42 protein-coding genes are annotated in these 43,757 nt (G+C 44.9%); 31 read left to right on the top strand and 11 right to left on the bottom strand.

The window, feature by feature from the left end; translation table 11 throughout:
• The 3 genes from JNK13_07515 to JNK13_07505 all read right to left on the bottom strand — a co-directional run.
• On the bottom strand, positions 1-526 hold a 526-nt coding region (locus JNK13_07515), incomplete at its 3' end, for a sulfite exporter TauE/SafE family protein (GenBank protein MBL7662583.1).
• A gap of 58 nt (positions 527-584) precedes the next feature.
• On the bottom strand, positions 585-2,756 hold the full coding sequence (locus JNK13_07510; protein ID MBL7662582.1) for a bifunctional (p)ppGpp synthetase/guanosine-3',5'-bis(diphosphate) 3'-pyrophosphohydrolase: 2,172 nt from the start codon (positions 2,754-2,756) through the stop codon (positions 585-587).
• 76 nt (positions 2,757-2,832) lie between these two features.
• On the bottom strand, positions 2,833-3,084 hold the full coding sequence (locus JNK13_07505) for a DNA-directed RNA polymerase subunit omega (GenBank protein ID MBL7662581.1): 252 nt from the start codon (positions 3,082-3,084) through the stop codon (positions 2,833-2,835).
• A gap of 384 nt (positions 3,085-3,468) precedes the next feature.
• Between JNK13_07505 and pssA the strand changes: the two genes are divergently transcribed.
• Positions 3,469-4,257, top strand: coding sequence for a CDP-diacylglycerol--serine O-phosphatidyltransferase (gene pssA, locus JNK13_07500; protein ID MBL7662580.1), 789 nt, complete (start codon positions 3,469-3,471; stop codon positions 4,255-4,257).
• Here the strand turns inward: pssA and JNK13_07495 are convergent.
• The gene (locus JNK13_07495; protein MBL7662579.1) at positions 4,175-5,797 is read right to left on the bottom strand and encodes a hypothetical protein; all 1,623 of its coding nucleotides are present in this window, start codon (positions 5,795-5,797) and stop codon (positions 4,175-4,177) included. The genes pssA and JNK13_07495 overlap by 83 nt on opposite strands.
• 33 nt (positions 5,798-5,830) lie before the next feature.
• Between JNK13_07495 and JNK13_07490 the strand changes: the two genes are divergently transcribed.
• From JNK13_07490 to JNK13_07440, 11 genes are all read left to right on the top strand, one after another.
• Positions 5,831-6,988 (top strand): hypothetical protein, encoded by a 1,158-nt coding sequence (locus JNK13_07490; protein MBL7662578.1) that lies wholly within the window; start codon positions 5,831-5,833, stop codon positions 6,986-6,988.
• Positions 6,970-8,235, top strand: coding sequence for a glycerol-3-phosphate acyltransferase (locus JNK13_07485; GenBank protein MBL7662577.1), 1,266 nt, complete (start codon positions 6,970-6,972; stop codon positions 8,233-8,235). Before JNK13_07490 ends, JNK13_07485 begins: the two co-directional genes overlap by 19 nt.
• Complete coding sequence (locus JNK13_07480; protein ID MBL7662576.1) at positions 8,219-8,797, top strand: CPBP family intramembrane metalloprotease; 579 nt, start codon at positions 8,219-8,221, stop codon at positions 8,795-8,797. The genes JNK13_07485 and JNK13_07480 overlap by 17 nt, the downstream gene beginning before the upstream one ends.
• A gap of 129 nt (positions 8,798-8,926) precedes the next feature.
• A complete protein-coding gene (locus JNK13_07475; GenBank protein MBL7662575.1) occupies positions 8,927-10,702 on the top strand; it encodes a hypothetical protein in 1,776 nt (591 codons plus the stop codon).
• A 35-nt stretch (positions 10,703-10,737) separates the two neighbouring features.
• A complete protein-coding gene (mscL, locus tag JNK13_07470; GenBank protein MBL7662574.1) occupies positions 10,738-11,148 on the top strand; it encodes a large conductance mechanosensitive channel protein MscL in 411 nt (136 codons plus the stop codon).
• A gap of 16 nt (positions 11,149-11,164) precedes the next feature.
• The gene (locus JNK13_07465) at positions 11,165-11,566 is read left to right on the top strand and encodes an ACT domain-containing protein (protein MBL7662573.1); all 402 of its coding nucleotides are present in this window, start codon (positions 11,165-11,167) and stop codon (positions 11,564-11,566) included.
• Between the two features lie 343 nt (positions 11,567-11,909).
• Complete coding sequence (locus tag JNK13_07460) at positions 11,910-12,332, top strand: hypothetical protein (GenBank protein MBL7662572.1); 423 nt, start codon at positions 11,910-11,912, stop codon at positions 12,330-12,332.
• Between the two features lie 124 nt (positions 12,333-12,456).
• Positions 12,457-12,939, top strand: coding sequence for an Rrf2 family transcriptional regulator (locus tag JNK13_07455; protein ID MBL7662571.1), 483 nt, complete (start codon positions 12,457-12,459; stop codon positions 12,937-12,939).
• Between the two features lie 19 nt (positions 12,940-12,958).
• The gene (locus JNK13_07450; GenBank protein MBL7662570.1) at positions 12,959-13,954 is read left to right on the top strand and encodes an SO_0444 family Cu/Zn efflux transporter; all 996 of its coding nucleotides are present in this window, start codon (positions 12,959-12,961) and stop codon (positions 13,952-13,954) included.
• Positions 13,955-14,303: 349 nt separating this feature from the next.
• Positions 14,304-14,837, top strand: a complete 534-nt coding sequence (locus tag JNK13_07445) for a hypothetical protein (GenBank protein ID MBL7662569.1) — start codon at positions 14,304-14,306, stop codon at positions 14,835-14,837.
• 341 nt (positions 14,838-15,178) lie between these two features.
• Positions 15,179-15,937: a hypothetical protein gene (locus JNK13_07440; protein ID MBL7662568.1), complete on the top strand. Its 759-nt coding sequence runs from the start codon at positions 15,179-15,181 to the stop codon at positions 15,935-15,937.
• A gap of 82 nt (positions 15,938-16,019) precedes the next feature.
• Here the strand turns inward: JNK13_07440 and rfaE2 are convergent, their stop codons facing one another.
• A complete protein-coding gene (gene rfaE2 / locus JNK13_07435; GenBank protein ID MBL7662567.1) occupies positions 16,020-16,493 on the bottom strand; it encodes a D-glycero-beta-D-manno-heptose 1-phosphate adenylyltransferase in 474 nt (157 codons plus the stop codon).
• A 3-nt stretch (positions 16,494-16,496) separates the two neighbouring features.
• Here rfaE2 and JNK13_07430 point away from each other — a divergent pair, with 3 nt between their 5' ends.
• The 10 genes from JNK13_07430 (at position 16,497) to hflX (ending at position 28,105) form a co-directional block, all read left to right on the top strand.
• Positions 16,497-17,591, top strand: a complete 1,095-nt coding sequence (locus tag JNK13_07430) for a trypsin-like peptidase domain-containing protein (protein MBL7662566.1) — start codon at positions 16,497-16,499, stop codon at positions 17,589-17,591.
• Positions 17,584-19,500, top strand: coding sequence for a DNA mismatch repair endonuclease MutL (mutL, locus tag JNK13_07425; GenBank protein ID MBL7662565.1), 1,917 nt, complete (start codon positions 17,584-17,586; stop codon positions 19,498-19,500). Before JNK13_07430 ends, mutL begins: the two co-directional genes overlap by 8 nt.
• 17 nt (positions 19,501-19,517) lie before the next feature.
• Positions 19,518-20,570: a tRNA (adenosine(37)-N6)-dimethylallyltransferase MiaA gene (miaA, locus tag JNK13_07420; GenBank protein MBL7662564.1), complete on the top strand. Its 1,053-nt coding sequence runs from the start codon at positions 19,518-19,520 to the stop codon at positions 20,568-20,570.
• Positions 20,571-20,771: 201 nt separating this feature from the next.
• Positions 20,772-21,743, top strand: a complete 972-nt coding sequence (locus JNK13_07415) for an acetyl-CoA carboxylase carboxyltransferase subunit alpha (protein ID MBL7662563.1) — start codon at positions 20,772-20,774, stop codon at positions 21,741-21,743.
• Positions 21,744-21,822: 79 nt separating this feature from the next.
• Positions 21,823-22,122 (top strand): hypothetical protein, encoded by a 300-nt coding sequence (locus JNK13_07410; protein MBL7662562.1) that lies wholly within the window; start codon positions 21,823-21,825, stop codon positions 22,120-22,122.
• A 14-nt stretch (positions 22,123-22,136) separates the two neighbouring features.
• On the top strand, positions 22,137-22,400 hold the full coding sequence (infA, locus tag JNK13_07405; GenBank protein ID MBL7662561.1) for a translation initiation factor IF-1: 264 nt from the start codon (positions 22,137-22,139) through the stop codon (positions 22,398-22,400).
• Positions 22,400-23,197 (top strand): bifunctional hydroxymethylpyrimidine kinase/phosphomethylpyrimidine kinase, encoded by a 798-nt coding sequence (gene thiD / locus JNK13_07400; GenBank protein ID MBL7662560.1) that lies wholly within the window; start codon positions 22,400-22,402, stop codon positions 23,195-23,197. The genes infA and thiD overlap by 1 nt, the downstream gene beginning before the upstream one ends.
• A gap of 221 nt (positions 23,198-23,418) precedes the next feature.
• Positions 23,419-24,645, top strand: coding sequence for a site-specific DNA-methyltransferase (locus tag JNK13_07395; GenBank protein ID MBL7662559.1), 1,227 nt, complete (start codon positions 23,419-23,421; stop codon positions 24,643-24,645).
• 3 nt (positions 24,646-24,648) lie between these two features.
• A complete protein-coding gene (locus JNK13_07390; GenBank protein ID MBL7662558.1) occupies positions 24,649-26,061 on the top strand; it encodes a cobyrinate a,c-diamide synthase in 1,413 nt (470 codons plus the stop codon).
• 274 nt (positions 26,062-26,335) lie between these two features.
• The gene (gene hflX / locus JNK13_07385; GenBank protein MBL7662557.1) at positions 26,336-28,105 is read left to right on the top strand and encodes a GTPase HflX; all 1,770 of its coding nucleotides are present in this window, start codon (positions 26,336-26,338) and stop codon (positions 28,103-28,105) included.
• A 268-nt stretch (positions 28,106-28,373) separates the two neighbouring features.
• On the opposite strand, the gene JNK13_07380 is transcribed toward hflX, so the two are convergent.
• The 3 genes from JNK13_07380 to JNK13_07370 all read right to left on the bottom strand — a co-directional run bounded on the left by JNK13_07380 (position 28,374) and on the right by JNK13_07370 (position 31,517).
• On the bottom strand, positions 28,374-29,351 hold the full coding sequence (locus JNK13_07380) for a transposase (GenBank protein MBL7662556.1): 978 nt from the start codon (positions 29,349-29,351) through the stop codon (positions 28,374-28,376).
• A gap of 78 nt (positions 29,352-29,429) precedes the next feature.
• Positions 29,430-30,353: a hypothetical protein gene (locus JNK13_07375; GenBank protein MBL7662555.1), complete on the bottom strand. Its 924-nt coding sequence runs from the start codon at positions 30,351-30,353 to the stop codon at positions 29,430-29,432.
• 15 nt (positions 30,354-30,368) lie between these two features.
• Positions 30,369-31,517, bottom strand: a complete 1,149-nt coding sequence (locus JNK13_07370; protein ID MBL7662554.1) for a PLP-dependent transferase — start codon at positions 31,515-31,517, stop codon at positions 30,369-30,371.
• 346 nt (positions 31,518-31,863) lie between these two features.
• Here JNK13_07370 and JNK13_07365 point away from each other — a divergent pair, with 346 nt between their 5' ends.
• From JNK13_07365 to JNK13_07345, 5 genes are all read left to right on the top strand, one after another.
• A complete protein-coding gene (locus JNK13_07365) occupies positions 31,864-32,847 on the top strand; it encodes an efflux RND transporter periplasmic adaptor subunit (GenBank protein ID MBL7662553.1) in 984 nt (327 codons plus the stop codon).
• On the top strand, positions 32,834-33,511 hold the full coding sequence (locus JNK13_07360; protein ID MBL7662552.1) for an ABC transporter ATP-binding protein: 678 nt from the start codon (positions 32,834-32,836) through the stop codon (positions 33,509-33,511). Before JNK13_07365 ends, JNK13_07360 begins: the two co-directional genes overlap by 14 nt.
• An 8-nt stretch (positions 33,512-33,519) precedes the next feature.
• A complete protein-coding gene (locus JNK13_07355) occupies positions 33,520-34,728 on the top strand; it encodes an ABC transporter permease (GenBank protein MBL7662551.1) in 1,209 nt (402 codons plus the stop codon).
• 74 nt (positions 34,729-34,802) lie between these two features.
• Positions 34,803-35,990 (top strand): serine/threonine protein kinase, encoded by a 1,188-nt coding sequence (locus JNK13_07350; protein ID MBL7662550.1) that lies wholly within the window; start codon positions 34,803-34,805, stop codon positions 35,988-35,990.
• A gap of 5 nt (positions 35,991-35,995) precedes the next feature.
• Positions 35,996-37,864, top strand: a complete 1,869-nt coding sequence (locus tag JNK13_07345) for an isoprenylcysteine carboxylmethyltransferase family protein (protein ID MBL7662549.1) — start codon at positions 35,996-35,998, stop codon at positions 37,862-37,864.
• On the opposite strand, the gene JNK13_07340 is transcribed toward JNK13_07345, so the two are convergent.
• The gene (locus tag JNK13_07340; GenBank protein MBL7662548.1) at positions 37,861-38,508 is read right to left on the bottom strand and encodes a hypothetical protein; all 648 of its coding nucleotides are present in this window, start codon (positions 38,506-38,508) and stop codon (positions 37,861-37,863) included. The two genes, JNK13_07345 and JNK13_07340, sit on opposite strands and share 4 nt — an antisense overlap.
• A 343-nt stretch (positions 38,509-38,851) precedes the next feature.
• Here JNK13_07340 and JNK13_07335 point away from each other — a divergent pair, with 343 nt between their 5' ends.
• The 3 genes from JNK13_07335 to JNK13_07325 are packed head-to-tail and all read left to right on the top strand — an operon-like array spanning position 38,852 to position 41,500.
• Positions 38,852-39,646 (top strand): enoyl-CoA hydratase/isomerase family protein, encoded by a 795-nt coding sequence (locus JNK13_07335; protein ID MBL7662547.1) that lies wholly within the window; start codon positions 38,852-38,854, stop codon positions 39,644-39,646.
• 57 nt (positions 39,647-39,703) lie between these two features.
• Positions 39,704-40,474: a phosphatidylserine decarboxylase gene (gene psd / locus JNK13_07330; GenBank protein ID MBL7662546.1), complete on the top strand. Its 771-nt coding sequence runs from the start codon at positions 39,704-39,706 to the stop codon at positions 40,472-40,474.
• 36 nt (positions 40,475-40,510) lie between these two features.
• Positions 40,511-41,500: a phosphoribosylaminoimidazolesuccinocarboxamide synthase gene (locus JNK13_07325; GenBank protein ID MBL7662545.1), complete on the top strand. Its 990-nt coding sequence runs from the start codon at positions 40,511-40,513 to the stop codon at positions 41,498-41,500.
• Position 41,501: 1 nt separating this feature from the next.
• Here the strand turns inward: JNK13_07325 and JNK13_07320 are convergent, their stop codons facing one another.
• Together JNK13_07320 and JNK13_07315 are read right to left on the bottom strand one after the other, a co-directional pair.
• The gene (locus JNK13_07320; protein MBL7662544.1) at positions 41,502-41,798 is read right to left on the bottom strand and encodes a DUF1330 domain-containing protein; all 297 of its coding nucleotides are present in this window, start codon (positions 41,796-41,798) and stop codon (positions 41,502-41,504) included.
• A gap of 136 nt (positions 41,799-41,934) precedes the next feature.
• A complete protein-coding gene (locus JNK13_07315) occupies positions 41,935-42,351 on the bottom strand; it encodes a hypothetical protein (protein MBL7662543.1) in 417 nt (138 codons plus the stop codon).
• A gap of 202 nt (positions 42,352-42,553) precedes the next feature.
• On the opposite strand from JNK13_07315, the gene JNK13_07310 reads away from it, so the two are divergent.
• Positions 42,554-43,757: hypothetical protein (locus JNK13_07310; GenBank protein ID MBL7662542.1), on the top strand; the 1,204-nt coding region annotated here is incomplete at its 3' end.

Here is a 43,757-nt window from a genome sequence, read left to right as displayed (position 1 = left end):
TTGCATTTGCAGCGATTAAACTCAAGCCAAAGCAGTGCACAAATGTCATGAAGACCAGGGGGCCAGCTCCAGCGCCATAAATGCCCAGGTAGATCGAAATTAAAAAATATAAAAAATAACCAATTTGAGATTTGTCTTGAGTAGCAGTCTCAGAATCTTGCTTGGGGTTTCTCAAAAAAGTAACTGGTAATAACATTAAGGTTAAACCAGCTACAGCGGTCTTCATCCAAGGACCTTGTGGTAGCTGGACGAAAATATAAGCACCCAGCAATGTGCCAAGAAATTGAATCAAGACTAGCTTTGGGACCAGCTCATGGTTGATATTATTAGTTTTAGAAAAGCGCAGCAGTGAGCCGATCACCATCCCCAGTGCGCCAAATTTACTGGTGGTCACTGCGATTTGGGGAGTCAATCCGAAATGTACTAAAAGCGGCACAGCCATCAATCCCAGTCCACCTGTGATTGAACTGATATAGCCGATGAGTATCCCCGCGAGGGTAATATAGAGATCCTGAAAATCTAGCATCAACTGGATTTAACATGCTGCGACTCTTGCAGCCATGAATTTTTAGTATTGTTTGCTGCTAGGCTTGTGCGCGGCGTTTACGTTCTACTGACATCACGCCGTCAATCTTTTCTAGCGTTTTCACGACCGCCTCAAGTTGCGTTGCTCCAGAGATGGAAATTTCAAATTCACCAAGCGAAGATCCATCAGCGCGAGTTTTGAGTGAAGCGGTGACGATATTTGCACCTTGGCTAGCGATCGCTTGAGTGATTTCAGCCAAGATTCCTAGACGGTCACGACAACGCACCATTAATTTTACGGAGCGTATTGCTTGAGCCTGATCGTCCCAGGCAACCTCAATCAAGCGTTGCTGATCGAGGGCCGTTGCTTGTGGGCAATTGCGCGTATGAATGACAACTCCTCGGCCGCGAGAAATATAGCCGACGAGCGGATCTCCGGGTAGCGGTTCGCAGCACTGTGCAAAATGAAACACCATATCCTCAAAGCCACTGACTTTAATGCCCGATTTGTCTTTAAGGCTGCGTGCTGCTTTCTGGAAAATTTTCTGTAAGATCGTCGTTTCTTGTTTGAGTTTTTCTTCAAGGTTTGTTTCTTCGGGAAATAGCTTGGCAATCACTTCAGTGGTAGTTAATTTCCCGTAACCAATATCAGTGAGCATCATTTCTTCATCACTGTAGCCTAGATCTTTAGCAGCTTTGAGAAGTTCGCCGGATTTTTGGACCTTCGGCAGCGTGGACTTCATGCGCTGCAAATCTTTGGCCAAGACTTCGTTGCCGACACTGATGGCGCGCTTACGTTCTTCAGCCTTAAGCCAGGCACGGATACGCTGTTTGGCGCGCGTGGTGACTGCAAGGTTTAACCAATCTTTGTTGGGAACTTGCTTGGTGGTTGTTTGGATTTCTACGGCATCGCCATTTTTAAGTTTGTAATCAAGAGCAACTTGCTGACCATTGATTCTTGCCCCGGTGCAGTGATTGCCAACCTCGGAGTGAATCGCATAGGCAAAGTCAATTGGAGTTGCCCCAGCTTGTAGCGCATAGACATCACCTTTCGGGGTAAAGACAAATACCTCGTGTTGAAACAGTTCAGCCTTAACCGTGGACATGAACTCTTTGGGGTCACGTAAGAGTGAACCCGATTCTACAAGTTCTTTGATCCAAGTAAATTGCTGACCTTCTTGTCCAAGTTGAGCTGTTTCGCCTTCTTCCTTGTAAACCCAGTGTGCGGCAATCCCGCTTTCAGCGACGTTATGCATGCCCTCAGTGCGAATTTGAATTTCAATGCGCGCTGCACGTGGGCCAATCACGCTGGTATGCAGCGATTGATAGCCATTGGGTTTGGGCATGGCGATGTAGTCTTTAAATCTTCCGGGAATCGGCTTCCAAGCTGCATGAATTGCGCCAAGTGCTGCGTAACAATCCATGGTTGTCCCGACAATGATGCGAAAGGCAGTTAAATCGTAAATTTCATCAAAGACAACTCCCGAGCGCTCCATCTTTTGGTAAATTGAGTAAAAATTCTTAGAACGACCCGAAACTTTGCCCTGGATATTATTTTGTTCAAGTTCTGTAGAAATTAAGCGTACAACTTCTTCGATATATAAATCACGCTCACGTTTTTTTGTGGCCACACTCTGTTTGATTATTTCATATTGGTTAGGGTGCAGATGTCTGAGCGAGAGATCTTCAAGTTCAGACTTCATCCAATAAATCCCCAGCCGGTGGGCAAGTGGAGCGTAAATGTCTATCGTCTCCTGGGCGATGCGTAAACGCCGGGCTTCAGATAAAAATTCTAAAGTGCGCATGTTGTGAGTGCGGTCACAGAGTTTGACTAAAAGCACACGAATATCTTTTGACATGGCCAGCAGCATTTTTCTAAAATTTTCTGCTTGAGCTTCTTCGCGTGAGCTAAAATTGACCTGGCTGAGTTTAGTTACTCCATCAACAAGTTGCGCTACGTCCTGTCCAAATTGTTGCTCAACTTCCTGGAGCGTAACCGAGGTGTCTTCAACTGTATCATGTAAGAGTGCTGTGACGATTGAAGCCGTATCGAGGCGTAGCTTTGTAGCTAGGAAGGCAACTTCAGTTACGTGCGTAACATAGGGTTCTCCGGAGGCGCGTGTTTGTCCCTGATGATGATGACGCACGAATGCATAAGCGCGGTGAATCAGCTCAATGTCTGGATTGGGTAGATAGCCCTGAACGGCAGAAATGACGTCTTGTAGTTTCACTTAGCGCTAACTCGATGATGTAAACTTAGAGCGCTTTACTACGTAAATCGTGAATTGCTCTAAGGTGTTTACTATATCAGTGAGCGTGTCCGTTTGCTAGCTCGTTTGTCGTAGCGTCAGGGTTTTCTTCAGCTTCAGTGGTTTTATTAAAGCGCACTTTGCCGTCAGCAATTTCGCGTAGCGCCGAAACAATTGCTTTATTACCTTTTGTTTCTGTAACGGGAGGTTTGCCGGTGAGTAATTCTTTGGCGCGTTTCGAGGCAAGCCGCACAAGCGCAAAGCGGTTAGTTTCGTTTTCTAAGCAGTCTTCAACAGTGATGCGGGCCATAGTTTTTTTTAAATCTCAAAAAATTAATGCAGATTACAAATAATTGTAGAGTGTAAATTCGCCTGAAGAAAAAATACCAGGCGTAAAGTAATCCCCACCGTCAGCGAATCAAAGATCGAGGGCAGTGCTCTATTTATTTGTACGGGACTTAACGTCGCAGAATTTTTAATCATTTTCTATAAAATCTGCAAGTTTTTGTAGCTGATATCTTCTAGGGGCCTGAAATTTAAGGTGTTTTTGTGGTCGTGCATAAGTTTCAAGCCGGGACAACAATATTTTAGCACGGGATAACGAGGCAGGGGACAAAGTGGATTGATCAGGTTAAGCTAGAAAAGCTTAAGGGCAAGCGTAAGCCTAAGCCTTAACTATTGATATAATAAACGTATGAGAAAAGTTACAAGATTTAGACCAAAAATAGTGCGACCCAAGATTGAAGAGCCTAAGCTTTTGATTCCCAGCTTAGTAACGGTGATCGGACTTTTTTTTGGTTTTCTGGCAACGATGTATGCAATTAAAGGGCAGTATGCGGCTGCTTCTCAGGCGATTGCGATTGCAATGTTTCTTGATATCATGGATGGGCGCATTGCGCGGCGCTTAAACGCAACGACTGCCTTTGGTAAGGAGTTCGATTCTCTTTGCGACATGCAATCTTTTGGGATCGCACCTGCCGTGCTCGTTTACTCTTGGGCCTTCGCGCAACAGCTCGATGAATTTGGAGTGCTCGTTGCATTTTGCTTGGTTGCTGCTGGGGCATTTCGTTTAGCGCGTTTTAATGTGCAAACGGAAATGAAAAAGAATTTCACAGGTCTGCCCATTCCAGGCGCTGCTGCCTGTATTGCCGCCATGGTTTACGCTTTTCCTTATCGACTTGAAAATCAATATTTAATAGCCTTAATTGCCTTATACACATTTACTTTGAGTTTGCTGATGGCTAGTCGCTTTCCCTTTCTTGGACTAAAGAAGGTAAAACTCAAGGATATTAATCCAGCTTATTTTATTTTAAGTATTGCGGTCCTGGTTGGATTGAGTTGGTACTTAAACCGCTGGATGTTTTTACTGCTTTCCTTGTCGTATTTAGCAACTGGTCCAGCTATTGTTTGGCAGGAGCGTCGTCAAGCTCGTACTCCCCAGGCTGGTATGAAGGATCAGGACTGGCATCTTGAGCAAAGATAAAACCGCTTTGTCCATCTGGCGTAATAATTTCTAACCATCTGCCAAGTCGCGCAGTAGCTTTTACATGAGCCTCAGATCGTAAATGCGCAAACGGTGCTTCAAGTAGTGAAGGGGCCTTACGCACATCGGTAGCCGTGACTGTCTTAAAGAAAATTGGCACTGAAAAATGATCAACCTCATAACCCTGCAGCTTGCTACCATCAAGCGCAGGCCCACTTGCCGCCCCGCCACGATGCTCTGGTGTTCCAAGGTTTCCCGGGTTTGTGTCGACAATTAAATCTGGCCGCGTCGGACGTTTTGCCGGAGGCAGTTCGGGAGTGAGGTCTTCAATTTTAGTTTGTGCGTATCCGCTGGGGTCTAACAGTGGATCATGCTCTGGCTGAGTTTTGTCTGCTGGCAGTGAAGCAATCCCGTCAGAAGAGTTGTTTGTTGCGGGCGGCGTTATGCCTGAGTTTGTGTCGTGATCGGGAGTTTGAATTTTTGCTAGAGCTTGTTTTTCGAGATCACTGATGGCTTGAGTTTGGTTGCTTGGTTGGTTTGGCTGGGTCTGATCTGAGCTTGAGGCTTGCTTGTTCTCGAAAGATAAATTTTCAAGTCTCGATTTTAGACTTTCTAGGGCTTGAGATTGTGTGCTCGAATCAGTTTTAGTTTCAGTTGGGATCATTGGCTCAATCACTGGAGCAGGCAAGCTGATTATTTCTGCTTGTGCCGGTTTGATTGCTGCCAGGCGCTTGAGAGTTTGTTGTGTCAGATACTTTTGATAAGCGTAGTAGCCTAAAAAAACTAGAGCAACTAAGGAAAACACTGTTGCCATGAGGCGTTTAGAGAAAATTGGATTTGCTTCAATCGTAGGAGTTTGCGGGTGAGGAGACGCTGCTGTGGGGTCGAGGCTCCAAGTTGTGACTGGAGTTACTACTGCGGGTTGGTCTGCGCTTGGCGCTGTTGCTGCGCTTGGCGCTGTTGCTGCACTTGGCGCTGTCTCTGGAATAGTTTGTAGAGATCTAATTGCTTTAAGTTTTTGTGTTAGTTCTTCTAAGGTATGTTTGAGCGTGGTAAGCTGCGCAGGGGATTCACGCTTGTCAGTTGCGCGAGCTAATTCATCTTTCAAAATTTGTTGAGCTTCTTCGAGAAAAGTTTTTTTAGCTGCTGTGTTGAGATCTAGATCGGGGCTCGCAGTGTAGAGCTTCCAGCCACTGGTGAGGACTAAGCCAGCAAGTTTTAGTTGGTTTTTGTCCCTTAGACGTTTTGCTAAGGTGTAATGAGTTTCAACGGCAAGTGGGTGAAGACTTTTCTCGGCGATCAGTTTTGCGTTGAGTTCTTCAAGTGGCGCACTTAAGACTCCAAGTGGCAATTTACGCTCTTCGAGTTGTAAGCGAATCCACCACAGTTTTGCGGCAAGTGATGCAGGATCTGTTTCGAGGTATTTATCTAGTAGCTGTAAAGCTTGGCGATAGTTGTGCCGAGCAATTGCCTCAGAGATTTCTGGAGTGATTGTAGAACTGAGTTTTATTGCCGGTGCTGAACTGAAAATGTTATCCATTGAACTCTACTTGATAAGTATCTATATATAGTTATGAGACTATTTCCGAAAGATTGCTCAATACTTGCGATATTTCTTGTGTTTACAGGCTGTTTCCGCATGGGCTTACCGGAGCATTTTGCCTTGAATGCGCCCCCAGCCAGTCACCAGCAAATTTTAAATTCATCCGCTGCTACAACACTAATCGTCATTCCCGAGGCTAAAAGTGGGTCTCTCGGAAATCAGTATGTATTTGGCCTAGTGCCGCTAACTCGGGTTTATTTTGAGCAGGGTATTGAACGGTATTTACATGAAATATCAGTGCAAACAGTGGAGCGTTTGCGTGGACCAAGTGTGGAGGTTTATCAACAAGACATTCCTGCACTTGCCAAGCTCTATCGTCCCGAGCAGGTTTTGAAGCTTGAGCTACTGCGTCCGACGGTGAATGCCTATGACTTACTTTTCACGCGCTTGGTGTCTTTGAGTGGGACACTGCGTTGCTCGGTGTTAAATTACAAGGGCAATGTTCTTTATAGTGCGACTTACGAACTTGGTCTCAAGCGTCTGAAGTCTACGGGAAATGCCTTGGTCTTGAGTAGTTTACTGAAATCCGAACTGCAGCGTTTATTAGTTAAATTTTTGGAAGAATCAATAAGTTTTAAAAGTCAAAGTCAACTGCAGACTACTAGTACGCGTGGCGTTCTCTTAGTGAATCAACCAAAGCTCGAAGCGCGTCTCGATGCTGAGCTACTGCAGGCCTTCGCACAAAGTTATGGTTTTAATAATATGGGACCGTTGCCCCAAGAGGCACTAGTGCGCATTGCTGAGCAGGGGGCGCTTAGAGCTGCACGCGAGGTTGGGCTACAAGTTGGTCGTGCTGACATTATGCCGAGCATGCATACTCAATCTGGGGATCAATCTTTGCCAGCAAATTTTATGACTGCCGTTACTAAGATTGAACAACTTGAATTAGTCGGTACTGAACTGCAATTAAAACTACAATTAGAATTGATTGATCTTAGCGGTGGCATAAATCAGCAAAATCAAGTAGGCAAATGGGATTGCGTTTTGCGCGAGCAGCAAGATTCGAGTAAGGATGGAGCGTTGGTTGTGGCCTTAGAGAATGCAAGCAACAAAGCTTGGCGATCGGCCCTGCTCGGTCCACAGAATCTTGAGAGCGCAGACAAGGATTTATGCAAGATCGTGAAGTAAAAGTTGCGACTGATCTTGGCACCGGCCAGATCACTCGTGCTGACAAAAAAAGCTGGACCGAGCGAAATGACTTGCCACGCCGCGCTCAGTATCGCCGTCAAATGCAGGCATCCGTTCAGCCTTGGGCTGTGGCGACATTAAAGCTCATACTTACGCCACTTTTCAGTCGCGTTTTTAAAACCCTTGATGTCGACGGCTTTAATGAGCTTCGTGAGTTGCTTGCGGCTGGCCCAGTAGTTTTGGCCCCGACGCATCGCAGCCATTTTGACTATCTACTTTTGACATATTTTTTTGACAGGCAGGGGCTCAGGCTGCCTTATATTATTGCTGGCGATAATTTGAATTTTTTCCCCGCAGGCTTTTTCTTGCGCCGTTCTGGGGGACTTTTTATCCGACGTAGCTTTAATAATGACCGCCTCTACCAAGAAGTTTTCGAGAACTATGTCAGCGAGCTGCTTGAACAGGGTAAAATGCTTGAGGTCTTTATTGAAGGTGGGCGCACGCGCTCGGGGATTTTACGTGAACCTAAGCTAGGATTTTTGAAAACGCTCGTTGGTTTTTTGGAACAAGGCAAGCTAGCGGATCTGAAGATTGTTCCGATTTCAATTAATTACGACCGGGTTATTGAGGAAACGGATTTAGCGCGTGAGTTTTTAGGGCAGAGTAAACCCAAGGAAAGTATCTTTGAACTGCTCGAGTCTTTCTTCCGACTCTTTAAAAAAGAAAGTGCCTGCTATATCCGCTTCCAGCAGCCACTGGCGGTTAGAGATTTTATCCTACAGTCTGAGCTGCGAGCGAATATAGAGCGTGGCTATAATGGGGAAGTTTGGCATCAGGTTGAAAACTTGGCTCAACAAATCATTACCCAGGCCGAAGCGGTAGAGGTGATTACGACACGCAATATTTTTGCTGCAATCTGGAGTTTTAATAATTTTTCAAGAATGCACGTTGAGGAATTATATCGCCAAGGCCGCAGTCTTGCAGATTGCTTGCAAGGTGCGGGAGTTGAAGTTCGTTATGCGCACCATTTGGAATTGCTCGAAGCGAAAATTGAGCGTTATGGCCATCGTTTGATTGATGGTTATTTGCCTGATCCAACTGAACTAGCAAGAACTGCGGAGCTTTATTATCTACGCGCACTGAGTAGTCATTTCTTGCGTCTTGAAAATTCAAAACTTGAGCTTGAGAAATTGAGCTCCGAATTAGCTGCAGTGCTCTGCCACATTCGCAATGCCGCAAAGCTCTGAAGCAGAAATACTCAAACTAACTCTAGTTTCTGAAGGAGCAATCGGCCTGGCTGGCTTTGTCGGCCTTGTCTATTGGCAGCAGCTTGAGCGGCTGAGTTTGTCTGTCTCGATGATTGCGCTAGGTCTTGCGCTGGGCTTAATCTTAACGTTTTTTAATTTTAACTTAGAACGTTGGTCGAAAAAAATCCCGATCCTGCATGCTCAGTTAAACCTGCTACAAAATGAAATCTTGATTCCACTCGCCGGTAAGCTCTCACTTAGTTCAATCTGTTTAATTTCAGTTATGGCTGGAGTGGGCGAGGAATTATTTTTTCGCGGATTATTAGATCAGCTTTTAGGGATTTTCCTTTCTGCTAGTTTATTTGGTCTGATTCATTTTCTTGGTAATCTAAAGCGTTTCTATTTAGTTTGTGTCTTATACATCTTAATTGGCCTACTCTTTAGCCTGACTGTGCAAGCTTTGATGGGCAATTTAGTTGTGGTGATAATTGCACACGCATTATTAGATTTGCTGGCGCTGTTTAAAATCAGGAAAAAAGGCCTAGAGATGCAAATTTCATAAAACCTACTAACTCACTCTGTTATCGCACTTCTCATTCTCGAAAAAGGGTAGTAAAACTCCCCAACTTAATTTTTCTAATCTTGAGCACTACTCTTGAGATTAGATCGATCTATCTCGGAGAATCTATTCATGAAGAAATTTTCAGTGTTGACCATCACCTTAATTCCACTTGCGTTGTTTGCATTGGTCAGTTGTTCAAAGGAAGAAGAAAAAGTGCAACCTAAGGTGCAAGCTAAATCTGGCACAGGCGCTTTGCCAACGACAGCGCAGCAAGAAGTTTCACTTGCAGATGAAATGCCACTTTTAACCGCACTTCCTCCCGCTACAAATGGATTTTTATTTTGGAATACGTCCAGTGAAGCATACAAGAAATATTTAGCTTCTCCTTGGGGACAGCACCGTATGCGTCAAATTGACCCAAAAACATACGGAGAAGTTTTTGCTCGTTATTCAAAGGCCTTTGAAACCGCTGGCCTTGATTTAAATAATTATCAAGCTTGGGAAAAGTTTTTCGCAAATGGCGTTGTTTTCGTTGCGACAAATCCAACCACGGGCCCAAGCCTAGGACTTTACTTTGAGAGTGCTCCCGGCTCTAACCTGACACAATCAATGAATACACTTTCAACGGAGCTTGCAAAAGCCGGGGCTAAGCTTTCCCCGCCTCAGTATAAGGGAATTTCTGGTTTTGGACTTGATCCAAAGCAATTTGATGCTCCCGCGCCTGCTGGACAAACTGAACCAGCAGCTGCAGCAAATCCCGCGACAAATAAAGTTATCCAAGTTGCTTGGAAAGACAATCGCGGTGTGATTGCTTTAGATGGTTGGCTGGTCGAAGAGCTTTTTGCCAAAGGCTACAAAGAACTTCCTAAGGTTACAACATCATCAGCATATACTGAATTAGCAAAACGCTTCCCGCACGCTAGCGAGCGTTTTGCGATGGGCTATTTAGACATTAACGGCATGTTGGGCCAATTTGGGGCAATGCTACCTGAAGAAGGCAAGCAGGCGATGGCCAAAAATCCAGTTGAGGCAATCGCTGGAGTAGGCGCGATGACCTCATCTCCTGAATCGCGACTCTTTGCTAAATATTCACCTAAGGACGAAGAGCAGAAAAAATATTTTGATATTGTTGGCAAAACAGCAGCCGATGATATTATTTCTGTACTTCCCAAGGGAGCACTTTTTACACTCAGTCTTGATGGTCAAGCCTTGAAGCGTGCGAAGGACACTTTCATTGGCCCGATGGCACAAGACCCTGCAGTGCAGCCTTTCATTGGAGCAATTGATTCCTTAACGCGCTTAGGCGTTTCTGCGAAAATGGCTGCTCCAGGCCAATCCCTCTTGCCGATACCGGCGGTTTCAATCGTTGCTTCTTCGAGTAAGCCTCAAGAAGTAGAAGGTGTTGCGAAAATGGTTGCAGAAATGGCAGGTGTGCAGTTCGGTGTTCCCGGTGGTGGCTGGACTGACACGAATGTGGCCGGAGTAGCTGCTAAATCAATGCTGGTTCCTGGCGGAGTTAATCTCCATCTTGCCAGCACAGGTTCTTTTGTATTTTTAACTTCAACTCGTGAAGGCTTAGAGAATCAACTTGCTGTTGTGCAAAAGAAAGGTGCGGGCTTAGCAGAAGGCTTTACTCCAGAAGTAAAAACACTGCTGGGTAGCGAACCTTCGCTGGCCAATATCTATGTGGACTTTGCTGAGCTTAGCGATTTCATGAAGAACATGGCAGGCACGCTAACGATGTATGCGCCGCAAAACGATCAAGCTAAGCAGCTTTTTGACGAGAAATCTCTCGATGAATTAAAGCGACTTGGTGTGATGGCTAGCGCGATTCAATCTGAGCCGGGGCTAATTACAATGCGTAATTTTTATGCCCAGCCAATTGCCGTTCAACCAAAATCATAAATTTGATTGATTAAAAAGGAGAAAAAACAATGGGAATGCTTCAAGAATTTAAAGATTTTGCCGTTAAGGGGAACGCCATTGATATGGCTGTTGGTATCATTATCGGTGGGGCTTTTGGTAAAATTGTAAGTTCACTAGTGAGCGACATTATCATGCCACCAATTGGAAAACTTCTGGGGCAAGTCAATTTTACGGATCTCTACATTAACCTTTCGGATAAGACCTATAGTTCTCTTGCTGAAGCGCAGAAAGCTGGAGCTGCGACTTTAAACTACGGAAATTTTCTCCAAGTTTTAGTTGATTTCTTAATTATTGCTTGGGTGATTTTTATGTTGGTGCGAATGATGAATAAGATGAAAGCACCTGCGCCAGCTCCAGCAACTCCACCGGCACCGCCTGAGGATGTGCAGTTACTTCGTGAAATTCGCGATCTTTTAAAACGTTAAAACTTGCCGAAAGTTTATAGGCGCAATTTTGGCTGAAAAAGATTTAACGCAGTTACTTAAAAACCTGTCCCCGCGGCTTATCCCCGGGGACTTTGTTTTTTTAACAGTCCAAGAAGATGAAGTTGCTGAATTTGGCAAAACCCCGCTGGCCTTATTTCGTGAAGAAGAAGCTGTGACCATAGTGATTGAGCGCAGCTTCGTAGACCGTTCCAAGCGTTATTTATCACAGCCCATTTGGGCCTTAATTACTTTAACTGTTAACTCAGATCTAGAAGCTGTTGGCTTGATTGCTGCTGTGAGTAATGCGCTTAAAGCGCAAGAAATTCCCGTAAACGTATTTTCTGCTTTTTTCCACGATCACCTTTTTGTGCCGAAATCCAGAGCTAAAGAAGCTTTAGAGGTTTTGCAAGGGCTATAGTGACTTGCCTTCCGATTGCTATCTCTACTTTAGCTTAGGCTTGAACTTATACTTCCCCTGATACTTCTGCTTGAACTTCTCCTGCTCCAATCTTGTTTGTTGGATTGCCTTGTCCTGAAATGTCCCGTCCTGAAATTTACCCGCGCAAGTTAGCAGTAAGCAAGCAGGGAAAGGATAAGGGGAAGTAGAAGTTCAAGCCTAAGCCTGTTAACTGCAGTCGCTACGATGCCCCTGAGTTCCAACCGAGTGAACAATCATTCCAATTCGATCAGATCAAACTAACACTATTTTTCTGAAGCAAAGTTGGCGCTCAACCGGATGAGATTATGAAGGGTATAGCGTCATGGAAAAAATGGATCTTTCAAAGAAGACAGAGGCGGTTGCGGTGGTGGAGCGAAAGAACGCGGATTCAAAGCTCGACACAAGAGCGAAGATTCTCGCGCATTTATTGCTTACAAGCCAGGCGCTTACCCTTGGTTTTTGCTTAGCTACTTTGCAAGCGCTTGATGGGATCTTAACTTCAATCGGCGTTTCACGTTTTGGGTTACGTGCGGAAGCAAATCCAATTCTTCGCGCTTTAATGGAACAGTTCGGACATATCCCAACTTTAACAGTGGTAAAGACCGGAGCAATTGTGATTGTGATTGCCTTAACAATTATGGCTCACAAATTGCCATGGCTTAAGAGTGCCATGGGCGCGCTAGCCTGCTTTTATATTCTCGCTGCAGTCGCACCCTGGACTTATATCTTGCTTTACAAGTCATAAGCTTAAAACGATTAAGCTCAAGCCTAAGGCACAAACCTAAGATTGTGCCAGGCAGATTTTCGACTTAGCCGTATTAGATTCTACAACATGACAACTTTCTCCGAATCAGTTAGAATGCTGACCTATGAGAATCACACAGTGGGGAGAATACGGGCTGCACTTTGCCCTCTTAATTGCTGAACTAGAAAAGGCTGGCCGCCCAACGGTGCACGCCCCTGAACTGGCAGAGAGTCTCAAAATTCAACTCGAATACGCGCAGCAGATTTTACAGCGCCTGAGAAAAGGCGGAATCATCACCAGCGTGCGTGGCCCGCATGGTGGATACAAACTAAGCCGTTCTGCCGCTGAGATTAACCTACGCGATGTTTTAATTGCTGCAGAAGGTGAAACTTTTGAAATTATTTGCGACACTAAGCCGCTCGATAAGAATTGGTGCCGTGCCTCAGGGGGCTGTAGCCTGGGCCATGTTTGGCACGAATTAAAAACCCATGTAGACTCGTTTTTAACTGACCGCACACTGGATAAGCTTTTAAGTGAAGGCTCGATGCGACCACCAGCGGCAATTATCCCTATGCCGCTTGCTAAAGAATTTAAGGGCGAAATCTAAATTAAACGATTGATACAGCATGCTTGATTTTTTTGCTTCATGGCTAACTGCGACCTGGTCAATTGTCTTTAGTAGTGCCCCGTATTTACTGCTAGGCTTCTTCGTGGCGGGGCTGATTTCTCAATTTTTACCACTAACTTTAATTGAAAAAAGACTTGCGCAGCCTGGAGCTACTTCAGTTTTTTGGGCGACTGTCTTTGGATTGCCGCTGCCGCTTTGCTCCTGTAGCGTGATTCCAGTTGGAACAGCGCTACGCCAAAAAGGTGCAAGTCGCGGTGCGACCGCGGCATTCTTGATTAGCACTCCAGAAATTGGCGTGGATTCATTTATCCTGAGTTTAGGGCTTTTAGGCCTACCGCTGACGCTGATTCGAGTCGTTGCCGCATTTTGCACAGCCTTTGTCGTTGGGTTTTTTATCGATAAAACTAGTGAGGCGAATGTCACTCGATCAGGTCCTGGAGTAGATGCAGATCCAGCTTGCTGTGAGGGACACCTTGGTAAATCAAAACTAAAAGTGCTTGAGCAACCCTTACTTGTTCAGGCAATCTCGGCAAATTTTAGTTCACGTTTGTTTTCGGCATTCCGTTATGGATTTATTGATCTACCTAAAGATTTGTTTAAAGTGTTAGCAGTTGGCTTTGTTCTTGCTGGGCTTTTTAGCGTGCTTGTTCCAGATGATTTCTTTTTGGGATTTTCTAACGTGCTTGCGGTGTTACTGATGCTAGCTTTATCCTTTCCCTTATATGTATGTGCAACTTCTGCTACGCCCCTAGCAGCTGTTTTACTAGCCAAAGGGCTTCCTCCGGCGGCGGTGATTGTATTTTTACTTGCTGGTCCAGCTTCAAATATCACTACAATGGGAGCTGTGCGAAAGTTCCTCGGGAAAAAGGCGCTTTTGCTTTATCTCATTGGGGTTTCGACGATGACTTTGATAACTGCCTCAATTGTTGGAAGTTTTTTTGATCTAAAAATTCCTCATTTACTGTCTACGGATCGGGAAATTCATCATCATTAAATAGCATCGAATCATGCTTCCGCTGACTTATCTTGATCGACCCTGATCATTAGCTTGATTCTTTTTCCGGTACGGCTAAAATAGCGACAGTTTTTCCAGTTCTTTCTAATTGTTGCTTTGAGTAGTTGTTTTAACTGTCTCTCTACTAGGAAGTGGAGCACATCTAGTAGAGAGATGAGGTCAGATCAGGTTTTATTTCCCCGTGTTTTCTGAATCCCCAATTGCATCTGTGATTTAAAGTAGCTTTGACTGCCACGTCGTTATCGATTGCGGTGGCCAAAGCTACTTTGAACCATTCAGGTGACGGCCTGGTGTGAAATGGGGATGAGGAGTAATCCATGGAGGAAGAATGAAAGTGATAAGCGTAATCAAACGTGTCGGCGAAATGCTGACGTTAGTCAATTGGTCAGAGAAACTGGAACGACCGGAGGGCGCAATGACTGCCAGTATTAGTCTTGCTGATCCATCGGGAGCTAGGCCTTCTGATGATTGGAAGAACTGGGGCGTCCTTGCCGTTAAACTCGGCCCCGAAGATGAGGGAGATGAAGGAAAGCTTCTCTACGCTTCATCTGCAACATTGAGCGATCTCGGTAGCTTGGCCGAAAACCCTAATAGGGAAGGGGTTCGGTTTATCGGAAGTGTGTGGAAAAGTGCGGAAGGAAAACTCGAATTCTTCATGCAAGGCACTTGCACGCATCCTGTCGAGGGGTCTTCTCTCGTTGCTGTAGCGATCGGGCCACGTAGCAACGAGATGATATGTCATGAAATCGTCTGCTTCGGTGACGATGATTTCGAACAGCTCATGCAATGCCTCGTGGGGGCAAATGTTCAGCTTCGGCAAGACACGAAGCCTCTAGCCGACATCGGCGCAACGGGCGGATAATGTCTAGCGCTCGTTTGCTTTAATCTTTGAGGGCATTGTTACCCATGCGAGTGTGGTTTCAGAGTTTACTCTGAGGTGACAACCTACTCGCATGGGAATTTTTCTGGTTAGCTTTGACCCATCTCTCATTTTCAGCACTTTTGAGAAAGATTGCTGATTATGCTATCACTTTCTATCCTTAAATCGATCTTTGAAATCTCTTTTCTTGAGTAACTAGTTTATCAATTCAGTTTGATAATATTCATCTTGGTTTGTGGGGATTTTTGCCGAGCGATCGGCAAATGCTTGCAAACCAAATGTGGAACTTCAGGTTTTACTAAGGTTAAAAGCGGAGAACGAACATGAAGATTGAAAATCTCTCAAGGAAACTCGTCGTCGCTCTCTTTGGTGGGGAACCGCCGGTCGACCCGGTCAAGTTCCTTGTTGAGAGAGCCCAATCTGAGGAACAGCGCTTTACTGCTTGGACAGTGTGCGCTGTTGTCGAAGCAGCCAACCACGCGAAGCGGCCCATCAACATGCTTTCAGCTCGCGAATACGTTAAATCCAGAAATTTGGCGCTTGCGTTCTGGTTGCACGCGATGGGGATGATTAAGCTAACGGAGGATCGTCCCGAGCTGATTCGTTTCTGGGCAGTCAAAAACAATCAACAGGACATGGAGTGGGGGCGCCACCTTGCAACTCAGATTAACGCTGCTTATCAATCGTCAACTCCAAGCTGGAATCATGCAGGAGAAATTGCTGCTGCTCTCTCCTTCCTGGACAGAGGCGATCAAGATAGGACAGCTGGGATTGTTGCTGACTACATCGACTGGCTAGTTGAAACGAAAGCGCCATACGAAATGATTACGTTGGTAATTGGCTACTGCTACGAGGAAGCCTTTGCTGATGTGGATCCGTCTCGCATCCTTCATTGGGCGAACTACTCAGGACAACAGTGGTTTAAAGTGCTACTGCTGATGGTCATTCCGGATGAAGTTGCGCACACCCTGGCGCAAAGGTTAATCGAGCAAAACGAAGCGACTAACAGCGAAAAGCCCGTCGTTGCTCTTGCTCGGCTCTTTCTCGAAGCAGTTGAAAATGACAACTCCCGTCAGGCCTAACTACAGATGTTTTAGCCCAAAGAATTTACACCTCTTTGGGCTATGCTCTGTAACTGATTTTTAAATCCACATTTTGGTTTGCTTATAATTTTTTAATTTTCTCGACTAGTCCCGTGGTTGAGTGTCCAGGATGAAAAGGAATGGAAAGGACCTTTCCGCCATAACTTTGCACGAAATCTGCACCAACTATTTTGTCCGGTGTCCAGTCGCCACCTTTGACAAGAAAATCAGGACGGATCTCTTGAATTAATTCAAGCGGCGTATCTTCATCAAAGGTCACGACAAAATCCACCGCACGAAGCGCTAAAAGCATCTCTGCTCGCTCTGACTCAGTCACAACTGGTCGAGCAGCACCCTTTAAGCGCTTGGTTGAGGCATCGCTATTCAAGCCAACGACCAGAAGATCACCAAGCTTTTTAGCTTCCGCCAAATAACGGATGTGACCAACATGTAAAATATCAAAACAGCCGTTTGTAAAAACTACCCTTGCTTTAGCGCTAGCTTTGCCAGAACGAGATTTTGCGATACTGTCCAGTACGTTTGATTTATCAGTCATGTTATGAATAAAAGACTATTTATCTTTTGCCTGCTCCTCATTGCTTACATCTCCTACACTCTAGGACAGAGTAACCTCATCGACAATAAGCCAATAACTCCAGCAATTGCTCAGAATTCACAAACTTTAGCACCACGCACTACTGATGAACAATCAGTGATTGATGCCTATAAAAAATACAATGAAGCTGTGGTCAATATCAGCACTCGTGCGGAGCGCATGGATATCTTTGGGCCAGTAGCCTCTGAAGGCGCAGGGTCTGGGGCAATTATCGATAGTGAAAAGGGCTATGTGATCACAAACTTTCACGTGCTGGAGGGTGCAGAGCAAGTCAGCGTTTCTCTTGCTTCGGGAGAAGTTACTGAGGTTAAGGTTATTGGCGCAGACCCTGATAACGATCTAGCACTCTTACAAATGTTAAATCCTCCTAAAGACCTTCAAGCCATTCCTCTTGGTGATTCAGCGGCACTTGAAGTTGGACAACGTGTAATTGCAATCGGCAATCCCTTTGGTCTTGAGCGCACTCTGACAACTGGAATTATCTCCAGCTTGGGCCGAAGCATTCGTGCTGAGAGTGGAAGAATGATTCAGCAAATCATCCAGACCGATGCTTCAATTAATCCGGGAAATTCGGGAGGCCCGCTACTTGATGCAGCAGGAAGAATGATTGGCGTGAACACTGCAATCATCAGCCCTACGGGACAAAGTGCAGGCATTGGCTTTGCCATTCCAGTAAACCAAGTTAAAAACGCCATTCCACAGCTGATTCGCTACGGTAAGGTGCTCCGTCCACGGATTGGCGTGATGGTTGCCGACCACCGTGCAGGCTTGCTTGTTTTGAACGTTCAAGACGGAAGTCCCGCAGAAAAAGCAGGCATTAAGGGGGCGCGCAAAGTTTATCGCCAGGGGCCATTTTTAAGAGTGATCGATGATATTGCTAATGCCGATTTCATTGTTGCGGTGAATGACAAAAAGGTTAATTCAAAATCTGAATTTTTGGATGCATTGGATACTGCGCAAATGCAACAGCAGATTAAAATCAAGGTTCGCAGTGGTCGTACTGAACGTGAACTAGAATTAGCTCCAGTTTATGAATAATCAAGTAGTTCAGCACAGCGTAGCTCCTCAGATTAGAATCCTCGACGATTTAGTAATTAACCAAATCGCCGCAGGTGAGGTTGTGGAGCGGCCCTATTCCGTGGCTAAAGAGTTAATCGAAAATTCGCTTGATGCTGGAGCAACTGATATTAAAGTTGTTGTCGCTAATGGCGGGCTTAGCTCGCTTGAAGTAATCGACAATGGTTGCGGCATTAACGCTGCTGAAGCACGCTTGGCGCTTACTCGCCATGCCACTTCAAAAATTCAATCAACTTCTGACCTTGCCGCAATTAATACCTTAGGCTTTCGTGGCGAAGCGCTTTCTTCGATTGCTTCCGTGGCGGAATTACGACTCCAAACTCGCACAGCTCAAGCACCAGAGGGCATTGAAATTAATCTTGAGGGGGGTCGAGAAGTTGCTGCCGCACAAGCATTGTCGCTCCCGGTCGGAACGCGAATCCGCGTCAATCGCATATTTTTTAATACCCCAGCGCGGAAAAAATTTCTTAAAAGTGAACGCACCGAGCTTGCACATATTAAAACTTTGGTGCTTGATTATGCCTGCGTCTATCCACAAGTGCGCTTCACGATTGTTGCTGATGGCGAAGAAGTAACTCATGCTGCTCCAGCGCTTGATTTTGTTACGCGCGTTAAAGATTTAGAGCTTGCTGGCTCAGACCCAATTTACTGCAAAGAAACAAATGCGAAAAATGGCTACCAAGTTGAAGCACTCTTAAGTAAGCCGCTAGAAAATGTACCAACTGCGCAAAAACTCAGGCTCTTTGTGAATGGTCGCAGTGTGCGGGATAAGCTTTTGCTTTCTGCTGTGCGTGACGGTTACGGGCAATATCTGAAGCCTGGCCGCTACCCACTCGGAGCACTGGCCTTAACTTTACCGACCGATCTGGTGGATGTAAATGTTCATCCACAGAAATCAGAAGTGCGTTTTGTTGATTCGCGGAGTGTATTTCTTGCTGTATCACGTGCAATTAAGACTGCTTTAAGCGCAGTGCCGGCCCTAGAGTCATTAGAGACAAGCACAAATTTTACTAGTCGGCAGGCAGATCTGGGTGATTTTAGTTATCCTCTAACGACTAAGCAAAGGCTTGCGGAGCAAATCCCTGTTATTTTTTCTGAAAGAAGTTCTAGAAGTGCAGAAAATTTTAGTCAGCCGGTAGGCGATTTTCCCTCTCTAGCAGCATGCAATCTATCAGTAGCTTCAGATCTAAGTAGCGAGACGCACGACCTACTGCCTGAGCAAATACTAACTGCCGAGCAGCGCTCTTTTCATGCCGAGGCGATTAACCTTGGAACTTTGCGCTTTCGCTTCATTGGCCAAATTTTTAAATGCTTTCTACTATTTGAGGGGCAGGATGAGTTTCTTGTGATTGATGCTCACGCCGCTCACGAGCGGATTCGTTTTGTCGAACTCAGGGAACAGTATGCAGCTGGGCGAATGCGCTCACAATTATTATTAATCCCCGAAGAAGTTGCGGTTCCCGATGAGGAAAACCCACAGGCAATTATCAGCGCCATTACAAAACTTGGGTTCGAAGCCGATGTTTTCGGTCCCAATACAATTTTGGTTCGCGCACTACCGGCGATTCTTGCGCGCTCTTCAGCGCGGGAAATCCTTGAAGATCTCTTTGAATCAAGCGCTTGGTCGGGTATGGGTGGAGTGGCCTTAGAAACTGGAATTTCCACTCGCATTGATCAAATTTTAACACGCATCGCCTGTCATAGCTCGGTGCGTAGTGGAAGAGTCTTAGAGCCAAGCGAGGCGCATCAACTGCTGATTGATATCACTCGCGCCGAATCTTCAGCCTTTTGTCCCCATGGACGACCCGTCTTAAAAAGCTTTTCTAAGACTGATCTCGAAGCATTTTTTGGGCGAGATTATAAATCATAGTTAGCACTATTCACTGCATGAAAAGAACAGCTCTTGTGATCACCGGCCCGACTGCTTCTGGTAAGAGCGCTTTAGCGGAGGCGCTTTGTGAGAAATTTAATGCTCAGCTGATTAATGCAGATGCTGTGCAAATCTATCAAGGCTTTGATATCGGGAGTGCAAAGCCCGACGCGAAAACTAGAGAGCGCTATAAATTACTTTCTGTCTTAAGCCCAGACGAGCAGATCAGTGCTGGGAAATTCCGAGAATTATGCTTAGCCGAGCTTGAAGCGACTTGGCAGCGCAAAAAATTACCGATTGTTGTCGGTGGATCGGGACTCTACCTGCGGGCTCTTTTAAGCCCTTTTTTTAATGAGGCCGAGATTGGCGAAAATCAACTTAACACAGCTGAAAAAACAGTACTTGAGATTGAAGAGCGTTTTGCGATTGATTGCCCGACCCGCCATGAATTTAGTGAAAAAATGCACGAATTCTTAGCGGCAAAGGATCCTGTGCGCGCAGCAAGTCTTGACCCACATGATTTAAAGCGCATCCGACGTTCCTTGATTTTAAGCTTTGCAGCAAAAACTTCATTTAACGAAGTAGCAAATACGACAAATACCAAAGCAGATCTCAATGCTCTTGTTGTGGCCTTGCTGCCGGATCGCGAAGCTTTATACCAACGGATTGAGAGCCGTGTGGATCAAATGCTTGAGTCCGGCTTGATCAACGAAGTTCAAGGATTAATTGACCGGTGGGGGCGAAAGATTAAACCGCTCGAAGCGATTGGCTACAAAGAAGTGCTACAGTATTTGGACGAGAAAATTTCAAAAGATGAAATGCTTGAACTGATCAAAAAACATTCACGCAATTTTGCTAAGCGCCAGCTGACTTGGTGGCGGCATCAGCCGCAAACACTTGGCTGGGAGATCGTCACTGAAAATTTGCAGCTAGTAAACTTAAACTCTAAGGTCGATTTTGAAAAATTTTTACTGCGGGAACTCGAAATTATCTCCGCAGCGGATCGTCGAGCAGGGGAAAATATCCTTAGATATCAAGGGGTTAGCGCCTTCGGGGAAGAGTTGTTTTGATGTGTAAGTTGGCAAGTTGCGTTTCTCCTGACTTATCGTTAACCTTCGACCCAAGTTTGAACAATTACTTTTTAGCTGGTTACTCACACCGATGTTTTCCAGCGTGTAATCGCTGCGATGCTGCAATCCGTAGGATTGCTTATTTCGCAGCCAATAAGAAAATCAAAACACCTTATTAATTTGATTTAGGAAATTTACTGCTTGGACTTTAGTCAGTTTCTCGACTTTGAACAGCCTGTTGTTGAATTAGAACAGCAGATTTCAAGATTACGCGTAGAAGTGGAAGGGGGCGATCATAGTAGGATTGCCGAGATGGAACGTTTAGAGCGCAAACTCGAAAAAACGCGTTCTGATGTTTATGACAACCTTACCGCTTATCAGCGCGTGCGTCTGTGCCGGCACTTTTTACGACCCTTTACGCTGGACTATGTTGCGCGTTTTATCGAAGATTTTACGGAGCTCCACGGTGACCGAGCGTTTGCTGATGATGGAGCAATTGTCGGTGGAATCGGCAAAATCAATAATGAGCCTGTGATGGTTGTTGGCCACCAACGTGGACGAACTACTCAAGAGCGAATTGCCCGGAACTTTGGCATGCCTCAGCCGGAAGGTAATCGTAAGGCGCAGCGACTTTTTAAGCTTGCTGAGAAGTTTAAATTACCGCTCTTATTATTTATCGACACCCAAGGAGCATATCCTGGGCTTGAAGCTGAAGAACGTGGTCAGGCAGAATCGATTGCGCGCAGCTTAATTGTGCTTGCAGGATTAAAGACGCCGATCGTTTCGATTGTAATTGGTGAGGGTGGCAGCGGCGGAGCTTTGGCCTTAGGTGTTTGCGATCGATTGCTCATGATGGAAAATGCAACTTACTCAGTGATTACGCCAGAGGGCTGTGCTGCAATACTTTGGGGTAAAAGCGAGGCGGAAAATGTTGGCGAATATGCCAAGGTTGCTGCCGAGTCACTTAAAGTAACTGCGCAGTCATTGCTTGAAACTGCGATTGTCGACGAAATTGTTAAGGAGCCGCCGGGCGGGGCACATCGTGACCACGACCAAGCAGCATTGCTCCTCGAGCAAGTGATTATTAAGCACTTAAATGACCTCAAACGCTATAGCGCCACAGAGTTAGTGGAAAAGCGTTACCAGAAGTACCGCAGCATTGGAGCATCCTAGTCCGCGTCGAACATGGATTAACTGAGTCTGAAATTAAATCTGCATTAGTTTTTTAATTTGTGAAGGAATGATGTGAAATATGAATAAATTACCCCCTGGCTATATACCACTTACGGCGCACTCGTTGCCCGATGCAAATTTAAACGGCAACGGCAGTCAAGGCCGCAGTAGCAACGGTGGTGGCCGCTCGGAGGGCCGCAACAATTATCGCAATAATAACGGAGGTGGACGCGGCAGGCATGCTAATAACCATCGCCGGCGTGGTCCTGGACGGATGATTGCGGGCGATAACGCAAATGGAAACTACAATAGTGAAAGTGAATCCTTTCAAAATGATCAAACCAATGCTGACCAATCAGCAGATAACGAAGACGTATAGCGAGGAAGCATTCAATGGGTAAAGACGATCAGATAGAACTTGATGGCGTTGTTAAAGAGTGCTTTCCGAATACAACTTTTCGCGTCCAGTGCGAAAACGGCCACGAACTATTAGCTTATTTAGCGGGCAAAATGCGGCGTTTTTATATTCGCGTGCTGCCAGGGGATCATGTGCGTGTGCAAATTTCTCCTTATGATTTAACGCGTGGACGTATTATCCGACGTTATAAACAGCCTCCCGGAGCATCCACTGAGAACACTGAGTTTGAAGAGCTTTAATGCATCCAGTTGCGCTTACAATCGCTGGTTCTGACAGCGGGGCGGGCGCAGGAATTCAAGCCGACTTAAAAACATTTTCTGCACTTGGTGTATACGGAGTCACTGCAATTACTGCAGTGACTTCGCAAAACACTTGTGCGGTGACAGCAGTCCACAATTTGCCAATTGAACATATCATCAGCCAATTGCAGGCGCTTTATGCTGATTTCTCAATTCATGCAGCAAAAACTGGGATGCTGAGTACTGCTGAAATTATTGCTGCTGTTGCACAGGCAATTAAGACGCAGGGTCCAAAGTCTTACATTTTAGATCCAGTTTGCGTGGCCACGAGTGGCGCTAAATTAATTGAGCCCAACGCACTCTCGGTGCTTAAATCCGAACTCTTTCCATTGGCTGAAATCATTACCCCAAATCTTCCAGAAGCGGCTTATTTGCTTGGTTTTGATGAGGAAGTGCTAGCAAATGAGCCAAAAGCAGCGCTTGCAGCTTTGCACGCCCTTGGTGCAAGGGCAGTTTTACTTAAAGGTGGACATGCCACTGGGGATTTAGCTGTAGATTATTTTTCAGACGGCACAAGCGTTTTCGAACTTTCTTTGCCACGGATTAAAACCAAAAATACTCACGGAACTGGCTGCAGCTTAGCTGCTGCAATCACAGCACTACGTGCTAAGGGTAAGTCACTTGAAGAAGCAGTGCGTGGAGCCAAGCAGTTTGTTTTTAACGCACTTAAAGCTTCAAGCGAAAGAAATTTAGGACAGGGCTTTGGTCCGATCGATCACTTCTTTGAACGAAGCTAACTACTTACGTCATTTTGCGAAAATAATTTCCTAGTACAGTACCAAACTTTAATCTAGTTTACTTGGTGCGAAAGTTAAAATCCTTCGCTAGCGTACACTTACTTTTGCGTTTGCATCGAAGTTAGCAACAGCAAAGTGACAGACTTGTCTTTCTGCGGATGCAGGGTTGTGATTCCGCGGTGACAGGTAACGGCGGTGTGTGACTAAGGGGAAAATTTTTTGTGGCAAGTAAACGTTCATTATCATTGGTAGCTGACCCAATCGAAACAGAGAAAGGTTTTAAGCGTTTTGTCGGGGAACTTTGGACCGCTGAGCAAAGACAAATGCATTCATTGCATTATATTGTTAGCTATCGCGCAAGTTTTAAACCCGAATTACCGGACTTTTGTATTCGTCGTTATTCTAAGCCCGGAGCGGTCGTTTTAGACCCATTTTGTGGGCGCGGAACCACTGTTTTGCAGGCGAATTTGCTGGGGCGGGTTGGTTGGGCAACTGATGTAAACCCGCTGGCTGTCTTAATGGCGCAGGCAAAAACTCAGCCTGCGCGGCTGGATGAAGTCGTATTAAGGTTAAATGATGTAGATTTTCGGCGACCTGTTGATTTGACTGGCTATCAGGAGAACTTTGCTCCATTTTACCACCCCGATACATACCGTGAAATGCTTAACTTAAAAGCATTTTTAAAAAAGAATCGCGATCGCGTAAACCGTTTTATTGAACTGCTCGCGCTTTCACGTTTACATGGGCACTCTCCAGGATTTTTCTCTGTATACTCATTTCCGCAAATTTCAATTCCACCGCAGCGCCAACAAGCAATTAATTTAAAGCGCCACCAAGAACCTGAATATCGACCAATTGCGCCACGAATAATTCGCAAATGTGCACAAGCGCTTCGTGACGGATTTTCTCAGGACTTTTTTCATGCTGCGAGCGCTAATTTTTATGCGGTCTCGGATTCACGGAATCTCAGCTCGATCCCGACAAATTCCGTTGATTTGATTGTAACTTCACCGCCATTTCTCGATAAAGTTGACTATTTGCTGGATAATTGGCTCGAATGTTGGTTTTCCGGAGTGGAACAGAAGGCGTTTAGAGAGAATCTCGTAATGTCACGCTCGATTGCGGAGTGGAAGGAGTTTATTACGGGCGTGCTTCAAGAAATGTCACGAGTATTAAAGCCCGGAAGCTTTGCGATTATTGAAGTCGGTGAAGTCGAGCAAGACGGGAAGACTATTTACCTCGATGAAATAGTTGCTGAGGCTGCAAGTGAAGTGCGTCGAGACGGGAAACGCTTAATCGTTTCTGAGATTTTAGTAAATCAGCAGCAATTTACAAAACTTGCAAACTGCTTCAAAGTTGAGAACAATAAAAAGGGAACAAATACAAACCGCCTCGTCGTCTTGAAGTGCTCTGCACGTACGACAATTGCGCGTAAAGCAAAATCATAATCTATGTCCCATGAACAAACGCTGAGACCTCTATCGCGAGTGCTACTTGCCGGTGCCTCCAGGGGGGCAGGGACAAGTTCAGCAGTGCTGGGCTTACTTGCGGTCCTTAAGCGTAAGGGACAAAGTGTTGCCGCAGCGCGGATTGGACATGGACTAGTCGAAACCACTTTTCATCGGCGAGTCATTGGTCGGCTCTCGCATTCACTTGACCCGTGGATTTTAAGTCTGCCGCAGTTGCTCGATTCGCTCGGGACTTTGTCGTTGGGCACAGATTTGCTGGTGATTGAAGGCGATATTGGAATCTTTGATTCGTATCAAGCTGATGCTGCGGTGAAGAATTTAGCCGATTTTGCGTTATTAACTGAAACACCAGTGATTTTAGTGGTCAATGCGAAGCAATATGCCGAGGGAATTAAGGCGCTTGTTAGTGGATTTATTAATTACGACCGCGAGTTGAAATTTGCAGGGATTATTTGTTCGCATATTCTTGACGATAAGCATGAACAAGTAATTCGTCGTGCTGTCGAGTCGCTGGGGAGCATACCTTATCTAGGTTCAATCTTCATTGGGGATTCCGATCTCTTAGCGGGAAAAGAATATGGGCGTGCACCTGCAGTGCCAAGCTTGATTAGCCGCAGTAAAATTGTGCATGCGGCAGATTTGGTTGAGCGCGGCGTTGATGTAGGCCAAGTGCGCTCGATTGCAGATGCAGCGCCGGCGTTGAAATTGGCTTTTCCACCAAAAATAAATGCACAACGGCGTGTGCGCATCGCTGTTGCCGATGACGCAGCGTTTCATTTAACATTTCAGAATAATTTAGACATTTTGCGCAGTGAAGGGGCTGAGTTAGTGCCCTTCTCGCCGCTTGCCGACCAGAAGTTGCCAGCTCGTATTGGAGGGATTTATCTTCCTAGTGGTTATCCGCATTTATATGCGCAAGATTTACAGAATAATGCGAATTTACGTGCAGAGATTCATGCTTTTGCCAGTGGCGGCGGGACGCTTTATGCAGAAGGAACCGCGCTTGCTTATTGCTGCAAGCAGCTGCAGCTTACTTCGGGGGATATTTATGAAATGCTAGGAATTCTTCCTGGGCTTGCCAAGTCGAATTTCCCGGAAAGTGAGTCAGCTCGTTTGGCCTTAGTTGAAGTTAGTTCATTTGAAGAAACAGTAATCTCTCATGTGGGGTCAAAGTTTCGCGGCTTGAGGGATTTACGGTTTCACGTCCGACTTGAAGATAAAGTTCTAAGCTGTTTTCAAATTCTCGATCCAAGTCAAGGTTCAAGTGTTACAACTGAGGGACTTTCTCCGCATTCAAATACGATTTGTACTTCTGTGCTTGCGCACTGGGGGGCAAATAGTGGCATGGCAAAAACTTTTATTGAGGCCGCGGCTATGCAGGTTATAGGGCAGTGATTTGGGGAAGCTCTGCTTAAGTCCGATCTTGAGCCGATTTCTTCGTCACGAGAGATTTCTGCGATGCTCGTTTATTAACAATAAAGTGCGCTTCTTGCCCTGTAAATATATTAGGGTCGGCTTCCTTGGACTTGGCTCAACCTCGAACTTAATCAGAGCTTCGTTGAGCTTTGCTCCTAGACTAACTCTGGTTTAAAGCGGAAAATATTTTAGCACCCAGTCTAATTGTGCCAGAGCTTTTAATCTTCTATGGATCTGTGTTTAATTAAGTTCCATGCAAGCAATTATTTCGGGTCAAATTAAGTCACTACGTCCTAGTGAGTATAAGCTTTTAGAAAAGCTGGCTAGTCGGCGTTGTGAGCCGCAGGACATCATTGATGCAAATCTTGCTGAGCGGGCAGCCGAACTTGCGCAGTTGCTTGGCGTGCAGGTTGGCTTGTTAATTGAGCGTGAGGGTAAGGTCACGCATGTTGCTGTTGGTAGTAGAGACCGGTTGTACTTGCCAGATCTGGGACGCTTCCGTCTGAGTCGTGCGCGCTTGAGGCGTTTGCGTTTAGTTGTTTTTATGCCGCATGCGCAAGACCGGATTGAGAAGCTCCCCCGTGAGCAGCAACTGATCTTGCGTTTAAGTGCTGCTGGGGCGCGAGAGGAGGTCAGAACTTCTCAGGGCAAGTCAACGTTTGGGCTGGAAATTCCGCGCGATTTCATTACTGACTTAGAAAAGCTACGGCTTGATTTAGTTGCAGTTGTTCCGCTCGGAGATCGTGGGGACATTGGCCCGATTAGTGTTGCGCACTTAACTGCGCCGCAAAATGAATCAGTGCAGTCAAATGATCGAGTTATCACGATTCACTATGGCAAGGTGATTGGGCAGATTGGCATTGATTTTCAGTATTTGATGTCGGAGCTCGAGGAGAGTTTTTCTTCAGCGGCTGAAACGACGGTTGCAACTAAGCCCAATGGTGCAATTTTGGTCGGAGTATATACATGTCCGATTCGGGAAGCTCAGTATTCGATGGATGAGTTAGAGGAGCTGGCGCGAACTGCTGGTGTGACGGTGCTGGATAAGGTGATGCAGCGGCGTAAGGCGATTGACCCAAAGACTGTGATTGGCCAGGGGAAGCTTGAGGAGTTGGTTTTACATAGCCTTGATTTGGGTGCGGAGTTAATCATTATTGATCGGGAGCTTAGTCCTGGGCAGTTGCGTTCGATTACAAATTTAACGGCGTTGAAGGTTTTGGATCGTAGTATGTTGATTTTAGATATTTTTGCGCAGCGTGCCAATACGAGTGAGGGGCGTTTGCAGGTTGAGCTTGCGCAGTTAAAGTATTCTTTGCCGCGGCTGACGGAGAAAGATTCTGGACTGAGTCGGTTGACGGGTGGAATTGGGGGTCGTGGGCCTGGGGAGACTAAGCTTGAGATTGGGCGTCGTCGTGTGCGGGATCGGATTAGTGATTTAGAGAAGCGGATTGATGGGATTTCGCGGCAGCGGGCGTTGCGGCGGGAGCGGCGGCAGGTGCGTGGGGTGCCGGTAATTGCGATTGTTGGTTATACGAATGCGGGCAAGTCGACGTTGTTGAATACGTTAACGCAGGGGTCGGTGTTGGTGGAGAACAAGCTTTTTGCGACGCTTGATCCGTCGAGTCGCAGGATGCGGTTTCCGAATAGTCGGGAGGTGATTTTTGTAGATACGGTGGGGTTTATTCGGGAGCTTCCGCGGGAGTTGGTGACGGCGTTTAGGGCGACGTTGGAGGAGGTGAATGAGGCGGATGTGTTGTTGCATTTGGTTGATGGGACGAGTCCGGAGATGCGGATGCAGATTGAGGTTGTGCAGGGGACGTTGAATGCTTTGGGGTATGGGGACAAGCCGCGGGTGTTGGTGTTGAATAAGGTTGACAAGTTGCAGGCGCATGAAGCTGCCTCCCTAGCTAATGCAGTAGGGGGGCTACTGATCTCTGCGCTAATGAAGGAGGGGCTGACGGAGGTGCTTGCATGTCTTCAGGACCGCATTCTTGACCTCCACCCATCTCAGTCATCTTACTAGGGGGCCTCCTAGATAACCTCCTAGATAACTTGGGAGTCTTCATTATAGAATGCTGTCCGAACCTTGGTAAAATAAATAATATTTAACCTATGGCTATCATGTAAATATTAAAATTCAATCGAAATTCAACCAAAGTAGCATTCAAGATTTCTCGATGTCGAGTCCTTGATAATAAGAAGTTGAGAATTAAACGCATTTTGCAATGCGTTTAATTCTGACGATAGTCACGTATGTAGATTGAGTTCAGTTTAAAACTAAGTTTTGTAATTTAAGTAAATGCCATTGCTGGATTAAGATTAGATAATCTTGGAAATGATGGTGGAAACATCCCTGGAGGGAACTCGAGATCACGTAACCCCTTTTTCCAGGATAAGTATACTTGATAGGCTTGAGTTGCAAGTGAACGATAATGCTTTATAAACTGTTTTCTTAAATCTTCATAATTCGATAAACAAATCATTTTTCTTCCCCACGTTGCGGGAGTATGTTTCTTTAATATCGAACTTCTTTTTAGTAATTTTCTTCCAATCACTGTTTTATTCTTTCGCGCAAGAATGAATTCCTTTTCCTTATTTTCAATCGATAGCTTAACTAAATTTTCAAACTCATCAGGGTTCATTTGCTGAGTTTCATAAAAACATGACTTCCAGCAATAGGGATCTATAGTTAATTTGGCAGTTGTTTGATTTAGTTCTTCTAGAATTTTTACTATGTTGTCATTCTCGTTGTAAGGCGCAGTTGGATTTTTAATACGTGGTACGGAATCTCGAGCAATGGCAGTGCAATTAACGGAATTAGTTCCTTCCATCATAAGATTATATGAACTTACGCCTGGATATTCTGACATTTTAGAGACTAAACAATCTTTAACTGGATTGAGTATCCCATATCCAAACGAATCTAAGGCTTTCTGATAATCGAGAAGCACTGGAGAATCGTAACCTTCACACCAAACTGTACGCTTTCTTCTTCCTAGGAGTCGATTTAGGTAGTGGGCTGTTTCTTGTTTAATGTATCCGATGAATTTAGGGACAAGTTCAGGGTCTGTGACTCTGATAAATAGGTGTCCATGGTTTAGTTCAAAGGTATATCCTGCAAGCTCAACAGGATAAAGCTCTTGGCCCTTGGCAAGAGCCGAGTATATGAGCTTATTCATGAATTCTAGAGGGACAAATGGAAGCCCTTCTTCAGTCCTGAACGTTACCATGATTAGATCATTATTTTTGTAGAATTTGCGGTTTTCCATACAATGCTATATTCGGCCGTTTTAGTTGCATTGTTGCGTACGTAGAGAGGTGGGAGGCTAGTTTTTTGTGGAGGGGGGCTAGTCGGGGTCCGCTGCGCCAATCTTGCGCTTAATAAAGAAAAATTCCTCAAACAACTCCAACTCTCCCCGAACTAACCCCCCAAATCGAATCGAATCACGAGATTCATTGTAAAGCCTCTCCAACTCCACTCCCAGCACCCCCTTGATCCCACAACTCATAAATAACTTAAACTTCCCACTAAACTCCCTCACCACCTCAGGACAACAAGAATGAACCTCCATCGCCACACAGGCATTCAACAACGCCACCTGATACCAAGGTAGAAAACATAAATAATCCGCAACCGTATGCACCCCGACTAAAGTCGTGTATTTTTCATTGCCAATGTGCACATACTTAATTCCCTCTTCACGCTCGATTCTTCTTAACGAACTTAAAATCTTTGGACTCTCCGTTCCAAAATGAATCGCCTTAGGTTTACGCGAAAAAAATCTCAGTACCGCACGATAACGATGATCCACAATCAAACTACCAACGCCCCTTCCACGATACCCCGGAGCAACAATCGCCCGCGAAACCACAGGAAACTCATCATTCTCATAGTCCCTTGCCAGTCTGTTGCGAATCGCCCCAGCAGCAAGAAAAATATAATCTCCTGCACCTAAATCACTCACCCCAACGAAAGTTATAATCCGTGACCCCAGCTCACTACGATCCCGATCCAAAACCTCTTTCCCCTGCTGCAGGACTTCAGCACTAACTTGATCAACCGATTGACACTCCTTCACTCTCCACGTATGCGGCACATCCGACACTTGCGAAGATTTAATCAAATCAACCTCAAATCGCTCCGGTAACCCATTCACCGCAAAAATTTGGGAAAAACCAGCGTTGCGGGCATAGCGATCCTCAATCAGATCCGCCCCGTAATCAATCCCATCAATCTCTAATGTGCTTTCCCAAGAACCGTAAACAGTCATGTAATCAGCCCGCACCTAAACTTTATCTAAGGCATTTCCAATATCAGCAATCAGATCCGTATCCTTTTCAATACCAACCGAAAGCCGAATCAAGGAATCACTAAATCCACGCTGCAGCCGCTCCTCTCGCGCCATTTCTTTGTGTGACATCTTAGCTGGATAATCAATCAGTGATGCAACAGAACCAAAAGAAACAGCTAAAGAGAAATGCTCAATCGCCCCAATAAATCTCTGCGCCGCTGCCTCATCTCCGTCAATTTCAAAGGAGACTATCCCACCAAATCCCGACATTTGCTGCTTTGCTAAAGCATGCTGCGGATGCTCGCTTAACCCCGGATAATAAATCCGAGAAATTTTCTTGTGTCCCTTCAAAAAACTAGTAATACTTTGGGCATTTGCTTCATGCTGCTTCATGCGAAGCGCTAAAGTTTTAATCCCCAGCATCGTTAAATAACAGTCAAACGGCGCGGGCGATCCACCGACGGCTTTATGAATAAATTTCAACTCCTGCAGTAACTGATCATTGTTAGAAACAACCGCTCCACCGATAACATTAGTATGCCCAGATAAATACTTCGACGTGCTGTGAATTACTAAGTCTGCACCCAGCTCAAGCGGCCTCTGCAAATAAGGCGTAGCCATCGTATTATCAATTGCTAAGAGTATCCCCCGTGCTTTTGTTAGCTTACTTAGCGCCGCAATATCCGTAATAGAAAGCAGTGGATTTGAAGGCGTTTCTACATAAATTAATTTTGTCTGCGCATTAATTGCCTCCTCAACTGCAGCCAAATTTGTTGTGTCGACATAAGAAAAACTCATATTTTTCTTTTGCGTAAAACAACTAAATAAGCGATGCGTACCACCATAAATATCTGCCGTCGAAATGATGTGATCGCCAGGCGCAAGTAATTCAGTCACAGCATTAATTGCCGCCAATCCAGAACTAAAAACTATTCCGTATTTTGCATTTTCTAACCCGGCAATGGTGTTGCGCAACGCCTCCTCAGTTGGATTATTTGTGCGCGTATACGTATACTCTTCCCACGTCCCAGGAATTTTTTGTTTGAAGGTAGAGTTTTGATAAATCGGAACATTCAGTGAACCTTTTTCGCCAAATTGCTTACTGAAATTCACTACAGCTGTTTCAATGCTAATTTTTTTCATTGATTCTAACCCTTGATAATCTAAGACTCAGCATAGATTACTGCGGATCATAAAGCCTGTCTAATCCTGATTTTGCGCGCAAATCTTCAACGAAAAATTCAGAGTTTGCCCACGAGTCAAATGCTAAGTATAAAATCCACAACAGCATACCCACTGCCAAAAGTTTTTTCGCTTAACGAAACTTTCGCCACTAGGTATGTATTTATTTCATCCAGTAAAATTAGTTTACTGAATGATTAGACTGATTGCTTCAGCTGTCGATATTTTGGCACTTAGTCTCATTAAATGTATTCAGATCAGCTTCTCGTGCTTTGCGGGGTTGCTATTGGTTAAAGTCACTAATTAAATGCGCGTTTTGATTTGCCTTCTTTCGATCCTTACAGCCTGCACTACGCCACCCGTAGTTAAAGTAGCAAGAGTTAAGCGTGCCACTATTGCTGAAACAGTTTCTAGCATTACTTCAGGAACAATTGAAGCTGAGCAGTCTGCCGAGCTTTCTTTTGGGGCCGTGGGTCGCGTAAAAACATTAAATACGCGCATCGGTAACCTGGTAAAACGCGGAGAAATTTTAGCTGAACTTGAAAATGATGATCTAAAATCTCAACTGCTCATTACCAATCAAGAGCTGGCGCGACATGAAAATCTTTTTAAAATCAAAGCAATCTCAGAAAGCGCGCTGCAAACGATTCGCATGCAGCGGGATTTGGCCAAAGGAGCTTACGAAAAAAGTCAGATCATCGCGCCCTTCGATGGACTGATCGCAGAACTGAATCTGGAAGTCGGACAACTTTCTCAGATTACAGCAGTTATCCCTAAACCGCTAATTCGTATCGTTGATACGCTGCCGCGTTACGTCCAGGCCGAGATTGATGAAGTTGACATCTCGAAAGTAAAAGTCGGCATGCCAGCAAAGGTTACAATTTTAGCTACACGCCGTGAACCTTTTGAAGCCAGCGTCCGTAAAGTCATTAACTATGTCACCTCAGCAAAAGAACAAGATCGCACCTCACAAATTGAACTAGACTTGGCCGCAGATCGTCAAGAGTTGATCCCGGCTGGTGCTTCTGCCGATGTCGAAGTAGTGATTCAAATCCATGAGAACGCATTAGTTGTGCCAGTGCGTGCACTCTTGGGACGTGCGAATCAGCGCTATCTTTATATTTTGCAAGACAGTAAGGCGCAGCGACGTGAGGTTAAAACGGGAATCGTCAATTATGAATATGCCGAAATCCTTGTTGGATTATCTGAATCCGATACAGTCATCGTCCCTTCGGAGAAAGACGAAATCTCAGATCAAGTAACTGTGTCAGTGAAAGATGAAGCAAATTGAGCTCGTCAATTTATCTAAGCAATTTGTTCGCGGTGAAGAAACGATTGAGGCACTGCGTGCAATTAACTTGACGGTCAACTCAGGTGATTTCATTAGTGTCACTGGCGCCTCTGGCAGTGGCAAGTCAACACTGCTGCATATTATCGGGTTACTCGACAGAGCAAGCACTGGGGATTATTTTCTTAACGGGATTAATACAGTTTCCTTAAACGATCCCGAACGCGCGCAGCTGCGTAATACAGCTTTGGGTTTCATTTTTCAAAGTTTTTTTCTACTCCCTAAGGTTTCAGCACTCCGTAACGTCACGATGCCTTTGGTTTATCACGGCGGAATTTCAATTAAAGATCAAAAAATGCGTGCAGAAGAAGCACTGCTCAAGGTCGGTTTGCAGGACCGGATGAAGCATTTGCCTAACGAGCTTTCGGGTGGACAGCGTCAACGTGTGGCAATTGCTCGTGCGATCGTCAACCATCCACAAATTCTTCTGGCTGATGAGCCAACCGGAAATTTGGATTTTAAAACCGGTCGGAGCATTTTAGCTTTATTTAACACACTTAACCAAGAAGGAATGACGATTTTGATGGTCACGCACGATGCTGAGATTGCTCAATATGGCAAGCGTCAAATCACATTCTTTGATGGTCTGATGACTGTGAGTCGGTAGGTCAAGAAATGATTATCGGTGAATCAATCCGTTTAGCGGTCGAATCTTTAAGACATCACAAGCTCAGAACATTCCTCACGATTCTGGGAATGACAATCGGTGTTTTTGCTGTAGTTGCTTTGGTTTCGCTGGGACAGGGCGCAAAAAATTATGTCATGTCTGAATTTGAAAACCTGGGCACAAATATTATTTTAATCCAACCTGGAAAGAGCGATAAGAAATCCAATTTTGGACCACCGATTGGATCGGCCGCGACAAAAATGACGTTAGCTGACGTTAAAGCTTTACAAAAGAAAACTTATACTCTCGAAGCAGTTACTGGCGTTGTGCTGGGCACGGCGAGTATTCGCTATCAGGAGTCAGTCAGTAATGCGCAAGTCTTAGGCACAAATGATCAATTCCCGAAGATCATTAAGATTCGAATCGATAGCGGAAGTTACTATAGTAGTGAAGAAGATGACTATGGAAGACGGGTAGTTGTTCTAGGAGCGAAGCTTTATCAGCAATTGTTTGGCCGCGAATCAGCGCTAGGCAAGTCAGTGAAACTAAATAGCAGCGAGTTTCGGGTGATTGGAACACTCCTTGATGCCGGGGATACCTTGGGTTTGAATATTGATGAATTTGCCTTTATCCCTACGCAGTCGGCTTTACGTTTATTTAATGAAGATAAATTATTTGGCATTCGCGCCAAGGCAAACGCTAAGGTTACAATTGATCTTGCAGTCGAAGAAATTACTAATATCTTGAAAGAACGCCGTGACGGCGAGGAAGATTTCACTGTGATTACTCAATTAACAATGATGGACAGTATGAATAACTTACTGGACATGCTTTCCTATGTTTTGGGCGGCATTGCTGCAATCTCAATGCTTGTTGGCGGTATTGGAATTATGAATATCATGCTTGTCAGTGTCACTGAACGAACTCAAGAAATCGGGATTCGTCGTGCAGTCGGTGCGCGTAAAAGAGATATTATGTCGCAGTTTATCAGTGAGGCAGTGATGCTTTCGGTTTTGAGCGGGTTAATCGGAATTCTCTTAGCTTCCTCCTTGGCGTTTGTGTTCCGGATTTTTTATCCAAGTTTTAACATGCAGGCACCGTATTGGATTTATCTTCCGGCGTTTCTACTTTCTGTAATCGTTGGTGTTGTTTTTGGCGCATGGCCAGCAAGAAAAGCAAGTAATATCCAGATCCTTGATGCCTTGCGACATGAATAGATTCTACTTGTATCATCCGTTTATGCTAGCTATGATGCTGTAAATTATTGACTTTTTTGTAAATCAAAGCGGAAATGCCAGACGAGCGTAATACTTTTATTGTTAAGCTTAATCCCGGTGCTTTAGTTGGGAATAAGCGCTATGAGATTGTTGACATCATCGGCGAAGGTGCGATGGGAACAGTCTATCTTTGTCGTCGCAAGGATTTAGATGATCGTGTTTTTACTCTCAAAGCCTTACGTCCAGATATTGCCAGTGATTTGACAATTGCCGAGCGTTTCCGCAACGAAGTCATGGCGGCTTTCGACGTTTCCCATAAAAACATTGTACGTGCTTATGATTATATCAACGAGGACGGCCTTGTCGCTTATACCATGGAGTATGTTGAGGGCGGAGACCTAGCGAATTATTTGCTCAGTCAAACCGACCGCATTCCCGTGAAGAACGCCATCGATATTATGATGGAAATTGCAGAAGGCACAGAGGCCTTGCATCAAGCCGGAATTATCCACCGTGACTTGAAACCTGAGAACGTGCTTTTATCCAAAGAGGGGCATGTCAAAATATCGGACTTCGGGATTTCGATCATCGGTAATAAAAAGCGCCAAACCCAAACTGGTAGTTTGGTTGGAACTGTTAATTATTTAAGCCCAGAATATTTACTTGAAGGTAAGGTTGATAAGCGCTCGGATATTTATGCAATTGGTGTGATTGCTTATGAGCTTCTGACCAAGAAACATCCTTTCCCTGGGGACAGTATGTTTCAGAGCATGAAAAAACAAGTTGATGCAACGTTTGATCCGCCACGAAAATTACGTCCGGATTGTCCAATGATTTTGGAGTCAATTATCCTTAAATGTTTGCGCATTAATCCTGATGACCGCTATCAATCCTGCGCAGAAATCTTTCAAGAATTAAAAAAAGCTAAGGATTATAAACCAGCATCAACTTTAACAACCGGAACAACTTTGCCCAAGCTTCCTGCTGTAAAATTGGAAATCGAGGGAGTCGAACAGGAGGAGAGTCGATCGCAGTCAGTAAACAATAACAAGCCGACTCAACGCAATCATCCAACTGTGACTCCAAGTTCAGGTAAGATTCCTACGAAAACAAATTTCAAATCTCCGCTACAAACTAATGTTGCCAAGGAAACAGCAGATTACCTTAACCTTGCAGTTACAATACTGATTATTGTTGCTGCGCTGATTATGGGGACGATTGCCTTTTCGTCATTGATCGCTACTTTATTTAAGGCTCATTGATCTTAATGCACTCGACTCGAATTACAAAAATTTTTTATCTGCTTGTTGCTTGGATGTGTTTGTGTCTACAAACGGCATGCGCCGCAGATATTTCCTTTAATCTAAATGTTAGCTCGAAGGATAATGTTGTAACGTTACGGATCTTAAACAGCGGTCGAGATCTTGCCCGTGAGGTTACTGCAAAAATTCAGTTAGGAACTAGTGAGTTAACCGTCAAAGTTGCTGATGAGCTTGCAGCAGGTCAACAGCAAACAGTTAATCAGGAAATTAACATGCCTGAGCAGTCGGGCAGTTATCCGATTATCACCACGATCTATTACCTCAACGAGGGTAAACGCCTGTCTTTAAGCAATCTAGGCAGTTTCCACGTGGGAATCCCTAGTAGGCTAGACGACACGATTAAGCTAAGCCCTCTACGTTTGACCAAGCGCGGCACGCTTGATGTTTTCACGCAGGATCTTGCCGCGGTTCAAGTGGTATTTCCTGACGAGATTGTTGTTTCGAAAAGAGAAATCAAAGCAGATCGTGTGCGCTATACTCTGGATAATGTTTACCAGCAATTTAAGGCAACATATCCGATTTATGCATACGTGACACGCGTTTTGCCCGGGGGTGAGCATGCCTTTACTTATGCAGAGGGTGAAATTTCGACACGCCTGGTAGTCAAGGACCGGTCGCTTTTTAGTGCCAGCGCGATTTTTGCTATTTTTATAGTGAGTTTAGTATTGAGCTTTATCAGTTATCGTCATGGACTGAGCACCGGGTTTTCCAAGTTTAAGATTGCCTTTATTCGCTACACGTTTTCTGTTTGTTGCGTTTCCTTTTTCTACTTAATTTTCAGGCAAGGCTATATTTTTTCTGATTTCGCGCTGGCTAATTTAAGGCCCGATCTTTTCAGCGGTAGCGTAGGAGCTTATTTTTTCCGTGTTTTAAAAACACTCTCGAGTTGGTTCTATTTCGAGGGTGGGGATTACGATAATTTCGCCAAGTATATTGCTGACCCACTTTATATTTACATGCTCTGCATTAATTTCTTCGTGATTTATTATGTGATTCGCCCCATTCCTGACGAGGATAAGTACTGGCAATTAATGAAGTTTTGTTTTTCTTTTGTTCCACTGCGCGTCACGGGAAAACCGCGCGATCACTGGAACCGTCTGACGCGTCTAGCGTTACTGACTTTTTGCGTGAAGCTTTTTTATGTGCCCTTACTGACCAGTTGGACGATTTCTAATACTTTAGGTTTTCTTGGTAATTATGGTCAGCTCATTGCTGCCGTAACAACTGGCAACGCTGTGCGCGCTTTTTATCAACTTAATTCATTTCTCGTATTTTTGTTAATTTATGTAGATGTTGCGATTTTCACTTTTGGTTATTTGACTGAGCTGCCGCAGTTGAAGAACCAAATCAAATCGGTCGAGCCAACTGTTTTTGGTTGGTTTGTTTGCCTTGCATGTTACCCACCATTCAACAGTTTTTCATTTAAACCATTCGATATCGCCCTGACCAATAATTGGGAACCGCCCTTAGGCAATTCATTGCATTGGTTTGCGACAATTTTAATTACTCTACTTTGGGCGATTTATACTTGGGCGTCTGTGGCACTAGGAGTACGTTCCTCGAATCTAACAAACCGCGGAATTATTAGCCGCGGACCTTATCGCTATGTGCGTCACCCAGCATATATTTCAAAAGTAAGCTTGTGGGTTGTGGAAACGGTCTTTTTTGGTCAGCGCACACTGATGCTCATGACCGTGACAGCATTTGTTTATTATTTGCGCGCACTGACAGAAGAGCGGCACTTAGGTCAAGATCCCGATTATCACGAATATAAACGACAAGTTCCTTATCGTTTTATCCCGCGCTTAATCTAGCGAAAACAGGAAGCAGGCAGGCAAGTTGTTTGCACGCTGTCTACTTTGAAACTTAGTAATTTATTGATTTGCGACTTGCTCTGCAGGCGGTAACTACACTGACCATCGTGATTAAGTGCTGCTATTAAAATCGGCGCATTTTTATCAATTTCGATTTCAGTTAACGCACGCATGTCCGTCGCATTTGCGCAGGGCTCTGCGGGAATTAATGCTAAAAAATCTAATCTTCCGGAGAAACGTCGTAAAATTTCACCCAGCGCTCGGGCCTTGCTGCAAAGATCTTCAGTGTCTTTTGGGTTAGCGCAGTCTGGACCCTGACTTCGCCATTTCCTTGTGGAAGAAAGTTGCGTCGGGTTATTTGTGTCGTGATTCTGTCCTTTAAGATTTGCTGTAATATAATTAGGAGATCCTAAATCATCACCCAATTTTGCTACAATCAGTGAAGCGCGCGCAGCGGCAATCAAAGCTTCTTGATTGCCATTCTCAGTTGGTAAAGCATTTTGTGCTGCGAAGTTGTCGGTATGGGTTTGTTGAGATCTGTCAAAAGCAATTTGACTGAGTCGCTTACTTTGGTCGGCATTTGCAGCTGAATTGCAGAAAAAGATCGCGCAAAAAAGTAATTTGGGGACCCAAGTTTTAGGCATAGAGAGCCCTTACTAACCTTGACTGTAAACCTTAGCTGTATTGTTAAGATTCTTCATAAATCGTGACCTATAATCCCCCCCCCGCGACAAGGTCCTCACGGTGTCCTTACGGCGGGAGGGTGGTAAGTCCTTAGAACTACTACGTAGATTGCTATAGTGCGCCGCATAAGTTAGCTTGTAATGCGGAGGATCTGCAGCGCACTATTTGTTGCTTTGCCTCCCTCCGGTCGGCCTTATAGTAGCTTGCAGAATTTACAACCGTGCTAATTTGTAAGCTAAGTTATGCAAGCTACTATAAATCCTAATTCATTTGCGAGATAGAGCTATATCAGGGAGGTCCGCAGTGGATCAGCAAACTAACGCCAAAGTGGAAACTAAACTCGAGTCAGGGATAGCGCAAATTACGTTCCAAGGGGAACGCAGTAATAGCATGAGTAGTGTGGCGCTACGGACCTTAGCGCAAACAATTCACGATATTTCTAAGAATCCTGCTACAAAAGTAATTATTTTACAAAGTGCAGGGGATCGCGCCTTTTGTGCGGGGGCGTCTTTTGATGAACTAGTGTCGATTTCAACTGCCGCTGCTGGGAAGAAGTTTTTTTCTGGATTTGCCGAAGTGATTCTGGCGATGCAAGCTGCCCCACAATTAATTATTGCGCGTGTGCAGGGTAAGGCTGTTGGCGGCGGTGTGGGGTTAATTGCTGCTGCCGATTATGTTTTTGCTACGACAGAATCGAGCGTGCGCTTGAGCGAACTTGCTCTCGGAATTGGGCCCTTTGTGATTGGTCCCGTTGTAGAGAATAAAGTGGGTCGCGCAAATTATGCGGCACTGGCAATTGACGCCGATTGGCGTAGTGCCGAGTGGTGCTTGGCACACGGACTGTATCAGAATCTAGCAAGTTCCGTTCCCGAATTAGATTTAAATGTCATTAATTTTGCTGCCAAGCTTGCCGAGTTTAGTGCGCCGGCGATGCAAGAATTAAAAACCGTAATTTGGGAAAACCTAACTTTAAATCGGGCAGACTCGCTTAGTGACTTATTGGAAAAACGCGCTGAAATTAGTGGCCGCCTAGTGCTTAGTGAAGAAAGCCAGGCAGCAATTGCCCAAGCTAAGCTAGCGCTGACTAAGAGTCGCTGACAATCAACTGCTGCGAGTAAATAACATTCGCAAGAAATTAAGCCACATGCAAACTTCATGAAAATCATTGTCCGCATTTTATTAGAAACAATTCCCAAGCAGTTGATTAGTAACTTGGTTGGATTGATTGCCGCAGTTAAAATGCCTAAGTTTATGCGTAGTTTGATATATCCGATTTATGCCAAGTTTTATGCGCTAGAACTCGCTGAAGCAGAGAAAGATTTAACTGAGTATCCGACTTTTAAAGCGTTTTTTGCACGACGCTTAAAGCCTGGCGTGCGGCCGATTGGTCCTGGATTAATCAGTCCTGTGGATGGTTGCCTTAATGCCTTTGGCCAAATCCAGGCGGGATCTTTGCATCAAATTAAGGGTTGGAATTATTCACTAAGTGACCTGTTGCAGAACCAAGCGCTGGCCAAACAATTAGAAGGCGGACAATATGCCACAATCTATCTTGCCCCTGGAGATTATCACCGCATCCACGCGCCGTTGTCAGGCAGTGTGACAAGTGTTGTCGCGCTGCCGGGCAAGCTTTTCCCAGTTAATCAACTTTCGCTTAATGCGGTGGCAGATCTCTTTGTGAGAAATAAGCGCGTAGTGCTTAGTTTTAATGCCGGACAAGTAGTGCTCGTGATAGTCGGCGCACTAAATGTTGGTTCAATTGAACTTTTTGTTAATGCGGGAGCTAAGGTAGAAAAAGGCCAAGAAATCGCTAGTTTTAATCTGGGTTCTACGGTTGTGCTTTTGCTTGCCCCTCAAGTGCACACCTTAACCGATAATATTTCACAGCAGTCCATTTTTCGTGTAGGAATGACAATTGCTAATTAGAAATTACCAGCTAGAGCATAAAAGCGTTTGATAATTATGATTTCACGACCAGATATAATAAAACAGCTCAATTATACCTTAAAAGAAATTGATCTTCCGTGGCTCGGTGTAAAGTATCGGGGTAAGGTTAGAGATTGCTACACGCGGGTGACTGCGCAGGGACGCAAGGAGCGTATTTTGATTGCGACCGACCGCTTAAGTGCATTTGACGTGGTTTTATCATCAATCCCATTTAAGGGTGCAGTATTATCGGGAATCGCTAAATATTGGTTTGACCAAACTCGGCATATCGTGCCGAATCATGTGCTCAGCACTCCACACCCTAATGTATTTATTGGCCATGAATTAGAGATTGTTCCGATTGAAGTCGTGGTGCGGGCCTATTTAACGGGCAGTGCGTGGCGAGATTATGAGGCAGGGCGTGCCGTGTCTGGAATTGAATTGCCACGGGGGATGAAAAAGCACCAGGCATTTGCACAACCAATTTTAACGCCTTCGACCAAAGAAGCTGTAGGCAAACATGATTTGCCGATTGCTAGTAACGAAATCGTGAAGCGTGGGATTACGACAAGCGCTATTTGGGGTGAAATCTGCGAAAAAGCTCTTAAGGTTTTTGCAATTGGTCAGAAACTTTCCCAGGAACGCGGTTTAATTTTGGTTGATACTAAGTATGAGTTTGGGATTTTACGTAAACCAGGCGGCGCGGTTGAGGTTTATCTGGCGGATGAAATCCATACTCCAGATTCAAGTCGTTACTGGATTGCTGACTCTTATGCCGATCGTTTTGCCGCGGGTGAAGACCCGGAGATGCTCGATAAAGAGTTTTTACGGCGTTGGTTAATTGCTCGTGGCTACATGGGTGAAGGGGTGCCTCCGATTTTGCCAGATGATTTTCGCGTGGAGATTGCGGAGCGTTATCTTGATCTCTATCAGCGTATTACTGGCCAAAGCTTTGATGCTAGTGTCGGGGATACTGAACAAGAAATAGCAGCAGTGCTACAGTCTCTTGGAGAGCTTTCCCAGTAGCTTATTCGCCAATTTGAGCTAATTGCGTACGACCTTTTACGGCTTTATCAAAGTGGGCACGGCGTACTTCGAGATATTTTGGATCAGCAAAGAACTGTTCTGAAACAGTTTTACTCGGAAAGGAAAGTAAAAAGAGACGGTTAATCGGGTGCGTGGCTTCAGTTTTTAGTGTTTCCAGAATTTTAAAATCGTAGCGAAAGTATCCGTTGACTGCATGTACCATGGGAGTCATGCCCTCACGATACAATTTATATTCTTCTTCGTTTACGACATTAAGTCCGACAATTATTGTATACATAGATTGCCCTCAAAATGTTTAAGTCGGAGTTTAACTTGAGCTATCGAGGATAAGCCAGTTTTCGCAATTTGGGCGGGTTTTTAGCAATAAAAAAGGGAGCACAGGGCTCCCTTTTTTGGTTTGTATTTCAAACTTCTTATTGAGTTGGGTCGTCGCCGACTTCGAAGTTGAAGAACATACGAACGAGTGAACGTAGGATGAATGCTCCAACTGCAACTACTAAAAGTCCAAGGGCTGCGCGATAAGCACCTAAAGCGGCACTTACGATCGCACCTAAACCTGCTGTGATCATAATCAACGCGCCAAGGTTACCTTCAAGCAAGAAGAATAGACGATCGCCGACTTCGTAAAGGCGGTTATCTTCGTTTCTTACTCCAGGCGCACCTAGATTTTGCTGCGCGATAGACTCAGCAGCTAAGCCGTGAGCTAAAAGAGCGATACCAAATACAAACAATAAAACTGCTGAATACTTTTCAGCGTGAACACTAAAATGAGCATAAGTACGACCACACAGGGTTCGATACTTGTCGCTCAGTCTTTTTATACTAACCATAATTACCTCCTACGGTGACTACGAAGCGTGCCATTCACGCCTCCTTCCAAAAATCCACATTGCCCAAAGGCAAATGTTTCTTAGTTTCTATAATCTGTTATGGCCGCATAATGAAAAGTGTGCCATTAAGTAAAACATCGTGGGGAAAGATTAAGCTTGCTAAGATATTGATATTATTAGCTTATTTTGACTAGAGCGTTGAATGTCCGAAGAAATTAAGGGAAATACTACCTCTAAGCTGCTCGATTTAACTGTTTTATTGGGTTTTATCGGTGCTTTAAGTCTTTACGTTGTGCAGCCCATTTCGGATGGCGACCTGTGGTGGCACATAGTCTCAGGTCGCTGGATTCTTGCCCAGGGGTCTATTCCGACAAGCGATCAATGGAATATTACGGGTGCAGGTAAGCTCTGGCGCGCTTACTCTTGGAGTAATGAAATTGTCTACGCCTGGGTCCATGACCATCTTGGCCGAGATTTTTTAATTTGCTTATTAATTTCTCTGAGTATTCTCTTTACCTGTGCAGTGGGGTCGTTATTATTCCGCCTCGCAGGGAGCTCTTTTTTTGCTGCTTTTTTAACACTCTTTGTTGTTGCTGGTTGTACTGACCATTTTGCGCTTCGGCCTCAGACATTAACCTATGTTCTTTTTGCAACAGTAATCTATCTGGCCGATCGACTGCATTGCAAGAGAAATAATTATAACTATCTTGAGCTACTCTTGATCACGGGAATTTTTTCGCTCTGGTCAAATACACATTTAACTGCTGTTTTTGGGGTGATTGCGTTGTTACTCTGGAGTTGGCGACTAGATGCGCTCGACCTGGCCCAATTAAAAAGCTCAATCCGCTCACGAGGATTAATTGTGCCGCTAGCTTGTGCCTTGTTTGGAACTTTTTTAACTCCATATTTTGGCGCGGAGTGGTCGGTTTTAGCGCATAAAACAAATCATCCCTTTATCTACAATGAGATTAATGAGTTTAAGCCTGCCAATATCATGAAGTATTCTGTCGCGGCGCTAATTTTATTAATCGTTTTCATGCAAGTTCTGATTTTGCAAGATAAGCAGCGTGTCGCCATGCAGCCCGGGCGTTTACTTTGCACGTTATTTTTTATCTTGCTCGGGTTATCGATTACGAAATTTATGCCCTATGCGTTAATCGCAACAGTTGCTTTGCTAGCAGATTGTTGGAAAGAACAGCGCCAGCGTAGTACGGGCAAATTGAATCAGGCGTTTAGCTTACTTGAGGAGAATTGCGTTAAGTATTTGCGTTATTTTCCAACTAAGCTTTTGATTATTGCAATATTTCTGATTTGCATTAGTGAGCGGCTTTTGATCTTGAGCAAAAATGCTTTTGACTTACGCAGTTATCCTGTCAATGCGAGTAATTTTTTACTTGAAAAGAATT

The organism is bacterium, assembly GCA_016786595.1.
Classification (GTDB): domain Bacteria; phylum Bdellovibrionota_C; class UBA2361; order SZUA-149; family JAEUWB01; genus JAEUWB01.
Note: the sequence above shows the minus strand (reverse complement) of the source record. Positions and strands in the feature narration are given on the sequence as shown.

Coding starts and splice junctions, on each gene's coding strand:
- JNK13_07505 (MBL7662581.1), bottom strand. CDS start 3,084: ATGGCCCGCATCACTGTTGAAGACTGCTTAGAAAACGAAACTAACCGC.
- pssA (MBL7662580.1), top strand. CDS start 3,469: ATGAGAAAAGTTACAAGATTTAGACCAAAAATAGTGCGACCCAAGATT.
- JNK13_07495 (MBL7662579.1), bottom strand. CDS start 5,797: ATGGATAACATTTTCAGTTCAGCACCGGCAATAAAACTCAGTTCTACA.
- JNK13_07490 (MBL7662578.1), top strand. CDS start 5,831: ATGAGACTATTTCCGAAAGATTGCTCAATACTTGCGATATTTCTTGTG.
- JNK13_07485 (MBL7662577.1), top strand. CDS start 6,970: ATGCAAGATCGTGAAGTAAAAGTTGCGACTGATCTTGGCACCGGCCAG.
- JNK13_07480 (MBL7662576.1), top strand. CDS start 8,219: ATGCCGCAAAGCTCTGAAGCAGAAATACTCAAACTAACTCTAGTTTCT.
- JNK13_07475 (MBL7662575.1), top strand. CDS start 8,927: ATGAAGAAATTTTCAGTGTTGACCATCACCTTAATTCCACTTGCGTTG.
- mscL (MBL7662574.1), top strand. CDS start 10,738: ATGCTTCAAGAATTTAAAGATTTTGCCGTTAAGGGGAACGCCATTGAT.
- JNK13_07460 (MBL7662572.1), top strand. CDS start 11,910: ATGGAAAAAATGGATCTTTCAAAGAAGACAGAGGCGGTTGCGGTGGTG.
- JNK13_07455 (MBL7662571.1), top strand. CDS start 12,457: ATGAGAATCACACAGTGGGGAGAATACGGGCTGCACTTTGCCCTCTTA.
- JNK13_07450 (MBL7662570.1), top strand. CDS start 12,959: ATGCTTGATTTTTTTGCTTCATGGCTAACTGCGACCTGGTCAATTGTC.
- JNK13_07445 (MBL7662569.1), top strand. CDS start 14,304: ATGAAAGTGATAAGCGTAATCAAACGTGTCGGCGAAATGCTGACGTTA.
- JNK13_07440 (MBL7662568.1), top strand. CDS start 15,179: ATGAAGATTGAAAATCTCTCAAGGAAACTCGTCGTCGCTCTCTTTGGT.
- rfaE2 (MBL7662567.1), bottom strand. CDS start 16,493: ATGACTGATAAATCAAACGTACTGGACAGTATCGCAAAATCTCGTTCT.
- JNK13_07430 (MBL7662566.1), top strand. CDS start 16,497: ATGAATAAAAGACTATTTATCTTTTGCCTGCTCCTCATTGCTTACATC.
- mutL (MBL7662565.1), top strand. CDS start 17,584: ATGAATAATCAAGTAGTTCAGCACAGCGTAGCTCCTCAGATTAGAATC.
- miaA (MBL7662564.1), top strand. CDS start 19,518: ATGAAAAGAACAGCTCTTGTGATCACCGGCCCGACTGCTTCTGGTAAG.
- JNK13_07410 (MBL7662562.1), top strand. CDS start 21,823: ATGAATAAATTACCCCCTGGCTATATACCACTTACGGCGCACTCGTTG.
- infA (MBL7662561.1), top strand. CDS start 22,137: ATGGGTAAAGACGATCAGATAGAACTTGATGGCGTTGTTAAAGAGTGC.
- thiD (MBL7662560.1), top strand. CDS start 22,400: ATGCATCCAGTTGCGCTTACAATCGCTGGTTCTGACAGCGGGGCGGGC.
- JNK13_07390 (MBL7662558.1), top strand. CDS start 24,649: ATGTCCCATGAACAAACGCTGAGACCTCTATCGCGAGTGCTACTTGCC.
- hflX (MBL7662557.1), top strand. CDS start 26,336: ATGCAAGCAATTATTTCGGGTCAAATTAAGTCACTACGTCCTAGTGAG.
- JNK13_07380 (MBL7662556.1), bottom strand. CDS start 29,351: ATGGAAAACCGCAAATTCTACAAAAATAATGATCTAATCATGGTAACG.
- JNK13_07375 (MBL7662555.1), bottom strand. CDS start 30,353: ATGACTGTTTACGGTTCTTGGGAAAGCACATTAGAGATTGATGGGATT.
- JNK13_07370 (MBL7662554.1), bottom strand. CDS start 31,517: ATGAAAAAAATTAGCATTGAAACAGCTGTAGTGAATTTCAGTAAGCAA.
- JNK13_07365 (MBL7662553.1), top strand. CDS start 31,864: ATGCGCGTTTTGATTTGCCTTCTTTCGATCCTTACAGCCTGCACTACG.
- JNK13_07360 (MBL7662552.1), top strand. CDS start 32,834: ATGAAGCAAATTGAGCTCGTCAATTTATCTAAGCAATTTGTTCGCGGT.
- JNK13_07355 (MBL7662551.1), top strand. CDS start 33,520: ATGATTATCGGTGAATCAATCCGTTTAGCGGTCGAATCTTTAAGACAT.
- JNK13_07350 (MBL7662550.1), top strand. CDS start 34,803: ATGCCAGACGAGCGTAATACTTTTATTGTTAAGCTTAATCCCGGTGCT.
- JNK13_07345 (MBL7662549.1), top strand. CDS start 35,996: ATGCACTCGACTCGAATTACAAAAATTTTTTATCTGCTTGTTGCTTGG.
- JNK13_07340 (MBL7662548.1), bottom strand. CDS start 38,508: ATGCCTAAAACTTGGGTCCCCAAATTACTTTTTTGCGCGATCTTTTTC.
- psd (MBL7662546.1), top strand. CDS start 39,704: ATGAAAATCATTGTCCGCATTTTATTAGAAACAATTCCCAAGCAGTTG.
- JNK13_07325 (MBL7662545.1), top strand. CDS start 40,511: ATGATTTCACGACCAGATATAATAAAACAGCTCAATTATACCTTAAAA.
- JNK13_07320 (MBL7662544.1), bottom strand. CDS start 41,798: ATGTATACAATAATTGTCGGACTTAATGTCGTAAACGAAGAAGAATAT.
- JNK13_07315 (MBL7662543.1), bottom strand. CDS start 42,351: ATGGTTAGTATAAAAAGACTGAGCGACAAGTATCGAACCCTGTGTGGT.